Origin of the sequence: Nostoc sp. S13 (genome assembly GCF_029379315.1) — a bacterium.
In the GTDB taxonomy this organism is placed as follows: domain Bacteria; phylum Cyanobacteriota; class Cyanobacteriia; order Cyanobacteriales; family Nostocaceae; genus Nostoc.
On sequence record NZ_JAQYWQ010000059.1, the window covers coordinates 1 to 41279 of the forward strand.

Annotated in this window: 30 protein-coding genes; 9 read left to right on the top strand and 21 right to left on the bottom strand. The window is 41.9% G+C overall.

The window, feature by feature from the left end; translation table 11 throughout:
• Positions 1-765 precede the first annotated feature (765 nt).
• Together PUQ00_RS18420 and PUQ00_RS18425 are read left to right on the top strand one after the other, a co-directional pair.
• The gene (locus PUQ00_RS18420) at positions 766-993 is read left to right on the top strand and encodes a hypothetical protein (protein ID WP_300419235.1); all 228 of its coding nucleotides are present in this window, start codon (positions 766-768) and stop codon (positions 991-993) included.
• Positions 994-1009: 16 nt separating this feature from the next.
• Complete coding sequence (locus tag PUQ00_RS18425) at positions 1010-1408, top strand: PIN domain-containing protein (protein WP_300419237.1); 399 nt, start codon at positions 1010-1012, stop codon at positions 1406-1408.
• 88 nt (positions 1409-1496) lie between these two features.
• On the opposite strand, the gene PUQ00_RS18430 is transcribed toward PUQ00_RS18425, so the two are convergent.
• From PUQ00_RS18430 to PUQ00_RS18475, 10 genes are all read right to left on the bottom strand, one after another.
• Positions 1497-2264 carry a hypothetical protein gene (locus tag PUQ00_RS18430; protein WP_300419239.1) on the bottom strand — a complete coding sequence of 256 codons (768 nt, stop codon included), beginning with the start codon at positions 2262-2264 and terminating at the stop codon, positions 1497-1499.
• Between the two features lie 15 nt (positions 2265-2279).
• Complete coding sequence (locus tag PUQ00_RS18435; protein WP_300419240.1) at positions 2280-2690, bottom strand: hypothetical protein; 411 nt, start codon at positions 2688-2690, stop codon at positions 2280-2282.
• Positions 2691-2696: 6 nt separating this feature from the next.
• Positions 2697-5723: a leucine-rich repeat domain-containing protein gene (locus tag PUQ00_RS18440; RefSeq protein ID WP_300419242.1), complete on the bottom strand. Its 3027-nt coding sequence runs from the start codon at positions 5721-5723 to the stop codon at positions 2697-2699.
• Between the two features lie 321 nt (positions 5724-6044).
• The gene (xseB, locus tag PUQ00_RS18445; protein WP_300419243.1) at positions 6045-6272 is read right to left on the bottom strand and encodes an exodeoxyribonuclease VII small subunit; all 228 of its coding nucleotides are present in this window, start codon (positions 6270-6272) and stop codon (positions 6045-6047) included.
• Positions 6273-6303: 31 nt separating this feature from the next.
• Positions 6304-7581, bottom strand: a complete 1278-nt coding sequence (gene xseA, locus PUQ00_RS18450) for an exodeoxyribonuclease VII large subunit (protein WP_300419245.1) — start codon at positions 7579-7581, stop codon at positions 6304-6306.
• Positions 7582-7641: 60 nt separating this feature from the next.
• Complete coding sequence (locus PUQ00_RS18455) at positions 7642-7923, bottom strand: type II toxin-antitoxin system RelE/ParE family toxin (RefSeq protein ID WP_292805626.1); 282 nt, start codon at positions 7921-7923, stop codon at positions 7642-7644.
• Positions 7910-8179, bottom strand: a complete 270-nt coding sequence (locus PUQ00_RS18460) for a type II toxin-antitoxin system Phd/YefM family antitoxin (RefSeq protein ID WP_300419247.1) — start codon at positions 8177-8179, stop codon at positions 7910-7912. Before PUQ00_RS18460 ends, PUQ00_RS18455 begins: the two co-directional genes overlap by 14 nt.
• A 134-nt stretch (positions 8180-8313) precedes the next feature.
• Positions 8314-8766, bottom strand: a complete 453-nt coding sequence (locus PUQ00_RS18465; RefSeq protein ID WP_300419249.1) for an HNH endonuclease signature motif containing protein — start codon at positions 8764-8766, stop codon at positions 8314-8316.
• A gap of 8 nt (positions 8767-8774) precedes the next feature.
• Positions 8775-9215, bottom strand: coding sequence for a hypothetical protein (locus PUQ00_RS18470; RefSeq protein ID WP_300419251.1), 441 nt, complete (start codon positions 9213-9215; stop codon positions 8775-8777).
• Between the two features lie 12 nt (positions 9216-9227).
• On the bottom strand, positions 9228-9761 hold the full coding sequence (locus PUQ00_RS18475; RefSeq protein WP_300419254.1) for a hypothetical protein: 534 nt from the start codon (positions 9759-9761) through the stop codon (positions 9228-9230).
• Positions 9762-10250: 489 nt separating this feature from the next.
• Between PUQ00_RS18475 and recA the strand changes: the two genes are divergently transcribed.
• Positions 10251-11330: a recombinase RecA gene (gene recA, locus PUQ00_RS18480; protein WP_300419255.1), complete on the top strand. Its 1080-nt coding sequence runs from the start codon at positions 10251-10253 to the stop codon at positions 11328-11330.
• Between the two features lie 397 nt (positions 11331-11727).
• On the opposite strand, the gene PUQ00_RS18485 is transcribed toward recA, so the two are convergent.
• A complete protein-coding gene (locus PUQ00_RS18485; protein ID WP_300419257.1) occupies positions 11728-13332 on the bottom strand; it encodes a serine/threonine-protein kinase in 1605 nt (534 codons plus the stop codon).
• Between the two features lie 533 nt (positions 13333-13865).
• The gene (locus PUQ00_RS18490; RefSeq protein ID WP_300419259.1) at positions 13866-14696 is read right to left on the bottom strand and encodes a phytoene/squalene synthase family protein; all 831 of its coding nucleotides are present in this window, start codon (positions 14694-14696) and stop codon (positions 13866-13868) included.
• A 723-nt stretch (positions 14697-15419) separates the two neighbouring features.
• Here PUQ00_RS18490 and PUQ00_RS18495 point away from each other — a divergent pair.
• The 3 genes from PUQ00_RS18495 to PUQ00_RS18505 all read left to right on the top strand — a co-directional run bounded on the left by PUQ00_RS18495 (position 15420) and on the right by PUQ00_RS18505 (position 23017).
• Positions 15420-15650 (top strand): hypothetical protein, encoded by a 231-nt coding sequence (locus PUQ00_RS18495; RefSeq protein WP_300419261.1) that lies wholly within the window; start codon positions 15420-15422, stop codon positions 15648-15650.
• A 370-nt stretch (positions 15651-16020) separates the two neighbouring features.
• Complete coding sequence (locus tag PUQ00_RS18500) at positions 16021-18396, top strand: glycoside hydrolase family 31 protein (RefSeq protein WP_300419263.1); 2376 nt, start codon at positions 16021-16023, stop codon at positions 18394-18396.
• 187 nt (positions 18397-18583) lie between these two features.
• Positions 18584-23017 (top strand): PAS domain S-box protein, encoded by a 4434-nt coding sequence (locus tag PUQ00_RS18505; protein ID WP_300419265.1) that lies wholly within the window; start codon positions 18584-18586, stop codon positions 23015-23017.
• 269 nt (positions 23018-23286) lie between these two features.
• On the opposite strand, the gene PUQ00_RS18510 is transcribed toward PUQ00_RS18505, so the two are convergent.
• A complete protein-coding gene (locus PUQ00_RS18510; RefSeq protein WP_300419267.1) occupies positions 23287-23769 on the bottom strand; it encodes a DUF4168 domain-containing protein in 483 nt (160 codons plus the stop codon).
• Positions 23770-23878: 109 nt separating this feature from the next.
• A complete protein-coding gene (holA, locus tag PUQ00_RS18515; protein ID WP_300419284.1) occupies positions 23879-24868 on the bottom strand; it encodes a DNA polymerase III subunit delta in 990 nt (329 codons plus the stop codon).
• A 245-nt stretch (positions 24869-25113) separates the two neighbouring features.
• Here holA and PUQ00_RS18520 point away from each other — a divergent pair, with 245 nt between their 5' ends.
• A complete protein-coding gene (locus PUQ00_RS18520) occupies positions 25114-25905 on the top strand; it encodes a DUF1868 domain-containing protein (protein ID WP_300419269.1) in 792 nt (263 codons plus the stop codon).
• A gap of 158 nt (positions 25906-26063) precedes the next feature.
• Here the strand turns inward: PUQ00_RS18520 and PUQ00_RS18525 are convergent, their stop codons facing one another.
• Positions 26064-28460, bottom strand: coding sequence for an FAD-dependent oxidoreductase (locus PUQ00_RS18525; protein WP_300419271.1), 2397 nt, complete (start codon positions 28458-28460; stop codon positions 26064-26066).
• Between the two features lie 590 nt (positions 28461-29050).
• On the opposite strand from PUQ00_RS18525, the gene PUQ00_RS18530 reads away from it, so the two are divergent.
• Complete coding sequence (locus tag PUQ00_RS18530) at positions 29051-30895, top strand: tetratricopeptide repeat protein (RefSeq protein WP_300419272.1); 1845 nt, start codon at positions 29051-29053, stop codon at positions 30893-30895.
• Between the two features lie 160 nt (positions 30896-31055).
• On the opposite strand, the gene PUQ00_RS18535 is transcribed toward PUQ00_RS18530, so the two are convergent.
• Both PUQ00_RS18535 and alaS read right to left on the bottom strand, forming a co-directional pair.
• The gene (locus tag PUQ00_RS18535) at positions 31056-33566 is read right to left on the bottom strand and encodes a BsuBI/PstI family type II restriction endonuclease (protein ID WP_300419286.1); all 2511 of its coding nucleotides are present in this window, start codon (positions 33564-33566) and stop codon (positions 31056-31058) included.
• A gap of 487 nt (positions 33567-34053) precedes the next feature.
• Entirely contained in the window at positions 34054-36696 is a 2643-nt protein-coding gene (gene alaS, locus PUQ00_RS18540; RefSeq protein WP_300419273.1) for an alanine--tRNA ligase, read from the bottom strand.
• A gap of 246 nt (positions 36697-36942) precedes the next feature.
• On the opposite strand from alaS, the gene PUQ00_RS18545 reads away from it, so the two are divergent.
• The gene (locus PUQ00_RS18545; protein ID WP_300419275.1) at positions 36943-37143 is read left to right on the top strand and encodes a heavy-metal-associated domain-containing protein; all 201 of its coding nucleotides are present in this window, start codon (positions 36943-36945) and stop codon (positions 37141-37143) included.
• 178 nt (positions 37144-37321) lie between these two features.
• Here the strand turns inward: PUQ00_RS18545 and PUQ00_RS18550 are convergent, their stop codons facing one another.
• The 4 genes from PUQ00_RS18550 to PUQ00_RS18565 form a co-directional block, all read right to left on the bottom strand.
• Positions 37322-37999 carry an ATP-dependent Zn protease gene (locus PUQ00_RS18550; protein WP_300419277.1) on the bottom strand — a complete coding sequence of 226 codons (678 nt, stop codon included), beginning with the start codon at positions 37997-37999 and terminating at the stop codon, positions 37322-37324.
• Positions 38000-38184: 185 nt separating this feature from the next.
• On the bottom strand, positions 38185-39027 hold the full coding sequence (locus PUQ00_RS18555; protein ID WP_300419279.1) for a GNAT family N-acetyltransferase: 843 nt from the start codon (positions 39025-39027) through the stop codon (positions 38185-38187).
• A 284-nt stretch (positions 39028-39311) separates the two neighbouring features.
• The gene (locus tag PUQ00_RS18560; RefSeq protein ID WP_300419280.1) at positions 39312-40400 is read right to left on the bottom strand and encodes a HoxN/HupN/NixA family nickel/cobalt transporter; all 1089 of its coding nucleotides are present in this window, start codon (positions 40398-40400) and stop codon (positions 39312-39314) included.
• A 684-nt stretch (positions 40401-41084) separates the two neighbouring features.
• The coding region (locus tag PUQ00_RS18565) for a hypothetical protein (protein WP_300419282.1) at positions 41085-41279 on the bottom strand (195 nt) is incomplete at its 5' end.

Below are 41279 nucleotides of genomic sequence, written 5' to 3' on the forward strand. Positions count from 1 at the left end.
TTTGACTTTGCCACTCTTCAGATGTACGGAGCTTGTTCAAAACTCAAATAGGATTCCTATATGAGTGATATCGCTAAACAGTGCCAGAAGTTAAAGCAGAATCTTCCTATTGGACACAAATTTTATGGAGAGGTTATAAGTGTCAAGCCGCAGCGTGTGGCGGATTGTCTCATCTGGGTACTGATGGTTACGTAGAATTACCCCACCCTAACCCTCCCCTTGCAAAGGGGAGGGAACTAGAATCTCTTGGTTTCCCCCCTTTACAAGGGGGGATTAAGGGGGGTAATTCGACTTGTGTGTACACCGTAGTGCTAAGGGGAGGGGCTGGGGGTGGGGTGTTAGGGACTTTTGCAAGAGGTCTAATACCTTTGCCAAATCAAAAAATGCCTTGATTCGTAGGTTGGGTTGTGTTATTTCGGAGAACCCATTTGTTATTTTGGCGAACCCATTTGTTATTTTGGAGAACCCATTTGTTATTTTGGAGAACCCATTTGTTATTTCAGCGAACCCATTTGTTATTTCAGCGAACCCATTTGTTATTTCGGAGTACCCATTTGTTATTTCGGCGAATCCATTTGTTATTTCGGCGATCGCTAGTTCAATTTTCATCAAATCAAAGGCGGGTATTATTTCAAACTATGCGATCGCGCCATTCACAACTAATTTTACAGCATACAGAAGGTTTTGAGTCTGTCAAATTTTAGCTAAAATGTTCTAGTGCCATGATTTATTAGCGATTGCTCAAGTTACTCAACGCAACCCATTATGTTACAAACAATTCAAGGAATATACAGGAACGGCAAAATCGAATTAGCTGAAGTCCCACAAAATATTACTGAAAGCCAAGTTTTTGTAACTTTTTTAACTTCTCAATCAGTCAGTTTAGATAGTCAGCTTATGTCTTTTGGTATGTTTTCAGGTTCTCAGCAATCCACTGAGTCTGATTTCAAAGATGCTGAGTTTCATGGCAATGCTGACGAGGCTCTGAGTTAGATATGAATCTATCAACATGAAATATATACTTGATACCCATGCTCTAATCTGGTTTTTAGAAGGTAATTCTCGTTTAAGCCCTATTGTAAAAGCTATTCTTTCCGATGCAACCAGTGAATTAATTTTGCCTGCGATCGCTTTGGCGGAGTCGGTATGGATCGTTAGTCGTGGTAAAACTTCGATTCCTTCTGTTGATGCCTTGTTAAAGGTTGTTAAGAATGATAAACGAGTTTTTATACATCCACTGGATTATAATGTCATTGAAAAAAGTGTAGAACTAACCTCTATCAATGAAATGCACGATCGCCAAATTGTATCAACAGCTTTAGTTGTAGAGAGTCAAGGAAATCAAGTAGCTTTATTAACTTGCGATCAAAATATTTTTGCTGCAAAGTTAATCTCAATTATTTGGTAATTATTTTGCTTTGCGATCGCTAGTTCAATTCTCATCAAATCAAAGGCTGGCATCATTTCAAGCTGATCGCCTCTGGAGTTAGAAAAGTCTATTTACCAGAGGGAAGCTTTAGTTCGATATTTAATTTGTTCCCTATTTCCATAACATTGTTTGTAAAGTCTGTCATACCTGCGATCGGAGCAGCGACTAGAGTAGCAGCAGTTAGTAAAGCTAGTAGACGCTTTTTGAGTTTGGGTAAATTGCGTTCTTTTTCTGGCTTTTGAATTTCTGCTTCTACATCATCAATATCAATGATGATGTCGTCGTGGATTTCTGGCGGGAATTGAGCAGCAGTTTGGCGCAGGTTGCCGATCAGTTGCAGAATTTCGCTGATGTTTGCGCCGCTTGTTTGGGTGAAGTTAGAGGCTTGCTGTCTGGCGTTGTCTTTGACTTCGTTGGCAAAGTTGGCAATGTTTGCGCCTTGAAGGTTATTTGTATTTTCTGTCATGGGTTTATGTTCTCCTTGCTGGTTGTTATTGTAAATGTTGACAATTGTAGAGCGATCGCTTTCTGGATTGCCTTCTTGTATTTTCTGACGCGATTCTAGTGATTTTTTAGCCGACAGCAATACCGCACAAAGCTGAAACTTGTCATAAGCGATCCAATCGAGTAAATCAGTATATAGCTCATCACTTTTATTTATGAATAACTGATTTAAAGTTTCTCTTCCGTTCTTCTCTTCATAATCCGTCAGTCTATTTCTAAATAGATCGAAATCAACCTTTTCAATATTACTACCTGTAATTTTTTCTAAATGTTTACAATAATCTAGTGCTTGATGATACAAGGAATCTGGTAGACTTAGATTTTTATCCAAAAGAAAATTAATTTTTTATTTTAACTCTGAACATAAATTTTGTAAAGGTTTTATATTTTTTTGTAAATCTTGTGATTCTGAATATATTAACAAATAATCTTTCTTAACGTAACGAGGTATTGAATTTTCTTCAATATTGGACTGAATAATATTAATTAAGATTATTGACTTCTTTTTTTCAAACGCTATTCCTAATTTATAAAAACTTTCCGAAGGCATTTCATCACAGTAAGCAAGAATTAGGATGCTTGTTTCATCAAGACTTTTTGCAATCTGATGTATATTGTCTATGTTTAGATTAAGTAAATCATAATTTGTTTCTTCGCAAAGTATTTTTGGATCAGTCTTAAGACATTTAGTGATTAATTGACAGAGTTCAATATAGCTTTCTGGGAAGATAAAATGTAGCTTATCGATATTGACCATTAATAACTATATATCTCCACTAACTATAGATTTGATTTCTGAAGATGATATATTATCGCGCAATATTGTTTTGATAGATATGTCTTCATATTGAGGGACAATTCTTTTTTGTTGATTTTGTCGATTGATAATTGTTTCGTAACCATCTAAGAGTTGACGTAAATCGAGTTTTAATTTTAGTTTGCCGATGGTGATTGTGCTTTCACCCATTGCCTCAAGCCCCAGAAGTTCTTGGTAATCGAAGGGTGGATGTTTAGGATGGTTGGGGATGGGAACCCATTCGGTAATTTCGAGATTGGGGAAGGTGTTGTGGATTTTGTTGAAGACATCGCGGATAATGCCGAGAAATAAGCGGCGGGTTTCTTGGCGGCCGCTAATGGTAATGAAGATTTTTTTGTCTTCGGGATCGGCTTTGATCCGAGCTATGTTGTAAATTTCGTTGTTTTCTTGATATTGCAGCATTACGCCACTGCGCCAATAGATTTGGTTATGAATTTTTTCGTGGGTGATGACGATGAAGCGGGAGATGATGCTTTCGGGGAGAACTTTATAATGGTATTGAAATTCCAGGGTTTCGTCATGGAGTTCTGTTTCGTCTGGTTGGTCTTTGGGCAAAAGTCCCGCAATCAGAAATTGTGGTGGCGTAGATTCTAGTGCAAAGCAAAGCTCAAATTCTTTCATCAGCCCGATCAGATAACTGTGACGCTTGGTGGGGTATCGCTCTGGATTGAGGATGCGGGTGAGATCGTCGGGGGTGAAAATGCCTTTAGTTTGAGTTTTGAGGTTTTCATCGCTCAAGAGCGCGTAAATACCTTCTGTCACCCAGTTGGGTTTGAGGACGTTGGTATCTTTGAGGATGGGATGATCGCGGAAGTTGAGAACTAAGCCGAGTCGATGTAGCAAGTCGATTAGTTGCTCTTGGTTTTGTTCTTCAGGAATATTGTTTTTGTAGCAAATGCCGATATAGCTACTGTAGCTGATGAAGTCTTCAGTCATGGATTCGAGTTGTTGTTTAACCTCAAACCATGTCAGGGGTAGAAGGTCGTAGACTTCTTTGAGGTTGCCAACTTGCTGCAAAATAGCGGTGCGAAGTTCATCAATGCCGATATTGTCTTGGCAGGAGGTTTCGATAATCGCTTGGATGTTAGGATATTTTTCGCGTAATGCCTTGCGGTTGATGTCGAGGGGTTGTTCGTCTTTTTTGTTGCCAACGATAATCACGGGGGAACGTCCGCCGAAGCTTTCGATTAGTTTCAGCCAATATTCGATGCGGTTTTCTTCTTCGCTGGTGCGACAATTACAAACGAGGAGATAGAGGCTGCGCTTAGTCAGAAAAAACTGATGGGTAGCATGATAAATTTCCTGTCCGCCAAAGTCCCAAACATTCAGGCGGATGTCTTTGCTATTGCTATTGACTTGCACGTTCCAAATTTCTACATTGAGTCCGTCGGTTTGGGGTTGATTTTTATCATATTTATCGCGGATTAGTCGCTCGATGAGGGATGTTTTACCGACGCTGCCTTGTCCGATGAGTAAGAGTTTGGCTTCGTTAAGTGGACGCCTTTCACCGCTACGCAGTAATCGCGAGTAATTGAGAATGTCTTTAACTGAACCAACATCATAAGAAGATCCTAAAATCTCTGGTGAAATAGGAAGCGGATTTCCCCGTAAATCTAGTGTTTTCAATTCCAGCAAACTTTCGATCGCCTCTGGAATCTGGGTTATTTGGTTGTTATAGAGGATAAGCTGCGTCAGATTGGTTAATTTAGCGATCGCCTCTGGAATCTGGGTTATTTGGTTGGAACTGAGGATAAGCTGCGTCAGATTGGTTAATTTAGCGATCGCCTCTGGAATCTGGGTTATTTGGTTGGAACTGAGGATAAGCTGCGTCAGATTGGTTAATTTAGCGATCGCCTCTGGAATCTGGGTTATTTGGTTGGAACTGAGGATAAGCTGCGTCAGATTGGTTAATTTAGCGATCGCCTCTGGAATCTGGGTTATTTGGTTGGAACTGAGGATAAGCTGCGTCAGATTGGTTAATTTAGCGATCGCCTCTGGAATCTGGGTTATTTGGTTGGAACTGAGGATAAGCTGCGTCAGATTGGTTAATTTAGCGATCGCCTCTGGAATCTGGGTTATTTGGTTGGAACTGAGGATAAGCTGCGTCAGATTGGTTAATTTAGCGATCGCCTCTGGAATCTGGGTTATTTGGTTGGAACTGAGGATAAGCTGCGTCAGATTGGTTAATTTAGCGATCGCCTCTGGAATCTGGGTTATTTTGTTGCCATCAAGGATAAGCTGCGTCAGATTGGTTAATTTAGCAATCGCCTCTGGAATCTGGGTTATTTTGTTGCCATCAAGGATAAGCTGCGTCAGATTGGTTAATTTAGCAATCGCCTCTGGAATCTCGGTTATTTTGTTGATACTGAGGTGAAGCTGCGTCAGATTGGTTAATTTAGCGATCACCTCTGGAATCTCGGTTATTTTGTTGATATTGAGGTGAAGCTGCGTCAGATTGGTTAATTTAGCGAGCGCCTCTGGAATCTCGGTTATTTTGTTGATACTGAGGTGAAGCTGCGTCAGATTGGTTAATTTCGCGATCGCCTCTGGAATCTGGGTTATTTGGTTGCCATCGAGGTGAAGCTGCGTCAGATTGGTTAATTTAGCGATCGCATCAGGTATTTCAGTTAGCTCTACTCGAATTAAGATAAGTTCCTCTAAATGTAATATTTGCGTTATCACATCGGGAATGCTCTCTAAAGGATTGCCACTAATATCTAACTTACGCAAATTAGGCAAACTTAATAGTTCGAGTGGAAGCGTTTTTAAATTGTTGCTTGAAACCTTTTCGAGATAGCGGTTTCCTACTCGTTCATAATCTTCAACCTTCTTTCCCAAAATCAAAGACTCAAGCTGCTGCAACTTACCAATTTCCACAGGTAACTCAGTCAACTCTTGCCCCGACAAGTCTAACTCTCGCCAACCCTCAGCCACGGCGCGATCTATCAGTACCAACAACTCATCCTGCGTCATAATTCCAAGGAGAAGGGTAAAAGGAAAGAAGATTGATCAAGATTATCTTAACTGAATTAGCGAAAAATGCTAAATTACCACTTGTTGGCAATCGCGCCTTGAAATGATAGGAAAAGCGATCGCGCGAGTGCTAACTTGTCAGTTTGCTGTTTGGGATATTGCGGATTTAGGCTACGCCTACGCATATATCTAAATCTGGTTTCTAGCTATCTCTCTTATGATACCTACGATCAACATTTGGCATTGCTTACAAAATCGAGCGATCGCATCCCTGACAGTACATCACGGGGCAATCACACTATCTAACAAATTTGAATATTTCTACTCATCACTCAAAGTTTCAATTAATAAATCTACTTGCTGCTGTCGCTGCTGCAAAAAACTTTCGCACTGACGTAAATATTCAACAGCTTTAGTAAATTGATCAAAAACCTCTTCCAATTCCAATTCACCCGCCTCAATCCGAGCGATAATTCCCTCTATCTCAACAACCTTCGCCTCATAATTCCAACCTTCCTCAGAACTAGAAGCACTTTTACGTTTAACCATTCAACTCTCTGTGTCCTCTCTCTTGAAAAGTTCAGATCGCCGGAAGCCGGCGCTCCGACTTTTCGCTGCGCCTCTGCGGTTCGTTTATTTCCATAACCTTCACTTTAACCCCACCCTGCCCCAACTGAATCATTAACTCTTGCCCCACAGCCAACTCCGATGCAGAACGAGCGATCGCCCCATTTTCCCGCCTAACCACTGCATAACCACGCTGTAACACCGCTTTCGGGTCAAGACTAGCCAACTTCTGCCGTAATAACTCTAGATGCTGCGTTGCTTGCTGCGATCGCCCCGTCGTAATTTGCACCAATTGCTGACGTTTCCAAGCTAGCTTTTGCACCTCTTGCTGCACTTGTCGATCTAACCGCAAACGCCGCAAACGATTTTGTAATACTTGCAGTTTATTCTCAGCATTTTCCCTAAAGTCATGCACCGCTTCATGTAAAGCCACAACTCGCTCCCGATGCTCAGTATACAACTCTGAAAGGGCTGGCACAACCATTTCCGCCGCCGCAGTCGGTGTATGCACACAAGCATCTGCAACTAAATCTGCTAAAGATTCATCTCGTTGATGACCGATACCGGTAATTACAGGAATGGAACAACTAGCAAGCGATCGCACCACTCGTTCATCATTAAAACAAGCCAATTCCTCAACTGCGCCACCACCCCGCGATAAAATTAGCACTTCGGCGCGACCATCTCTTTCCACCCGCTCAATTGCTTTGACGATAGATTCCGGCGCTTGCTCACCTTGTACAGTAGCTGGAGAAAATAAAACCTGTAAACCTGGATACCTTTGCTTGAGGGTTTTTTGAATATCACCCCAAGCAGCAGCCGTTGGTGAAGTGACGACAGCGATAGTTTGGGGGTGGATTGGGAGCGATCGCTTTCTTTGAGCATCGAATAACCCCTCAGCCAGCAAGCGATTTTTTAGTTGTTGATAGCGCAGCGCCTGTAAACCAACACCAGCAGGTAGAGTCTGCCAAACTGATAACTGATACTCTCCCCGTTGCGGATAAACGCGAATACTACCCAAAATGATTATTTGCTCACCGGGAACGGGTATCTGGGCGAGTTTTGGCAATTGGCTATTCCATACTACACACTTAATTCCGGCGGTGCGATCGGTATCTTGCAGCGTGAAAAATAAACCACTGCGATGATGGTTAGCGCTGGAAACTTCGCCAGTTACCCAAACTTGCCGTAATTGTTCATCTTGCTCTAACAGCAAGCGGATATAGTCAGTTAATCCAGATACTGAAAGCGCTGTATCGAGAATTAGAGAGTCGGGAAGGTCGAAAGTCATCAAAGATGCCTGAAAGCATTTGTGCTGGAGCGATTTTAGCATTTTAATCAAAACAGAAGTCTATGCTAGTAAACGCTTTAATCTTTTGTAGACATCATCATCATTGCGCTTACCGACTAAAATCACTTCTACTAAATCTTGATCGGGAAAATACCTGTAAACAATTCGATATTCACCACTATCAACTCGATATAAACCCTGATAACCAGATAGCTGCTCACTATCAGCGGGTAAAGGCTCAACATTCAAAGCCAAAACCTTTTTTGCAATCTGTGCTGCTATTTTAGGCTGTAAACCGTTCAGAAAATCAAGAACAGTTGCTAGACCATCAAGCTTCGCCATTAGCTAAATGCTCTAGTGCAGATGTAAAAGCCTCCGCACCAATCATTTTGGACTGACTCAGAGCAACTTCAGCTGCTTGACCAAAAACCATATCCTCTAATTCTTCCAGCCGATTAATTAATTTTTGGTAGCTCTCGGCTGAGATAATCACATGACTAGGCCGTGATTGCTTAGTTAGTAGGACTGGCTCAGTAGCAGCCTTATCAAAAACCTCACCGTGTTTGTTACGAGCATCTGTAAGAGTGTAAGTCTGCATAGCAATTTTGACTACTTTAGATATTTTGACTATATTTTAGCAGATAAATCTTCTCATCTCAATTCTGGCTCAAGATAATATAGTGTTCATTATTGAATGTGAGATTTTCTAATGCGCGTTAAAGCAATAGGTGATTAATCCTTCTGAGACTGGAGTAACTGGCTAGGACGTGCCATCTTCACAGCAAGATAAAGATCCGGATAGTGAACAAATATATAGTGTTCATACTTGTACCAATGCATTTCACCCTTTTCTTTGTTACAAACCTGGCAAATAACCCATAAATTCTTGAATTCCATTGATAACCAAGGATACTGTGACCGAGGTAGCTTGTGATCTATTGTCTTACCACCTTTGTCAGAGTAGTGAGATGCACAAATTGGACAATACCAGTCTGAATTTTCTCTCACCCAATCTTTACTCTCTTGAGTTGTACCACACTCATGATCACCATTAATATAGCGCCAGTAATCGAATTCTCTATAATTTTCAAAATCTTGATAAGTTAATCTGTTATATCGCTTGTTACCAATTTTGTCCGCAAGCTCAAATAATTCTTTAAGTTCTTTACCTTCAAGATTAACCATATTTTTTACTAAAATTTGACAGTTCTATATGTCTTGATATTTTGTTTATTTTGAGATTTAATATTCTTATTTTTACTGAAATCAATAAATTCCATCTCAGTATCAGGAAACTGCTTATCTATTTCTTCTGCTACCTCATTAACTTCTCTAGATAAGCTCTGGTTATACTCTTTTATTTCTTGATTAGTGAGATATTTATTACCAATACGATCAGCCTCGATAAATAATTCCTCAAGTGTTAATTCTTCAAGCTGGTAATTATCTATAAACTCCTCTACTTTCTGATAAAGCTTAATAACATTCTCCCAGCCAATATTCTTATAAAATTCTTCTTTTAGCCAAGTTTGATCTTTTTTATGAAGCTTATTTCGATTCTTGGAGTTAGCAAGTTGAACAACCCGATAACTCATTCCTCTAAAATTCCTTTTTTTGCTTTTTGGATTATTCATATAATTAGTACTTTATCCTAAAGTCCATTTAAAAAAAGTAATTACTGCTTTCCGAATTTCACTGTCTTCATATTGGAGAATTGTTTTAGTATTAATAGCTAATTTAAGTCTAATTTGATCCACTAAACTTTTTAGAGATTTATTGTCTTTTTTGAGTTGTTCATTCACCTCGGTTAAATTTTTGTTTTGAGAATATATTGTCTTTAGTTCAACTGCTAAAATACTATTTCTCTGAAACAAGCTTTTAATTTCGGCTTCATATTTTTCTCTTTCCTGTTTTGGATACTTTTTAACTTGGTCAATTTTGGCAGCATACTCCTGCTCCTTCAACTCAATCTCTCTAGTTTTCTTCGTTACCAGACCTTTCTGGGCAGCTTGAAGGCGTTGACGCTTAATTAGTTCAGAACCAGCAAAAGGCGAAATAGCTCTGCGAATGGTAATTTCATCAGGATTGGTACTAAAGTCAATTACTTCCAAAGCACGCATAGCATCTGCTTTTGTCCATGCCTCACTTTCAAGTAACTTAATAGCCTGTGACTTATTCACGTTTGCTTAAGATGATTAATGTGATTTATATTACAATAATATCAGTATATTATCTCCATGCCAATAGGCCAAATTTAACAAAAACGCTAACTTTACTAAACTTATCGATACCGGGGACTACTGGAGTTTATGTTGTGAGTGAGCAAAATTCAACCTTTCAATGATCGCGCCGCGTTGTACTAGGCTTTTATCTTTCCAAAATAAAGCAGTCTAACTATGTAGACTGCGTAAGGTCAGTTGTTTAGATAATTTTTCTTTGAAAACCCCTTGCTTACCCAGCCAAAAAAAGCTATCTCTGAATGCAAGTTGGTATCATTGTGCAAGACTACCCTAATCTGGTAGCGATCGAGTTACGATCTTGTCATACCCTTTTTTTGATTTGAGAAGTCCTATTCCAGAATTTTCTGGTTAAAATAGTATATCTGTTCTACTCACACTCCCAAAGCAACACTCCTTAAAACCATATATTTAGAGGCATTAGAGGCAGGAATGGCTATCAACACCGATACTTCTGGCAAGCAAAAAGCGCTGACTATGGTGCTCAACCAGATTGAGCGCAGCTTTGGTAAAGGAGCAATCATGCGCCTGGGGGATGCTACCCGGATGCGGGTAGAGACGATTTCTAGTGGGGCGCTCACGTTGGATCTAGCATTGGGTGGTGGTTTACCCAAGGGTCGGGTAATTGAAATTTATGGCCCGGAAAGTTCCGGGAAGACTACAGTAGCACTACATGCACTCGCCGAAGTGCAAAGAAATGGCGGTATTGCTGCCTTTGTTGATGCTGAACACGCCCTTGACCCCACCTATGCTGCGGCATTGGGTGTAGATATTGACAATTTGCTGATTTCTCAACCTGACACTGGCGAATCAGCTTTGGAAATTGTCGATCAACTTGTTCGCTCTGCTGCGGTTGATATTGTAGTCATTGACTCAGTAGCAGCACTGGTTCCTCGCGCTGAAATTGAAGGCGATATGGGTGATATCCACGTCGGTCTGCAAGCGCGGTTGATGAGCCAAGCCCTACGTAAGATTACGGGAAATATTGGTAAATCTGGTTGTACAGTAATTTTCATTAACCAGTTGCGGCAAAAAATTGGTGTTACTTATGGTAGCCCAGAAACCACAACTGGCGGTAATGCATTGAAGTTCTACGCTTCGGTGCGCTTGGATATTCGCCGGATTCAAACTTTGAAAAAAGGTACAGAAGAATTTGGGAATCGCGTCAAAGTTAAAGTAGCTAAAAATAAAGTAGCTCCGCCTTTTAGGATTGCGGAATTTGATATTATTTTTGGCAAAGGAATTTCTACCTTGGGTTGTATTGTAGACTTGGCAGAAGAAACTGGCGTACTTGTCCGCAAGGGAGCTTGGTACAGCTACAATGGCGACAACATTTCTCAAGGACGAGACAACGCCATTAAGTATCTAGAAGAAAAGCCTGAATTTGCTGAACAAATTAAGCAACTAGTGCGTGAAAAGCTAGATAAAGGGGCTGTTGTTTCTGCTAACTCTGTAGCTAAACCCAGTGATGGCGATGAAGAGGAAGAAGTCGATTTAGAGCTAGAAGAATAAGGAATGTGGATTTATTAATCTGCAACTTTTAATCTGTAGTGGGTTACAAAGAGAGCTAACCCACCTTTTCCAAGGTATTAATGAGTTACAGCAAGCCATAAAAATGATTGCTTCTAGATGACGAGCAATCATTTTTATGGCTTTTTTCGTTGTGCTCAGATAATTTCCAATTTTTTAGCTGGTATTATATCATATTTGTCTATTAAAAAAGCGGTCTAAAATTTCTGATTTCTGTTCTGAACTGAAGTTACGATAAATTTTAGCCTTAAGTAGTGACCAATGATAGCCTAGACGGATGCGATCGCCATCTTTGAGCTTGATCGGCAGATCAGCGCGATCGCCATACTGTTGAAATCAATATGTTGAATAGGATAGCTCCGAAATCTAAACTTTCAACTTACAACAAGCCTCGTTTACCATTGGGGCGGATGGTCATCCAATTTGTTTTTGCTAGTGCTAGCTGCTCATCAGAAATTTTGGCACTGGTAAGATTAGCACCACACAAATTTGCTCCTCGGAGGTTAGCATTGCTAAGATAAGCATTGCTGAGGTCTGCGCCTCGCAGGTCTGCCCCTTCTAAATCAGCATGGTTAAAGTATGCCTTAGTCAAATCAGCATCCTTGAGATTTGCGCGAGTCAGACTGGCTCTGCCAAAGTCACTATTTTGGAGATTAGCCCCCTGGAGATTGGTTTTTTGCAATTGAGCGGAATGGAAATTTGTTTGGGATAAGTCAGCACCTTGCAGGTTCAGCAAACTTAAATTGTGTAGGGCAAAATCCCGTCTTCCCTTCAGATAAGCTGTTAATAAACCTTGAGTATCTAACTTCCGCTCAACTTTAGAATTTTGAAATTGCGAACTACTGCTGTTGCTGTTAGTTAAAGTCGTTGATTTGGCCATCCCAGAACCGTGCTGTAATCCAGCCGCTTCCGCTGCCTTGGCTCGCCTAGCGCGAATTGCTGCCGCTACCTGTGCCACTCCGACACTGGTGACAGCAGCAGAAGGGTTGTTAGATAAAACAGCAGAATTTTCCCGATGGTTGTATGTTCGCTCTTTAGCTCCACTATTAGATTTAGTCAGTAAACCCTTTGCTAAACTATCTAAATATGGTTCTATTTCCAATGCTCTGAGAACTTCTGCCGCTGACTGATAGCGATTACGTACAGATACCTCTAACATTTTTCGGAACACATTGCTCAAGTGGTCACTCACTTGCACAAGCTGCTCCCACATCATCTCGCCAGTGTTGGGATTGTAATCTAAATCTCTAGGAGTTTTGCTAGTCAATAAATAAATGCATGTCACTCCCAGTGCATAGATATCACTGGCGTAGACTGGACGCATAGCCATTTGCTCTGGAGGTGCAAAACCAGGAGTACCGATAGCATATGCAGTTAATGCTGTCTGTCCTGATTGACTTATTGCACCTTGGCTAACTTGGTCTTTGACGGCACCAAAGTCGATGAGTACCATTCTGGAATCTTGAGTGCGGCGAATTAAGTTGGCTGGCTTGATATCACGGTGAATCACTTTTTGCTCGTGAATGTATTGCAGTAGTGGCAAAATCTCGCTCAAAAATTGCTTGACTCCAGTTTCACTCATGATGCCGTTAAGTTTGACCTCCTCCTGCAAGGTATCACCACTAATGTATTCTTGAACTAAATAGAATTGTTCATGATCTTCAAAATAGTCTAATAATCTTGGTACTTGCGGATGATTGCCAATCTTACCTAGAGTTTTGGCTTCTCGCTCAAACAGTTCTCTGGCCATCTGTAAAACGTGTGGGGCGCTTCCTGATGGGCGTAATTGCTTGATTACGCAACTCGGTTCTCCTGGTAAGCCTTGATCATTGGCTAAGAAGGTTGCTCCAAAGCCACCCTGACCTAATGGTTTGATCACCTGATAGCGATCGCGCAACAGTAGTTGCGAGCCACAAGACTGACACCTTTGGCTATATACCAAATTTTCTGGATTGGGACAGATAGGATTTAAGCAGTAGCTCATGCACCCTCAACTCGCTGCACGAATAATCACGGGGAATCTTATACTCTGTTTCTGTTATACTCTTTTTCAATTATTTAAATATTAATCAATTCTTGCCAGGTAATTTTTGCTGGAAATCCTTTGAAGAGTTTCTAAAGTTTAAGTCAGATTACGTAAAGCGATCGCCAAAAGAAGATAGTTTATTATACCTAGACTGATAAATCCTATTTAGATGACTTTATACCAAATCGTAATTCCTGATGAGGTTTTTTTTTAAGCTTGCTACGGGCAGTGTGCTGCTCTCCCGACTCGCTAACGTAATTCGGAATTGAGAAAGTCAAATTTAATCTGGGTTTGCCGATGATTGTATCTGTAGTCTTATTTTGGAGAATTGGTCTTTAAAAGTATTGGAGGGCAGTGCCCAATGCCAGTTGCTCTACTTCAGGAGACCTGAAGTAGAGCAACTGGCTCCCCTACAGAAAATCGCTGTAGAATTTTGGATGCCCAAATTTGGAGGCAATTTAGAATCATCTCCATTACTTGTTAACAGACTATTAGCTGGCTTTCATGTTCACACTAATCAGCTGTTCGATAAGTGCAACAACATCACTGCGGCTGAGTTTCTCTTTACCATTAGCAAGAGCGTCAAGAGTGCCATTAGCTAAGGTTAAGGGAATTTGGCAAAAATCTAAGGCTGGGCCAGTCGGAAGATTTTTGGTATAAGCTTCTGCCAAGACTAGATTGCGCCGCGCATACTCTTGCATATTTGCTGCACTCCAACCCTCTGGGAAAAAGTCTACCCCACGCCCTAAATCTTCAGTATGATTACGCAGGATATTAACTGCTTGTAAACCCCGACCAAACCCAATTGCCTGGGTACGGTTAGTTTGGGTTCCATCGTACCAAGTCCATAAGTCGGATAGTAACAATCCCACTGCACCTGCAACCCCAAAGGTATAACGATCCAAATCAGATTCTGTGTAAATTTTCCAGTTTCTTTCTGCCCAGTAAGCCATCCGGTCTGCCATTGCAGCAGTAGCATCCCAAATTCGAGGTGCAATGGTCTCTGGTGCTAACAGCGACCATTCTCTAATTCTCACAGTGACTTCTTGTAAGGTATTCTCATACCCACTAAATCCTGCAAAGAAAGCATCTACCGCGAAGCCATCAACTCCTGCCTGTAATGTCAGGCTAATCGTTTTTAACAGCTTTGCTTTAGTAGCGTTATCTAGTTCGGGATGATCTTCAATTTCATCAATGGCACGCATACACAAATATGCTGATGCTACTGCTTCTTGCAATCCTGGCGGTAAAAGACTAATTGGGATATAAAAAGTTCGGCTAGTTTCTTTGAGGATTTGCAATGCATCTCTACGTAAATTCATGTTTTCACTCCCCACTTGATTTTTGCACCACATGAAGTTTGCAGTTTTTTGATGATACTGGATATAGTTTTGACTAAACCTTAAAAACTATAGACCATAAGATACGCTAGTATTTCATCTAAAAATTAATAGTTTTTGGTGTTGCAATTAATAAAACTCTCAAATTTATCAAACTCTAATCTAGTATATAGGTTTTTGGCTGCAAAAATGCGTCAGGTGTCGTTTGATATAGCTTTCATCAACTTTTAGCTTATATATAAAGAATTATGGTAATATTTGGTTTATTACCGCGAAATTTTTCTCTGAGCAAACATCTATTTTTGGGATTTGAAAGTGGTTAAAGTCTGCGTTAATTTGACTAACAAAGTGTAATTATTGTATATATAAAGACAATTTCGGAAAAGCTGGTAACGGATAACAGTAACTATACGTATCTTTGAGGTGCGAACGGCGGCTTGCCGAAGAGTTAAAGTAAGTTAAATTGGATATAAATGCCTGCGATCGCTGGGTTAGGCTACGCCTACGCTTGATTGGTTACAGTGGGAGCCTCCTTGCTGTTGAAAGTGAAATAAAGTGACCAAAACCCAGAATCAGAAGTTCCCGTATATTTACTAAATTGACAATAAACAACTGGGCTGTTTGCCCACTCAACAAAATATTTGTGAATATTTGCGCCTCTTTGGCTTAGTAAATCTATCAATAATTAACGGGAAGTGATACAAAATGGATGTTATTAGAGATGTTCTTGATAACCAATTAGTTGATCGCAATCAGCGCAAAATGGGTAAAGTCGATGGCATTGTGATGGAGTTGCGCGATCGCGAACCACCACGACTTGCTTATATTGAAGTAGGAGTAACAACCGTTACCAGACAGACGGCTAAGAGACTTACGCACGAGTTACGGAATAGCGAACCGCAGAGGCGCGGAGGACACGGAGAAATCAGAGTTTGAGAGATATTTTACGTAAGTCCTAAATACTAATCGCTAAAACCTGCTCTTCCCGGTATTTTCAAACCAGGATTAGAGAGCAAATAGAGGCAACGCCTTACCGGAGCTAGGTTGTGATATAGCGTTTCCTAATCAGATAAGGTACATCTTAGCCCCCTCCTCGCTTTCTCTTAGGGGGGTGGGGTTCAGTACCTACTCAACCGAGAACCGCTATAAATCTTTGTAACGACAACATTTTGTGCATTACAAAAATCACTCTTGCTAAAAAATATCTGCTAATCTCTCACCCAACTTCTAGCGAAAGAAAGAGTTTCAGGCTGAGTATCTCTGTAATCATGAATGCGGAGAAGTTTTAACCTGCTGAATAACTAATATGCCGCAATATTTCGGAAAACTACCCACTACTAACCAACCTTGGACAACTGTTAGCAATGTAAAAGCTGTAACCTGGGACAATAGTATTATTAATTTTGACTGTGGCGACTCACGTCTTACCATCAGCGTACTTGCTCCCAATTTAATCCGCGTGCGTTTCGCACCAACAGGGGAATTTATGCCTCGCCGTTCTTGGGCAGTGACGCTGGATGATGCAGAATGGGCGACAATACCTTTTGTGGTGCGGGAAACTGAAGCAACGATAGAAATTGAAACAGCACAGATTCGTGTATGTGTCCAACGAGAAAAGTGTCGCATTACCTATTTTGACAAAGCTAATCGCCCCTTTGCTCAAGATGCAGAGATGGGGATGGGTTGGCGGATGGGCGCAGTTGCGGGATGGAAGCAAATTGCAGCCGATGAACATTTCTATGGCTTTGGTGAACGCACAGGCTGGCTAGATAAACTCAGCGAAGTAAAAAGCAACTGGACAACGGATGCCTTAGATTATGATTCACTTACTGATGAAATGTACCAAGCAATTCCATTTTTTATGGCTTTGCGTCCGCAGGTAAGCTATGGCATGTTTTTCAATACCACTTTTTGGAGTCAGTTCGATATCGGTGCTGAACAACCAGGTATTTGGAAAATGGAAACTCGTGGCGGTGAATTGGATTATTACATTATCTATGGCCCCGAACCTGCCCAAATTCTGGACACATACACTCAGCTAACTGGGAGAATGCCATTACCGCCGAAATGGGCGCTAGGTTATCATCAATGTCGCTGGAGTTACGAATCAGAAACTGTTGTGCGGGAACTAGCAAAGGAATTTCGCCAACGCCGTATTCCCTGCGATGTCATTCACTTGGATATTGACTATATGCGGGGTTATCGCGTGTTTACTTGGAGTCCTCAACGTTTCCCCAACCCGGCAAAACTCATTAGTGATTTAGCAGAGGATGGTTTCAAAACAGTTACAATCATTGATCCTGGTGTGAAGTATGAACCAGAAGGCAATTATGATGTTTTTGACCAAGGAATAGAAAACGACTATTTTGTGCAGAAAGCTGATGGTACATTGTTTCACGGCTACGTTTGGCCTGAGAAAGCTGTTTTTCCTGACTTTTTACGTCCTGATGTGTGTAACTGGTGGGCTGATTTACACAAAAACTTAACTGATGTTGGTGTGGCAGGAATTTGGAATGATATGAATGAACCTGCCATAAACGATCGCCCTTTCGGTGATGATGGTGAAAAGATTTGGTTTCCGCTAGATGCACCGCAGGGAGGAGAGGAAGAAAATCCAAAATCCAAAATTCAAAATCCAAAATCTAAAATTGATGTGACTCATACAGAAGTGCATAATTTGTATGGGTTGATGATGGCTAAAGCCTCCTATGAAGGGTTGGAACGGCATCGAAGCTCTGAGCGATCGTTTGTGTTAACGCGATCGGGTTATGCTGGGGTGCAACGCTGGTCTTCTGTGTGGATGGGAGATAACCAATCGTTGTGGGAGCATTTAGAAATGTCTCTGCCGATGCTTTGCAATATGGGACTTTCGGGTGTGGCGTTTGTGGGTTGCGATATTGGCGGATTTGCTGGTAACGCTACAGCTGAATTATTCGCTCGGTGGATACAAGTAGGAATGCTTTACCCATTGATGCGCGCTCACTCGGCAATGTCTACTGCTCGTCATGAACCTTGGGTATTTGGCGATCGCGTTGAAAATATCTGTCGAGAATATATTAATCTACGTTATCAACTACTTCCCTACATTTATAATCTTTTCTGGGAAGCGGCAACAACTGGCGCACCGATTTTAAGACCATTATTGTACCATTTCCCCAACGATCCGAAAACCTATAGCCTCTACGATCAAGTATTGCTAGGTGTGTCGCTGATGGCTGCACCAATTTACCGCCCTGGAGTTGAGCATCGATCTGTCTACTTACCCCTTGGCACTTGGTATGATTGGTGGAGTGGCGATCGCTATGAAGGCCCAATTCACATTCTTGCCCATGCACCACTCGAAAAAATGCCCCTGTATGTCCGTGGTGGTGCGATCGTTCCCATGCAACCTGTCAAGCAATACGTTGATCAAGCCCCACTCGACGAGATCCGATTCCGAATTTGGCTTGGTAATAACGAATATCAGCTATTTGAAGATGATGGATACACAAACAAGTATCAAGATAAAATGTTTTCGCAAACAAATATCAGCGTATTTACTGAGTCTAATCAAACAGTAGTTGAAATTGCTGCGAGAATAGGAGAATGGACACCTCCACCGCGTGAAGTGATTGTAGAACTTGTTGGTGTTGGAGAGCAACGTTTCCAAGATGATGGTAAGCGACATACTCTGCAATTCTGAAATACTCACAAAGGTGGTTTTTTGAATCACCTTTATTTCTAATTCTCAATTCTGCAAGCAAAAGTATGCATCGGGATAGATGAAAAGTAAGTTAAGGAGTGGCTTAAAATACAAAAGATATAAATAGTTAAACCGTAAGAAATACGTAAGTTTACTACGCTAGATAGATGCGGTTAGAAAACACTAAATGTTAAATATTAACCGCTTGCGGCTGCAAGATAGATATAAAATCCCGACAAATCGACTTGTGGCAAAAGTTGCAGGTGCGATCGCGGTTTTTGTTGGCAGCTTGGTACTAGTTGGCTGGTGTCTTGGCATTGAAGTTCTTAAACGCGGCTTCCCTGATAGTCCTGCCACAATGAAAGTCAACACAGCGCTATGTTTTGTGCTGTGTGGTGTGTCGCTCTGGCTATTTTTAAAAGCAGAGGGAAACAATTCAAAATTCAAAATACCCTACGGTAACGCCAAGGGCGTACAAAATTCAAAATTATTCCCGACTCTGCAAATTTCTAGGATCTTTGCAATAGCTGTCACCACAATTGCTGCCCTCACACTCTGTGAATATCTCTTTGCCTGGGATTTCGGCATTGACGAGCTACTGTTCCGTGATTCGCCAATTACTATAACCACATCGTATCCGGGGCGAATGGGGGTGAGTACAGCGCTAAACTTTATATTGGTCAGCGTTGCCCTACAGATTTTGATTCATCCAAAAACCCACCGCAGTTATTGGTATGTCCAGATTATCGCTCTGATCGTTACTTTAATTTCCTTTCAGGCGCTCATGGGCTATGCCTACAAAGTGAAAGTTCTTTACGGATTTGCCCCTTATACAACATCAATGGCGTTACACACAGCGCTGTTGTTCCTCTTATTAAGTATCGGCATTCTGTGGGCGCGGGCAGAACAGGGGTTAATGAGGGTAGTTACAAGTGATAGCTACGGCGGCTTACTTGCACGTCGTTTATTAATTGCCGCGATCGCAGTACCTTTTGGATTAGGATGGGTAATTGTTGAAGGTCAACGGGCAGGACAATACGATCTGGCTTTTGCAGTATCAGTGTTTGCGATCGTCCTAATTGTAATTTTTACTATTTTGATTTGGCAAAGTGCGGCGGTTATTGAACGCCTTAGCGAGCAACGCGACTGCGCCCAAGAAGCACTGAGAACCTACGAAGCTAAACTGGGAAGTTTTGTAGATGCTAACGTCATCGGCATTCTCTTTGGCGACGTGTATGGCGGTATCGAGCAGGCAAACGACGAATTCTTGAGGATGATTGGTTACACACGCGAGGATTTGTTAGCAGGTAGATTAAGTTGGAGCAATATCACCCCACCAGAGTATTTATATTTAGACGAGCGAGGTATCGCTGAAGCACAAGGTAACACTAACGCTGCTTGTACGCCCTATGAGAAAGAATATATTCGCAAGGATGGTAGCCGCGTCCCGGTTTTAGTTGGTTACGTGCTGCTAGGAGAAAACCGGAAAGAGTCAGTAGCGTTTATCCTTGACTTGAGCGAACCCAAGCAAGCAGAAGCAGAGCAACAAAAATTAGTATCGCTGGTAGAAAATAGCTCTGACTTTATCGGCATCGCCACCCTTGAGGGTGAATTACTCTATATAAATGATGCAGGTCAAAAGTTGGTAGGGCTTGCAAGCCTTGATGAAGTCAGGCAAAAAGCAGTTTTAGATTACGTCATGCCCAAAGACAAAGCCTATTTTCAAGAACATATACTGCCGACTGTGCTATTACAAGGGCGCTGGCAGGGAGAATTCTGCTTTTGCCATCTCCAAACAGGTCAACCGATACCAGTTGATTACAACATCTTCACTGTTACAGACAACAAGACAGGTCAGCCAATTGCCTTAGCAACTGTGACTCGCAACATCAGCGAACAAAAACAGATTAAGGAACAAATCTTACAACTAAACAAGGATTTACAGCGCCGGATTACTGAGTTACAAACTCTGTTGGAGGTCATTCCCATTGGAATTGGCATTGCCGAAGATCCAAAATGCCAAAATATCAAGGTCAACCCTGCTTTTGCCAAGCAGTTGGGGATATCCTCAGATACAAATGCTTCCTTGGACGAAAAACCGACAAGCTTTAAATTCTACCGCGAGGGAAGGGAACTGTCAGCAGAGGAACTCCCAATGCAATACTCTGCTACTCATGGTGTCGAAGTTCTAGATTGTGAACTCGATGTCGTCCATGAAAATGGAAAAATTGTCAACCTGTTGGAGTATGTTGCACCCCTATTTGACGAAGAGGGTAAAACCAGAGGAAGCGTTGGTGCATTTTTAGATATTACGGAGCGCAAACAGGCAGAGGAAGTACTCCTAAATCAGCAAAAATGGCTGGAGGATGTGTTAAATCTGATGCCAAGACCGTTGCTGTTTATTGAACCAGGAACGGCGCGGGTAACTTTTGCCAATCGCTCTGCTAACGAATTAGCTGGGGGCGAATTTCCCAAAGGTGTACCAGCCGGAGATTATCACACAGTTTACCACTACACGAATGCAGCTGGCGATCGCATTCCCAATGAGCAAATGCCAGGAGTGCGGGTTTCCCTTGGCGAACGCCTGAATGGATTGGAGGTAGACTGGCACACTCCCGGTGGTGTACGCTCTCTACTGGTATTTGCTGATACCCTACAAGCAATGCACGGTCATCCGGCTACCTGTATCTTGGTGTTCCAAGAAATCAGCAACCTGAAGCACATAGAAAAAGCCCTCTCATTAGGTTACAAAAGGCTAAAGCTACTATTCAACACAGCTAACGATTTACTATCCAGCCAGCAACCAGTAGTACTAATCGATAGCGTCTACCGAAAACTCTCACAGCAAATTGGTTTAGATATTTACTTTAACTATTTGGTTGAAAATAACTCTCAGGTAATGCGGCTAGAGTCTTACAGTGGTATTTCTCAGGAACTGGCAAAGGAAATTGAATCTTTGGCATTTGGTGAAGCGGTTTGCGGTACTGTAGCCCAGAAGCGTTGTGCAATAGCTGTAGATAATGTGCAGCAATCAACTGAAGAGAAAACAGAATTGATTCGCTCTTTAGGTATTACTGCTTATTATGGTTATCCATTAATCGCCCAAGGACGGCTGTTGGGTACTCTTTCTTTTGGCAGCCGCACTCGGTTAAGCTTCACCGACAATCAAAAGGGGATGATGCAGGCAGTATGCGACCAAATAGCGATCGCAATGGAACGGGCTAGTTTAATTGCTTCTTTGCAACAACAAACTGAGCAGTTGCAAGAGGCTAACCGGATGAAGGATGAATTCTTAGGGATATTGTCTCACGAATTGCGATCGCCCCTGAATGCCATCCTGGGCTGGGCGCAACTACTGCAACGAAGTAAGCTCAATGAAACCCTAATGGCTAGGGCTGTGGAGACAATTGAGCGCAATGCGAAAGCCCAAACCCAGCTAATTGAAGACTTGCTGGATATATCACGGATGATTAGAGGTAAGTTACGCCTCAATGTCCTTACTTGTAATTTAGTTCCGATGATTGAGTCAGCCATCGAAACTGTTAGTCTAGCCGCCCAGTCCAAAAAAATCGATTTAAGATTTTCCCTGATTCCTTCAAAAGAAACGCGAAATGCGCCACCGGGGATACTCCCCGTGGAGACTTTCGCGCAAAATGCGCCACCGGGGATACTCCCCGTGGACACTTTTGCGCAAAATTCAGATTTGGGATTAGGAATCAACCCCGAAAATCTAGAATCTTCAGAAGCACAATCCCAAACCAGTCAATACTCAGAGGACAGCAATCTGAGTGAAAATTCTCAATTCTTAGTATCCGGGGATTTCGAGCGCTTGCAACAAATTATCTGGAATCTGCTATCCAATGCCATCAAATTCACGCCCGTGGGAGGGCGGGTAGAGATGCAATTGTCAGTAGTTACAGGCGAAGAAAAACAACAGACAACGGATAAATATGCCCAAATTCAAGTAATTGACACAGGCATTGGTATCAGTCCTGATTTTCTTCCTTACGTCTTCCATCGCTTTCGTCAAGCTGATAGTTCTAACACTAGAGCCTATGGTGGATTAGGACTAGGATTAGCGATCGTCAGTCATTTAGTAGAATTACATGGCGGTACTGTCCACGCAAATAGTCCAGGTAAAGAACAAGGAGCGACGTTTACAGTCAAAATACCACTTCTAAAGAGTCCGCCCTTTTGCCCTTGTGCCCCTTTGCCTCTCTCTGCCTCTGTCCCCTTCTCCCTCCTTGGCGTGCGTGTGCTAGTAGTAGATCAGCAAGCCGATACCCGTGAATTCATCACCACAGTACTGCAACAGTGCCAAGCCGAAGTCCAGGCTGTAGCATCAGTTCCAGAAGCATTGCAGGTAATTACACAGTGGAAACCAGATGTTTTAGTCAGCGATATCGGTATGCCCCAAGAGAATGGTTATTCTTTGATCCGCCAACTGCGATCGCAACCACCAGAATTAGGCGGAAATATTCCCGCCGCCGCGTTGACAGATGATGCTAGGGCAGAGGATCGGATGCGAGCTATACAAGAAGGTTATCAGCTACATTTACCTAAACCTATTGAAGCCGCTGAGTTAGCTACAGTAGTCGCTAGCCTTGTGGGACGGACTTAGAGAGAATGGGGAGTGGGGAGTGGGGAGTGGTTTTAAATATTTCCTATATGTATGAATGGGAAATGGATGAAGAGAGAATGAGGAGTGGGGAGTGGGGAGTGGGGAGTGGGGAGTGGGGAATATGAATTAAGCTCTTCTATTTAGGAACGTGGATTAAATAAAATGGAAAACTTCATCCTGTCTCTAGCTTCCCTCTCCAATATATCGGAGAGGGATTGAGAGTGAGGTAAGCCAAGGACATAAATTGTATGTTATTTAATTCTTATTCCTTACCTAGACTCAGGAGTTTGTTGCAGGCGTAATAGGCTATCGTAAACCTGCCGTTTTAAAATATTGTTATTTTGTAATTCTATAGTAATTTTGTTGAACTGATCAAAGCTCAAACCATTATCTTGGACAATTTTTTGAGCGCGGGTACAGTAATTCACTGCAATATCTTGAGCCTTCCTGGGAAGATTATTTATGCTATTAGAATCGTTACAAACAATTTTGGGAATTTCTCCATTGCCAATAAGTTTTTTAATTTCTTCAAAGGCATTTTGACGTGCTGGCTCCATTGCTAGCACGGCTTGAGCATAGCTGTTGATTTCAGTATTGTTAACTATTGGTGCTGGAGTTTGACTGTAAGCTTTTGAACTCAATGGAAAAGCGTTGAAGATCACACCCGCAGTAGCGATCGCGCCGAAAAAGAATGATTGGTCAAGGATTCGCTTTCGGCTAGATCGGGAAAATAAATGGGAAATTTTCTTCATATACTGTGTGACACAAAACTACATCAGGGATATTATAAGGACTTGGAATTATTTTCGGAGTTGGAAGTTCCAGCAACTGCTAAATACATCAAGCTTTTATATTTCATTGTCAATTTCCTCGGCATAGTTGACAAAGTTCGATTATTTTAGTCTGGAGTGTTGATATTTCTGATGCTCCTTGCTTGAGGCTCACTTCTAACTCCAATAGTAGGGGTAAGCAAAAGATTAACTGTTGCACAGAAAGCAGCCTGATTTCTTGCTGTAAAAAGTAGATCCGTTTTGGATTCCCGATATCAGCAGCTTGAGCGATCGCTTGTTGATTCCGTTCCCCACTTTCCATCATAATCTTGACCCATAGCCAAGTGCGAAATTGTCCAATCAGTGTGGCAACTATCCGTAATCCCGGCTCGGAAGCATTGCTTAAATCTGCCAACGTTGTCAAAGCTTTAGCTGTATCTCCTGTTCTGATTGCTGCTGCTAATTGTAAGCTATTTTGAGTAGTATTTCTTACTAGCTTCGTAACAGTACTTACGTCTAAAGGCTGATTGCTACCTTGAGAATATAGCCGCAATTTCTCTAGTTCATTGTAGAGTAATCGTGTATCATTTCCTACAGACTCTGCCAACAGATGGGCAGTATTGGCATTCAGTTTCACGCCCACAATCTGGGCTGCTTGATTAACAGATTGCACCAGTAATTCTGTTTTCCAAGGGGGAATGAGCGGAAATTCTCGGAACTCGGTAGCAAATTTTTTTAATAATTTCGTGGATTTGAGGCGTTCATCTGGCTTGTTGCGGCTGGTGAGTAGCAAAAACGAGTTTTCGGGAATCACAGGTAGCGATCGCACCAATTCTCCTAACACATTCTCTGGACAGTGCTGACACAGAGTAGTATTTATCAGCCATACCAAGCGCCCACCAGCCCCAAAAGTGGGTGTCATCACCTGATTTAACCCCTGAATCGCAGCATCAGCCTGCTCTGGGGGGAATGCAGTGTAATTAAAACTTATCCATTGGGGATCGAGGATGCGATCGCGCAGCATAGCGATCGCTTTTTCTATGGCAAAATCATCCTCACCCCAGTAAACATAGATTGGCATAGATAAACCTTTTATTAGATGGGGCATTGGGCATGGGGCATTGGGCATGGGGCATGGGGCATGGGGCATGGGGCATGGGGCATGGGGCATGGGGCATTGGTGAAGAGTTAATATTTATAACTCCTAACTCCTAACTCCTAACTCCCCACTCCCCACTCCCAAAAACTAAATACTTTTGAAATCATTCTGTTAATCTGGATAATTTTCCCTAAAATCTATCAAGTGAGAGCGTGAGGCTATGAAGATTGGACGATAACTTTCAAACTTACTTAAATCGGTTAGCACGACTGACGCTGCCAGAAGCCTACAGATCCCAAGCCCAGCATATTCAGGAATCTTCTAAATTTCAGCCAGATTCTGGGTTGAGGCAAGCAGCGTCCTTTCCTGGCTATACGCTAATTACCCCGCCTGCGGCAGAAGAAGAATCACAAAACTCTGCTTTCTATGCCAAATTACAGACTTATCAACAGGAACTTTTACAGTTGCCTGTAAACCGTAATTTGATTGTACCTGTACCTCCTGCTAGCTTCCATCTAACTTTAGCCGATTTAATTTGGGACAATGCTTACCTTGACACCTACGAAAAAAATCCCAAATTTGACGAGGAGTTACACTCTTGTTTAGCCGAAATGTTTCAGCAATATCAACAATTGATGACAAATAGGAGTCATCCGATTAAATGGCAAATGCTGGGACTAATACTGATGCCAAGAGCTGTAGCCGTTTGCTTAGTACCCAAGGATGAACGCTGCTACGAGGAAATTATTAAATTTCGCCGAACAATTTATCAAAATCCCAAGTTAATTGCTTTGGGTATTGAGCAGCATTATCACTTCACAGCCCATGTTACATTAGCCTATTTTGGGGAGGTTTCATCTGACTTAGACCGCGCAAGTTTCAGCACAATGCTTTCTCAATTGAATGAACAATGGCTGTTTAATTTGCCAGAATTTTTGATTCATCGCGTCGAATTGCGGAAGTTTGACAATATGACACGCTATTATCGTGAACCAGACTGGCCGATTTTAGATTTTTAAGTAATTAGTTAGTAGTCAGTGAGTAAAAACCACTGACTACTGATTATTAGTTATGTCTTACTGAAAACGAAGCAATTATCTAAATAGTTTAAAATTAAAACATATAGATAAAAGCAAATTACGCTGACTCGGCAAAGTAACTGTTGCAATTCTCCAATTTAATCAATATTGTAGAAATTGGTAGAATTGGCTACCTCATAATCCCCTTGAAGGGTTGAAAAGTTATAATGGCTCAAAATAATCCCAATGGCAACATCCCTCATACTTTGTGATGCTTTTAATCTCTGTCCCAAATAAATCTGCCAATAAACTTCCACATCACTTTCGAGAATTGGCTTCTCAATTGCTGTAACAACACCGTCCTTCTTTGGATGAATCGAGTAAGCGCTGTACTTCCACTCATTCCGATCCTTGAGAATGATTTCAGGGGAATCACCAATCTGTAATTGCAGATGTAACTCGTTTAGACGTACCCCCTGATAGATATAAAACATTCTCGATACAAGCTCTCCAGGGGTGCGTGCAGCTACTTCCATCAGAATCGGTTCTTCGCTACCTTCTTGTAGAAAGAAATCAATATTGAGTACACCATTTTGGGGATACCCATGTTCTAAACTTTGTAACGTTTCACTTGAAAATTGCCAAAGTTTATGAAATTCTGGATCTTCTTCTCTAACAATAATATTGCCGATTTGATGACCATAAATGAACTCATCATTAGGTCGATAGTGCTTGCAAGCAGCAAAATAACAAGGTTGACCATTTTTGATGACAACACTTGTATTGTATAGTTGACCTTTAATGAATTCATTGAATTCAAATTCTTCATTTGAATCTATATTGGTGTCACAACAGGCTTTCAAATCATCAACACTATGAATTCTTCTAGTTTTTTCACTTCCTGCTGCGATAACTGGTTTGATAAAGATGTGATTACCTAGTTCTTGTAGAACAAAGTTTAAGTATAAAACTGGCTCTTTCCGGTATTGGTCTTGAGCAAAAATCAGATATTTTGGCACCCGAATCAGGGAATTTTTGAGGGCAGATTTGAGATAACTTTTATCGGTAAACTGGCGGATCATTATTGGGCGATCGCCTACCAGATTTAGAGCTTCACGCAACTGTGCAGCTAACAGTACCGAATACTGATCATTGGTGACAATCCGACAGTCGTGATCCAAAAGTTTATAATCAGTCTTAATCTGTTGATAGGTTTGGAGCAGATTTTGGAAATTATAAGGTTCTACAATCCGCACAAGATCCAAGTGCTGATACTGGGATGGTATAATCTTACTGAGTCCTTGCCTACTACAAAGTAAAACCAGATTTCTATTACCTCGGATATGCCTAAAATCAGTTTGGCTGGCAATCATATCATATAGTACAAAGACAGTCTGCTTATTGCCATCTATCTTACTACTAGAAAAGGCAACTGGATTTGCCTCCTCGCGGAGCATTTCTTGTACAAACTGGAGAATTTCCTGTGAACACCCCCATGACAAAGTTACTCCTGACCCTCCATGTCCATAATTATAAAATACGTGTGTATTTAAAACCCTTTCCACACAAACATTTTCCTCTGTTAATGGTCGTAAACCAGTCCTAACAGGCTCCGTCTCATCTAGTGGGAGTTCTCTTAATTCCTGTAGAAACTCCAAACAGCCATCATACATCTGTCGGATAATTGGAACTTCAAGAGATAGGTTTGTATCCCATTGGTCTTGCTGTGTTAATCCTCCTAAGACCACCAAATCATCGCCTCTAGGAACTATGTAAACGATGTCTTGCTCATTTGAAGAAGATTGTTCGTGGGAAATACAATGAGCGTCTGTTACAACTTTCCCCAGATTCTTAACCCTGACAAGTGCGCCCCTCAAAGGATACATGGAAGTATCCCCTGTAGTTGCGATCGAACCTAGTCCAGCACAGTTAACAATTGCCTTTGCATTAAAACGACGAAGTAGTTCCTGTTCATTTTGAACCACATTGACAGTGATTTTTTCCTGGATAATCTCACATCCAATATCCTTTACGTATTGAAGTAACCACTTCATGTAGACATCGGTGTTTGTCATCGGAGCCATGTGTTTATAAGCATCTTTTATACCTCCTTTAAAATTCAAATCAATCGTTTCTTTGACAATCTGTAAGCCTCTTTCAAATCCATCAACCTTATCCTTCAACTCATTCATTTTGCGAAGGTCATCAGGTCGATTTTCCAAAACATCCTTGAAATAGAAATACGCATCCCTCAAATAAAGTCCTGTTTCTTCTGGCCCAAACTCTGCGTGTATTTTCTTGAATTTATTATAGGTAGTCATACACCACTCTTTAGAGCGTTCCAGGGATCTGGGAGCACCATGACTACCACAAACTGCCGGTGGCCATTCCCACAATGCACCTGCCACAATAGAGGTTAAATCTGGGGCAAAACGATCTGCAACAATCACAACACTAAAACCTGCCTCTCTTAGACATATAGCGGTTGTTAGGCCACTTACTCCCGCCCCAATTACTAAAATGTTCATATCATTGTTCGGCAATAGGTTGCTCATTAAAGGTTCTCTCGATTTTTTTTACAGTACAAAATAAATGCATTAACTTGCCCATTAATGATATTAAATCGGCGACTTTGGGAGTTGGCGTAGGGTTAAGAACTTATTAGCATTTGGCATTTGTTACAAACATTACTTATAGAAGATTTTAAAAGTATATTTATTAACATGAAAAATATGGATATAACCTTACTAGCCCTTGAGGCTGGAGAGCGCGAGTAGTCGCGCTCACACGAAAGCCCATCAAGAACCAAGGGTAAATGAGCAAGAATCAGCTGATTTCGGCAAATTGCATTTCCCAGTTCAAATGAAGGGCTGTTAATAATTCAAAATTCACGCATTCAAAATTCCAAACATTTTCCCCACTCCTCCACCTCTGTCAATCAATTTTGGATGAGAGGATTTATTCCGCCCACTATGAGGGAAGAGGCATGTCCATGCGAGGATTTTGGATGAGAGGATTTATTCCGCCCACTATGAGTACGGAGCATGAACCAAATAATTCTTTGTTCTTTAATCTAAAATCTAAAATCTAAAATTGGCAGTCAAGACTAGAATTAGAATTGACGTGACGTTTTCTAGTAGCCAAAGTGCCAGACTCTCTGCCATTGCGCGATCGCTATCTTGCCTTAATCGATGAAATTGTCGAAACCACCCTCAAGGGCAAAATTAGCTCTGTTGATATGGTGTATCAAATGCTGCTTAAAGGAATCACTTCCGGTACAGGGGAAGTGTTTGAGCTAGCTTTGAGCGATCGCCTGAATGCCCTCCAAAGCCAAATAGATAGCGAAAAAGACGAACTCAAGACAGCCAAGGCGACTCGGAGTTTGAGAGCGATTAAGACCATTCAAAGTCAATGGCAACGCTGGCAAGAGCAAAACAAAGCTACAGAAGCGATCGCCTCCGCAGTTACAGAAATTACCACAGCCCCTGCTGACGAGCGTCTGGCGGCATTTATCAGGGTTACTGACCCTAATCAGAAGTATCCGCTAAATTTGCAACAGCTACAGCAGTTATCAAAAGCATTACAGCAATTTGCTCAAGTAGATTCTGATTTAGAACAATTTTCTGAAGGTATTACCCGTGGTTTAGCTTCTTGGCAGCGATTGCAAGACAACTTGCTCAGTTGGATGTACGACCAAAAAGAATCTTTGGGATTTGGTGGCGTACCGGGAGAACGTGGCCCTTGGGCAAGTTGGGCTAAACAACTCAATAGTGAGTTACCCCAAGCACTGCTTCGCACCTTGGCTATGGAAGAATCTGCAATTGAGTTTGCCGAGCGACAACGGGGCATCACCCTCAGAGATTGGGTGGAAATGGCATTAATTTTACAGTACTTGCAACGGGGACTAATTAACTGGTTTGACCAACAAGCTTACGATGTTAAAGCGGGGCCAAAGTTGTCCATTTCCACTTTTTTGACCTTTGCAGTGATTTGGAGTCAGTTAGCAAGTGGTTTTGTCAGCATTGGGACAGTATACAGCGAAGCCTGTTCTCAAATCATGCTCCAGATTTTGCGTACCTTTGCCCAGCGTCCGTATTTTCCCTTTTACGGCGGGATTTTTGCCTCTTTTACTGGCACTTATTTGCGAGATGCCCTAGATTATTTGGATGAACCACTGCGACGAGGTGAGGGAACCCAGGAGAAGGCGCGAATTTTGACCCTTTTAGGTTATTCTCAGCGTGCTTTGGGACAATACCAGCGATCGCTTGATTTTCATCATCAGGCGCTAGAGATAGCCAGAAATGCAGGCGATCGCCCCTGTGAAATTGCCAATCTCAATCACCTCAGCCGTACCTACGTGCAACAGCAAAATTATGCTGAGGCAATTAACTATAGTCAACGAGCATTAATACTAAGTCGGCAAGCTGGCGATAGAACAGGAGAAGCCAACGCGCTAGTAAATTTAGGTTACAGCGAAGTCATGCAAGCTCAGGAACTGGAAAACCTAGAACCAGAAACCTATGAAGCCGCAATTAACTATTTGGAACAAGGTTTAAAATTATCAGAAAAATTAGGCGATATTCAAAGTAAAGCTTTATGTGTCAGTAGCTTAGGAATAGCCTATTTAGTAATTGGACAACACCAAACGGCAATTAAATATCTCGAAGATGGCTTTAAAACAGCGCAAGTTTCTGGCGATTTGTATCTCCAAGGGCGCAACTTAGCTTATTTAGCAGAAGCTTATTATCATCTCCAAAATTCCGAAAAAACTGTTTACACAGGCTGCTTGGGAATGTATCTTTTAGAGCAAATAGCTTCTCGTGAGTGGCGTCAACCGGCAGGGTTACTGACAATTTTACAAGGACAAATAGGGGCAGAAGCTTTCCAAAAGTTCTTACAGCAACATCGTCCTAAAATTATTGCAGTTATTGGTGTAGATGGATATGATTACATTCCGCAATTGCTAGAAGAATACAAACAAGATATGTAGGAAATTAATTTGATTCCGGTTAAAATGCTCCCAAGTATCGTAGCTTTGCTGTTCAGCGACTTCAAGAGCAAAAGTAGTGAATTAAGCCCCCCTTAAAAAGGGGGGTTGGGGGGATCTTCCGGGGCAAAATATCACTAACACCAAGCGTATTTTCATATATTCAGGAAGTTTGGTTCTTTTCTCTTTGGTAAGCTTGCAATAGATATTCACCATTGAAATGAATCAAGTGAGTTGCATCTTCAGCAACCCAAACATCTGTTTCCCAAGCAATCTCCGCCAGATATGCCACCATTGCCTTACGACTGAGAAATGTAGTTACCATCACCAGAGGTATTTGGACACCTCTAAATAAAACTTTAAGTTCCTTCTTCCGTTTAGGATTAATTGGCCCATGTGAGGTTACAGCTTCAATCAGCACCAACCAGTTATTTGTTGTGAAGTGAATGATCACATCTGGCATTTTGCCGTGGGAATCGATGTTAACGCCCAAATCTGCCAATATTACTTCATCGAAGTGGGCGAACTTTTCATCTGTATCGCCAACATAGACGAGCTTTCCACCAGGAGTAAAACGAGGGGCAAAATCATTAATAATTTTTTCAATCAGAATATTCTGACCACCTGGTGATAAAGTTTTAATTTCTCCGTTAATTACTATCGGAATACGGGACATTTCGCGCTCTTGAGCATATTGCTTTTTAAGAGTTTCAACTGAAGTAAGGTAAGTGCGGATGCTCTTTTTCCATTCGTCAGTACCGTAGGTTCGTAATAGTTCTAGCGCACTGTTTTCAATTTGATATACAGTTTTGGGACTGTTGATAGGGCGGCTTAAATCATCTGGATTAGCAACTATCAAAGCTGCATCCAGAAACTGATGCACTGTCTGACGGCGAACTGTTTCTCGTGTGTTAGGCTTATAGGTTTTGCCATAATGTTGAGCCATAAAGTCCATCATTGGCGTAATTCCCATCAACGGGGAAGTGGCTAATTGCCAAGAGTCTGTCGGTTTTAAATCAAGCAACGCCAAGAGAGTTAAAGCTGACCTTTCGTTAAGTTGTGCCCGGGGAAAGCCCAATTGTGTCAAAATTTGCAGCGCTTCATCAATTCGAGACTTAGTTGCAATTGGATTATTTTCTGACAGATTCGACATACTCAGTAGCTGATTTTCTATAAGTTCATCAATTTCCCGCAAAGAAGGAAACTGCTCTTTAATCCCTGTCCCTAACAACAATAGCTGTGACAAATTAGGATAATTTAATTTTCGCAAATCTGTTGCATTGACCTGAGTATGCCCATTGAACAACCGAAAAAAAGCATCAACTAAAGTTGAATTGAGATAAACAGCAAGCCCACGAGCCAAGGTAAGGCTAAGTCCACGCCCATCTTTGTGAAAGTAATTCAAGTGATTTTCAAAGCCGACATAGGCATAATTAAATTGGTTGGCATCATAAACTACTGCAACAATACGCCTTTTCTCTTCTTTCGATGAGAATCTTTTAGATAGGACATAATGCTCATTTGGTATTAGAAGATTCGCTGTTTCTTCTATATGCACTATCGCTTGGGGTTTTTTAGTTATTTTTGGGTACTCTACATATCCATTCGATAAATTCACCGGATAAATTAAAGGAACTGTATTGTTTTCTGAATTTGTCCTTAAATAATCTTTTGCTCGGAAATCTACTACCCGTCCGGTTGAAACTGTTAGCCCTAAATCTTTCAACGTACAGGTAAAAAGTTCCATTCTTTGAACGATTTGCTGGCTAATATTATCTGGAATAATATAAAAAAACTGCTCTAAATCATCGGGGTGAACTAACTCCGAATATGGTACAGAGTGTGACATAATCAAGTCATCATTAGCACCAGAACTGGTATTGATGATGACGTTGCTAAAGTTTTGCTTTTGTTTTGTTGCTTGGATGATGATAGTTTCCTGTAGAACATCATCGTCACTAAATGCTTCTTGCCGTGACTCAAAAAGATGTACTTGCTCTAAAGCCATCATCTGTAAAAACATCTTGCGGAAGTCACGGAAATAAGGCCCATTGCAAAAACTGCGCGGGGTAATCGCGACAAACTCCCCACTTGGTTTTAGAAGTTGCGCTGTAGCAGCCATAAAACCAGTATAAAGATTGCTAGTCTCCAAACCGATGGAACGCAGCAATTCGCGCACTTTGGAATGAGCATTGATTTTTAAATAAGGCGGGTTGAGGATAGCATGGGTAAATTCTGTTGCGTAGTTTACCGCCGTAGGCATCGCACTATTCAATAAACCAACCTGAAGCAGCCTGACTGCATCTTCAATAAAATCAATCTCACGAATTTCGTAATTGAAGGAAATACCCACACGTTGACATTCCCTCTCACATAGCTCTAGAGTCTGATGCAAATATCGAATTAGAAAAGGGTCAATTTCATAGGCTACAACGCGCAAACTTGACGTGTGTTGTCGATGTTGGCATACTTTTGCCACAAAAGCGGCTAGTAATGAACCGATTCCCGCTCCAGCATCAAGCAAGGATATTTCAGGCAAATCCAGCCTATTAAACATCCCAGCCATCAATTCTGCTATTGAGACGGGGGTCAAAAATTGACCCATTGACCCTTTTTTGTCTTGCCTTAGCTTTAAACTCACTACAGCCCGACGAAGATCCACTTCTGCAAGCAAGTTTCTACTTGATAGTTTTGCGAGGCTGGTAAACTCTAAACTACTGTTATGACTTACTACAAACGCTCTACTGCTTGATGGGACGATCACGGTCTGTCTTCTTAATTGCGATCAAGTTTACAACAACTTTACGGCATCCTGATGCTAAAGCAGACCAGGTTGGCGATCGCGTTGGGGACTGACAACAAATAAATTATCCAATCTTCTGGGGTGGCATTGGTGTGAAGTTAAGAAAATAAGAGTCTTATCAAGTGGGTAAAACTTAATAGACATCTCCGAAAAAGAATGTAGAGATGCGAAATTTCGCGTCTCTACAAGAGTTCTAGATAACGCATATTTAATTTCACCAGATGTCTAATGGTTAAACTCAAGACAGTGGTGTTAATACTAGTCATGAGTAAACTTGCCCCGACTTTTCAAAGAAGTCGGGGATCTGCGGGTTGCGATTCTCACAAATCAAATAGGATTTGAAGAGTCACAAACATGATTAACCTAACGCGGACTTTAACTCACTTTCCGCTTGTTCCAACGCATCTGGCAATTTACTCGCATCGCGTCCGCCTGCTTGGGCTAAGTTCGGTCTTCCACCGCCACCGCCACCACAGATTTTAGCGATCGCACCCACAAATTTACCAGCTTGCAAGCCTTTTTTGTTCACTTCAGAACTAAAAGCTGCAACTATACTAACTTTCCCTGCTTCGGGAACAGAACCCAGTACCACTGCACCGTTACCGATTTTTTGCAGTAAGCGTTCGGCTGCGGTTTTCAATGATTCTGGATCAACATCTTGTAATTGAGCGACAATAATTTTATAATCGCCGACAGTTTCGGCTGTTTGCAGCAAGCTGTCAGATTTGGCGATCGCTAACTGTACCTTCAAGGTTTCCAGTTCCTTCTGGCTGGTTCTGAGTTCACTTTGCAGACTTGTGATTCTGTCTGGTAATTCTTCGGGTTTAACTTTAAAGCGATCGCTCAAATCCTTAACTATTTTATCCCGAAGATCGAGATAATCCAGTATTGCTGGCCCCGAAACAGCTTCAATGCGCCGCACCCCAGAAGCCACTCCAGCTTCTGAGATAATCTTGAACACGCCAATTTCAGCAGTATTACTGACATGAGTTCCGCCGCACAATTCCATTGATACGCTAGGAAAGTCAATCACGCGCACTTCTTCACCGTATTTTTCGCCGAACATGGCAACAGCACCCCTAGCTTTCGCCTCTGCTAAAGGTAATACTTCCACTTTCGCAGCATGTGCTTGGGCAATCCAAGTGTTTACCTGTTCCTCAATTTGTTGAACTTCTTCTGCTGTCAACGCACGCGGACAGTTAAAGTCAAAGCGCAACCTGTCAAAGGAAACCAGGGAACCAGCTTGAGATATGCCATCATCAACAATTTTCTTCAACGCCGCTTGCAACAGGTGGGTTGCGGTATGGTTAGCTTGGGCGCGACGCCGACAAGTCGGATCAATTTGGGCTGTAACATGATCGCCTACGCGCACTGTACCGCGTTCGATGCGTCCGAAGTGAACAAAGAAATCCGATTCTTTCTTCACGTCTTCGACTCGAACAACGATACCATCACCAGAGATATAACCGCGATCGCCGATTTGTCCCCCAGATTCAGCATAAAATGGCGTTTTGTCAAGGACTATTTGTACCTGTGTCCCTGCTTCTGCTTCCTCTTGGGAAACACCTTCTACCAAAATCGCTTCGACTTTCGCCGTCGTAGCAGGTTGGGTATAGCCTAAAAACTCGGTGACTTGGATGTGTTCTGCTAGTTTGTCGAGGGAACCTTGCACAGTTAAGTCGATGGTTTCGTGTGCATCTCTACCACGTCCTTTTTGGATTTCCATTTCTGCCTCAAATTCCTCAGCATCAACTGTGAGATCATTCTCAGCAGCAATTTCCTGAGTTAGTTCGAGTGGGAAACCGTAGGTGTCGTAGAGTTTAAAGGCACTTTTTCCGCTAATTTGGGTGTTTCCTTGCTGTTTCAGTTCTTGGACGATTTCTTCCAGCAGTTTTTCGCCTCTGTCGAGAGTGGTGAGGAAATTGGATTCTTCGCGTTGCAATTCGGCTTTAATTGCTGCTTCCCGTTGCCGTACATTGGGGTAAGCTGATTCCGAAAGAGCGATCGCAGTTTCGGCAACTTGGTTAATAAATTCGCCATCAATGCCAATTAATCGCCCATGACGCACCACCCGCCGAATTAATCGCCGCAGCACATAACCCCGTCCCACGTTGGAGGCACGAATTTCATCGGCGATCATGTGGACGACAGCACGAACGTGATCACCAATGACTTTTAGGGAAGTTTTTGTTTTTTCATCACTTTTGTGGTAATCAATACCAGCAATTTGCCCTGCTGTTTGGATAATTGGGAAAATTAGGTCACTTTCGTAGTTATTGGGTACTTTTTGGAGGATTTGCGCCATTCTATCCAAACCCATGCCGGTGTCAATGTTCTTGTTTTGCAGTGGCGTTAAATTGCCTGACGCATCCCGGTTATATTGCATGAACACGAGGTTGTAAAACTCGATGAACCGGGAATCGTCTTCTAAATCTATATTTTCGTCACCGCGTTCTGGGTGGAAGTCGTAATAAATTTCTGAACAAGGCCCACAAGGCCCAGTCGGCCCAGATACCCAAAAGTTATCATCTTCGCCCAAGCGTTTAATTCTCGCTATCGGCACACCGATTTGATCGCGCCAAATTCCAAAGGCTTCATCATCATCTTCAAAAACGCTGACTACAAGATTTTGGGGGGAAAAGCCAAAGACTTGTGTAGAGATTTCCCAACCCCAAGCGATCGCTTGTTCTTTAAAATAATCACCAAAGCTAAAATTGCCCAGCATCTCAAAAAACGTTTGATGCCGTTTGGTGCGTCCGACATTTTCGATGTCGTTGGTGCGGATACACTTTTGCGAAGTCGTAGCCCGCTTAAATTCTGCTGTGCGCTGCCCCAAGAATATTGGCTTAAATGGTAACATCCCCGCGATCGTCAGCAGCACGGTTGGGTCTTCTGGCACGAGGGAGGCACTTGGGAGAATTTGGTGATCCCGTTGGGCAAAGAAGTCGAGAAATATGTTGCGAATTTCGTTACCGCTTAGGTAGTGGGGATTTGAAGACATGGGTTTTTAACTTTAGACTTTAAGACTTGGGCGTAGCAGCACTAGGTGTATTTTCATAAATAGCTTTATATATTCTTGCATTTTGTTTCATATTACTGCCAGCGAATTGTGCCAGTCGATGAGCTATATGCAGTGATTAGGATGCTTTTACACCATTACCTTACTTTGGCAGGATGCACGTTCGCATTTTGATGATTAGGATTAATCCTGAAGAAATAATTGAAAATTTTCATATTGAGGTAACAAATGGCACTAAAACTAAAAGTATTAAATATTGCTTGTGAGGGATGTGCAGAAACAATTACTGAGTCTATCCACGTTATGGAACCTGAAGCCAAGGTGGATGTCGATGTTAACGCTAAAACTGTCACGGTAGAATCCGCAGCTTCTGAGGAGTCAATCAAACAGGTAATTGTTGCTGCTGGTTACACTGTTCAAGGTTATTGATCTGATTCTAGCTTTTCACAGAAGTTTAGATTTTAATATCTTAGGCGACGCTAACAAAATTTTTTTTATTATTTCCGCCCGTGGAAAAAGCGGAAACTAGAGGGCAAGCAAGATAATTCTTCACAGACGCGATTAATCGCGTCTCTAACAGACTGTACAGACGCGATTAATCGCGTCTCTAACTCCCCACTCCTAACGCAGCATGACAATCTTCTAAGGAAGCGCGTTGTCGCATGGCATTAACTAAAGCCTCATAGCTAGACCAATTTTCTTGCAGTAGGGTTTTTGCCTGGAGGGTATGAAACCGCCGTTTCTGCTGATAAACTGATTCAGAAAAGCCCAAAATTGTCAAGACTCCTACCAGCTTATTTTTATCATCAAATCCACCCTCAGCATTACTAAAAACTAGGGTTTCAGCAGCAATACCCGCCATCCAAACAGTGCAGTAGCGCTCTAGCATTTGGGCACTGATTTTACCCACTTGTAGTTGAGATGCTAATTCGCGATCATCAAAGCTAACGCCGCCTTGCCCAGGTTGCCCCTGTTTCCAAGCTTCCCAAGCGCTGAGTGTGTAGCCAGTAACGGGAATACCCAATAGGTAAGCAACCAAGAAATGGCCCGCTTCGTGGTGAACGATACGATCGCGGTGTTGACTTGAAAAACCAGCAATCCAATCTAAAAAGATAGTACCACCCTTGCCTTGCCAGCTAAAACTATCTAATGTAGCTATGCCTAAAATGGTGAAGGTAGCGATCGCTGGTACTGCCGGTGATAAGTTGAAGAATGGCCCCACCAGTACTGATAGGGTGATAAGAAAGATAGATATTGCAACTAAATTTAGGTTAGTCTGGCTCATTGAGAGTTTTCTGAGAATCTGCTTAATCTTTCTTTATTATGGGGCAATCTCTACGACAAACTGGTACTTGCGATCGCAGCACTTGTTAAAATTTATCAAGTTTGACGCACGCGGACTAATAGAAAAACTCACGCGCTCACAGTCGGATTGTATATTAGGGGTCTAAACACGTTGTTTGTGCGTTTCTAACCTAGTTCCAAACTTGTCACAGCAAAAACACGATTAATAGGTAAACTAGGAATTTCTTTATTGTACATCCGAGCAGTTTGAGAGACTGGCTGCAATTGGTAACGTTGAACTAGGTCAATCGCTTGTAGATTTGTATCCGGCACATCCAAAAACACTGGAGCATGAGGATTTTGTGCAAGCAAGGCTTGAAATAATGCTTCAGCAATCTGTTCGTCATTAGCAAACAGTGGCCCAATCCGAAAACCTCTATGGGCAGACCGGATAACTCCGTAACCAACAAGATATCCATTTTTGAGAAACCCGAAAGCAGTACTTTCTGGCTGTTCAATCCAATGTCGCAGAAACAGTGAACGCTTAGAAGGAAAAAGTTGGCGATCATAAGCCACCAACTCTTGAAAAGGCACTGTTTTCAGTTCCACGATCGCAGCAGGCATAACACCGCCACCCACCCCTTCATAACGAATATGGTTATAAGCGATTTGGAAACCAGACTTTTTGTAGTTATCTTGTTGAGCTAGTGCACCATCCAAACCGATGTTACGAGCACCTAGATAGTCCATTGCTGTCTTCCAAATTTTTATACCCAACCCCTGCCCACGAAACTGGGGTTTCACAATGTAAAAACTTAGAAAGCCGAAGTGTGCATCGTAAGCAACAACAGAAATGCACCCCACCGGCTCACCATTCAACTCGCCCAATAAAAAACCATTCTCGTCAGTTTGATAACAAGATTCAGCATCATACCTTCCTGGATTCCAACCTTCGCTTGCTGCCCAAGTAATCGCCAAATCAATTTCCGACCTGTTCATTGTGCGGACGATCAAGTTGTCAGTGATCATAATATCTTCTTACTCTCAGGCTGTTAACTATTTAACTTCGCTTTCGCAAACCCAGTGATAACTCTTAATATTTTTATACTGATCTCTCGTAGTAAGTGTTTAATACCAAATCTAGTTTAAATATCTTCTTTTTTAGTCCGCGTAGGCGGACTTTGTTTATATAGCCGCGAATTAAATTTGTTTGGATATAAAATCACTGGAATACTCGTTCAAAAGCTCTGTGAGCAAGATTTACTCCGATAAAAGCTGTTAGAATGCACAACTTTCATCTAGCGCATACAGACTCAATGCTTATTCCTCCCGTGTTTAGCAGTTGTAGCACTAGTGACTTCCAAATCATCATACTTATTGACTTTATAGATGATGGTCGAAAGTAACCAACTGAATATAAAGATGCCAATGATTAAGTAACCAATTGTGCCAAAGTTATCACCTAATTTACTAATAAAATCCCAAAACGGACTTTTCAGTTGTAACTGATCACCAATAATGTTTAGAGCCTCAATTCCGCCAATAACCACAGCAACTAGTACAGAAACAAGGGTGATGGTCATGTTGTAGTAGAGTTTGCGGATTGGTTTTACGTAAGCCCAGCCATAAGCCCCAAGCATTAAAATGCCGTCAGTGGTGTCAATCAGGGACATACCTGCGGTGAACAAAGCTGGAAACAATAGGATCGACCAGATGGGCAGACCTTTAGCTGCTTGATTCGCAGAAATCCCCAGCAGTGCTACCTCTGTCGCCGTATCGAAGCCTAAACCAAAAAGGAAACCTAAAGGAAACATTTGCCAGCTACTATCTATCAACCGAAACAAAGGACGGAAGATGCGACCGAGTAGCCCGCGTTGGTTCAAAAATTCATCTAAGGATTGCTCGTCATAGATTCCTCCCCGCTTGACGGTTTGGAAGGTCTTATAAACATCCCACAGCACCACCATATTGATTGCTGCAATTACTAGTAGGAAAAGTGCAGAAACGATACTGCTAATTAGCCCCCCAACCTTTTCAAAACTGGGAAAGTTGTTATGAATGGTTGTAGTGGTTAAAGCGATCGCCACAGAGGCGAAAATTACAACGGTAGAATGACCTAGAGAGAAGAAAAACCCAACAGCAACAGGTCGTTTGTTCTCCTGCATCAATTTACGGGTAACATTGTCGATCGCGGCGATGTGATCGGCATCTACAGCATGACGTAGACCAAAGCTATAAGCTAATACAGCAGTGCCAAGCAGAAGGGGGTAGCGATGGAATGCAATCAGGGCAACTACCCAGATTAAAATATTCACGCTAATCAGGAACGCATAGATGTTAATAACTTTACGTTTAACGTTTCTGGAACTATCGTTGAAAACACGCGAAAATCTGGATAGCATTTATCACTCCTTATAAAGGCATATTTTGACAAGGTGAAAAACGAATCAGACTCTGTATGAGCCGTACCAGGATACTGAGCCAGCCTATAGAGGTTTCATTCATCAAAATTACTTACATTTACATCGACGTAAGGTTAAGTAAAACCTATATAAATGACAAAGGTATTGCAAAGTCATGTCAAAAGCGTGACTAGTTGGTCATACTTCATAACAGTGAGCAGCATTGGCAGGCTGAAATCTTTATAAATAGGACTAAAGAAACTTCTTCATAATATATTTTGAGTTATTATCAAAAATGGGTAGTGGCAATTTGGATGAACAGAAAAAATTTTATCTAAAATATTACCACTTATTAACAATTATTATGTTTATCTATTAGGCAACAGGTGAATTTTGTTAAGTCAAGCACGAGCTTACTGGCTCTCTAAGCAGAAAGTATATTTTTTTGACATCTAAAAAAGAATCATTTTATTGAAAGAGAAACAGATATAGCAATCCGATTTGATTTGTGAAAAAATCTAAGAGATGATTTATAAAGTAAACCTTAAATTGTAGGGTGCGTTATAGCAACGCTTAACGCACCGAGAAACATGGTGCGTTACGGCTACTTCTCACTCTCTCGAACTCCCAAATTCTTGCATAGCCGTAACACACCCTACTTAATATTTACTTTATAAATAGCCTCTAAGTATATGTAGGGTGTGTTATTGCGTAGCGTAACGCACCTGGAATCAGAGGTGGTGCGTTAGCCTTTGGCGTAACGCACCCTACGTATATTAGACTCATCCGCGAATCATGAAAGCTTACCAGAAGAGAGTTACAAGGATTTGCACGGGAGGAGCGATCGCCATCTGGCTGTACGAGGAAATGAGGGTTTGA

What these genes read in the sequence shown, in the direction of transcription:
- PUQ00_RS18420 (WP_300419235.1), top strand. Translation starts at nt 766, where the DNA reads ATGTTACAAACAATTCAAGGAATATACAGGAACGGCAAAATCGAATTA.
- PUQ00_RS18425 (WP_300419237.1), top strand. Translation starts at nt 1,010, where the DNA reads ATGAAATATATACTTGATACCCATGCTCTAATCTGGTTTTTAGAAGGT.
- PUQ00_RS18435 (WP_300419240.1), bottom strand. Translation starts at nt 2,690, where the DNA reads ATGGTCAATATCGATAAGCTACATTTTATCTTCCCAGAAAGCTATATT.
- PUQ00_RS18440 (WP_300419242.1), bottom strand. Translation starts at nt 5,723, where the DNA reads ATGACGCAGGATGAGTTGTTGGTACTGATAGATCGCGCCGTGGCTGAG.
- xseB (WP_300419243.1), bottom strand. Translation starts at nt 6,272, where the DNA reads ATGGTTAAACGTAAAAGTGCTTCTAGTTCTGAGGAAGGTTGGAATTAT.
- xseA (WP_300419245.1), bottom strand. Translation starts at nt 7,581, where the DNA reads ATGACTTTCGACCTTCCCGACTCTCTAATTCTCGATACAGCGCTTTCA.
- PUQ00_RS18455 (WP_292805626.1), bottom strand. Translation starts at nt 7,923, where the DNA reads ATGGCGAAGCTTGATGGTCTAGCAACTGTTCTTGATTTTCTGAACGGT.
- PUQ00_RS18460 (WP_300419247.1), bottom strand. Translation starts at nt 8,179, where the DNA reads ATGCAGACTTACACTCTTACAGATGCTCGTAACAAACACGGTGAGGTT.
- PUQ00_RS18465 (WP_300419249.1), bottom strand. Translation starts at nt 8,766, where the DNA reads ATGGTTAATCTTGAAGGTAAAGAACTTAAAGAATTATTTGAGCTTGCG.
- PUQ00_RS18470 (WP_300419251.1), bottom strand. Translation starts at nt 9,215, where the DNA reads ATGAATAATCCAAAAAGCAAAAAAAGGAATTTTAGAGGAATGAGTTAT.
- recA (WP_300419255.1), top strand. Translation starts at nt 10,251, where the DNA reads ATGGCTATCAACACCGATACTTCTGGCAAGCAAAAAGCGCTGACTATG.
- PUQ00_RS18485 (WP_300419257.1), bottom strand. Translation starts at nt 13,332, where the DNA reads ATGAGCTACTGCTTAAATCCTATCTGTCCCAATCCAGAAAATTTGGTA.
- PUQ00_RS18490 (WP_300419259.1), bottom strand. Translation starts at nt 14,696, where the DNA reads ATGAATTTACGTAGAGATGCATTGCAAATCCTCAAAGAAACTAGCCGA.
- PUQ00_RS18495 (WP_300419261.1), top strand. Translation starts at nt 15,420, where the DNA reads ATGGATGTTATTAGAGATGTTCTTGATAACCAATTAGTTGATCGCAAT.
- PUQ00_RS18500 (WP_300419263.1), top strand. Translation starts at nt 16,021, where the DNA reads ATGCCGCAATATTTCGGAAAACTACCCACTACTAACCAACCTTGGACA.
- PUQ00_RS18505 (WP_300419265.1), top strand. Translation starts at nt 18,584, where the DNA reads ATGTTAAATATTAACCGCTTGCGGCTGCAAGATAGATATAAAATCCCG.
- PUQ00_RS18510 (WP_300419267.1), bottom strand. Translation starts at nt 23,769, where the DNA reads ATGAAGAAAATTTCCCATTTATTTTCCCGATCTAGCCGAAAGCGAATC.
- holA (WP_300419284.1), bottom strand. Translation starts at nt 24,868, where the DNA reads ATGCCAATCTATGTTTACTGGGGTGAGGATGATTTTGCCATAGAAAAA.
- PUQ00_RS18525 (WP_300419271.1), bottom strand. Translation starts at nt 28,460, where the DNA reads ATGAGCAACCTATTGCCGAACAATGATATGAACATTTTAGTAATTGGG.
- alaS (WP_300419273.1), bottom strand. Translation starts at nt 36,696, where the DNA reads ATGTCTTCAAATCCCCACTACCTAAGCGGTAACGAAATTCGCAACATA.
- PUQ00_RS18545 (WP_300419275.1), top strand. Translation starts at nt 36,943, where the DNA reads ATGGCACTAAAACTAAAAGTATTAAATATTGCTTGTGAGGGATGTGCA.
- PUQ00_RS18550 (WP_300419277.1), bottom strand. Translation starts at nt 37,999, where the DNA reads ATGAGCCAGACTAACCTAAATTTAGTTGCAATATCTATCTTTCTTATC.
- PUQ00_RS18555 (WP_300419279.1), bottom strand. Translation starts at nt 39,027, where the DNA reads ATGATCACTGACAACTTGATCGTCCGCACAATGAACAGGTCGGAAATT.
- PUQ00_RS18560 (WP_300419280.1), bottom strand. Translation starts at nt 40,400, where the DNA reads ATGCTATCCAGATTTTCGCGTGTTTTCAACGATAGTTCCAGAAACGTT.